Here is a 57671-nt window from a genome sequence, read left to right on the forward strand (position 1 = left end):
TGGCACAACCGGCACACGGGAACACCCACCACCCGCTCGCTGATCGCCTACGACCACTGACCCGAGCACTTCGGACTTACTCGTCTAGAGGTATCCGAGGGCCACGGCCGCCCGCCCGCGCGGCGGCCCGGGGCGTCCGGTACGGCGAGGGCCGCACCGGACGCCACGGGTCGGGCGGGACTTCGCGGACACTCCCTAGCTTCGGCTCAGGGGTCCGGGCTGCGGGATCGGCGCAGGTCCAGGCGGCGGCGGGATCGGATCAGGCTCGGGCACCGGCCCCGGTACGGGCGGCGCCGGCCGCGGAATCGGCTCGGGATCCGGGAAGGGACCGGGGCCGGGAGCGGGCGGTGGCGGGACCGGATCCGGCTCGGGCACGGGCGGCTCGGTCATCTCTGCGTTTCGTACCATGCCTCCCACCTTCCCCGCATCCGCCCGGGTACGCCCCCCGGTCCACCCCGTGCGGGGGCCGGTCGACGCCCCCGGGGTCACGGACGAACGGTGCCCTGCCGGGCCGCGTGGACGGCCGCGGCCAGGCCGTGGGGCGGGCTGGCCAGGAGGGGGGTGGACGTCCTGGTCAGGAGGGCGGCACCGGCCATCGAGGCCTGGGCCAGGACCATGACGTCGGCCTCCGTGACGCTGTCCGCCGCCGCGGCCACCAGGGCGAGGTAGCCCTCCGTGTCGCCGGCCTCGAAGCGGGACCAGGCCTCCGCGATCAGGTGCGTGGTGACCGACACCGGGCGGCCGGCCCGGTCGGCCTCCTCCCCCAGCAGGGCGACCGTCGGGGCCAGCGTGGACTCCACGGTGGCGAGCACCGCGATGCGCGGGCCCGTACGGACGGCCAGCGCGGCCATCGGCCGGTCCACCCGCAGGATGGGGACGCCGAGCTCCGGGGCCAGGGACTCCGCGACGGCGCCGATGGTGGAGCAGGTCACGAGGACCGGGCCGACGGAGCCGGCCAGCAGGGCCCGAAGCCCCGGAGCCGCCGCGTCCGGGCCCTGGGCACGGGCCCGGTCGAGCAGCTCCGGCGCCACGAGGTGGCGCAGTACGGCCTCGGGGTGGTCCCGGTCCCGCAGCGCGTCGAACACCGGCACGTGGACCGGCGAGGTGTGCAGGAGGGTCAGGCGCGTCACCACAGGTCGGGGCTGGCCGCCAGCTGGGCCTTGGCCGCCTCGACCACCTCGGCCGGCGCCTCGGGCGCCGGCTCGGGGTGGCGGCCGGCCCAGGCGGCCGCGTACGGGCAGAGCGGAACCACGGGTACCCCCTCGGCGGCGGCGATCCCGTAGAAGGACTTCACCAGGTCCCCGGCGATGCGCCGCCCCTCGTGCCCTGGCTCGACGACGGTGTGCACCGCCACGAGCGCGTGGGGCCGCGCGTCGAGCACGAAGTACGCGATGAGCCCGACCACCTCACCGGCCTCTACGGCGAGCAGCCGCCCCGCCTCGCGGTCGTCCTTGAACTCGATGGCCCCGGCCTCGGTCTGCGACATGGTCCCCGGCTCCCCTGTCAGACAGCCACCGCGTGGGGGCTGCGCTCCTGGTCCGTTCCCGGTACCGGGGCGGACGGATCCGCGCCCAGTTCGATGATGCGGTTGTCGGCGTCGACGTGGACGACGCGCGGCTTCAACGCCCGGGCCTCGGCGTCCTCGACCTGGGCGTAGCTGATGAGGATGACGAGGTCCCCGGGGTGCACGAGATGTGCGGCGGCGCCGTTGATCCCGATGACCCCGGAACCGCGCTCGCCTTCGATGACGTAGGTCTCCAGGCGCGCCCCGTTGGTGATGTCAACGATGTGGACGAGCTCCCCGGGCAGCAGATCCGCCGCGTCGAGCAGATCGGCGTCGACGGTCACGGACCCGACGTAATGCAGATCGGCCTGGGTGACGGTGGCCCGGTGGATCTTGGACTTGAACATGGTGCGCAGCATGTCGAACTCCTGTAAGACGGCTCCCTGCCGGCTTTCTGCAGGTCAAGGGCGTCCTGCACTCTACACCGGCGAGGCGTCGGATTCGGAGGGCTCAAGGAAAATCGACTGCCTCGAACGAGAAGGCTCCTGGCCTGCACATCCGCGGGACCGGGCTGTCATGGCCCTGCCGTCCGGGCGCCCCTTCGGACAGGCCGTTCGGAGTGTGGGGAGGCACCGATGCCGACCACATCGGTCCGCCCAGCGCGTGCTTGCACGCAGGGCAGGGTGGGGCGGGTGTCGAATCCACTGAACCTGCCCAGCCTGAAGGTGAGAACCGTCACGCCGAGGCAGATCTCGGCCCGGTCCGCCCATTTGCGGGTGGCAGGGCAGGCCATGAGCAGTCCTCGCGTTGCCGCCATGTGCAGCCATGAGCACCGTCCACGTGCAGCTCATGCGGCCGCAGCGATCGGCCGGCGCGGGTCCGGTCAGTCGGCGGCTCGGCGGCGGCCCCGGCGGCGGGGGTACGGCACGAGGCGCGGCGGGCGTCGGGCAGCCACGTCCTCGACCCAGCCGAAGGCCAGTACCAGCAGCCCGAGCAGCGGGATCGCCACCGCCAGCGTGAACCACTGGCTGGTCAGCAGCCATTGGAGGTGGTGGTAGAAGAAGGGGACGCTCCACAACGGGTCGATCAGCGGGACGGCGACCACCAGGGCCGCCTGGTGCCAGAGGTAGACGCTGACGGCGCGTGCGTTGAGCAGGCTGATCAGGCCGTTCCAGCGTTCCAGCGGCTTGGGCCACCGCTCCCAGGACGGGGCGGCGTGGAGCAGGATGGCGACGAAACCGAAGGACCACAAGGCCTGGGCGATCGGCCAGGCTTCGATGTCCGTCGTCACGGTCGGATCGACCGGACGGGTCTGCAGGTACCAGAAGCCGGCCACCATGATCAGCGGCGCGACGGACGGCAGCACGTACTGCGGGATCTTCTTGAGCAGGCCTTCCTGGTGGGCCATGCCGAGGATCCAGCAGGCGCCGAAGGTGGCGAAGTCGTTGGCGGTCTCCCAGACACGGCCATAGACGAAGTCCTGGTCGGCGAAGAACACGTTCCGGACGACGACCATCACCAGCGGAGCGGACAGCGTCACCACCGGAAAGCGCCGCAGGGCCCGCAGCAGCAGCGGGGAGAGCAGGACGTACCAGAGGTAGGCCCGCAGGTACCAGAGCGGGACGACGATCTGCGCGGCCCAGCCCGGTTCCACGTGGTGGAAGCCGGTCAGCCCTTCCGCGTACGGCGGTGTGCTCAGCGGCAGGATCCAGAAGGCCAGCTCGGACCACCACCAGATGGGGTGGCCGTCGGACCGGGGTCCCCAGCCGTCGAGGATCTGGAGGACGATCACGAGGGCGCCGAAGAGCCGCATCGGCGGCAGCAGCCGACGCAGCCGGCCGCGGATCACGCCGAGCGCGGGACGGCCGAGCGAGCGGGCCATCAGCGATCCGGCCAGGGCGAACATCACGCCCATCGACGGGAAGACGAGCGGCAGCCAGAACCAGCCGAAGTTGTGGTAGAGCACCACGCGGCCCAGTGCCAGAGCGCGCAGCAGGTCGAGGTAGCGGTCCCGGGCGCCCCCGCGCCCGGCCGGGGACGGCTCCGGCTCCGGCTCCGGCTCCTGCCACTGCGCCGCTTCGGCGCGCAGCGCGGCCGGGACCCTCAACTGCATGGTGTCCCGGGAACGGCCGGGGTCGAAGGATACGGTCACGGTGCGGCCTCCAGCGGTACGCCGACCTCGCCGGTGCGCCGGAGCTTCTGCCAGCGCAGTCGGCCGCCGGTCATCGCCGTGATCGCGGACTGCAGCAGGACGATGTACATCAGCTGCCGGTAGACCAGTTGCTGGATCGGCAGGCTGATCAGGTGCCACGGCTTCTCGCGGTCGAGCCGGAAGGCGTACCAGGACAGTGCTGCCTGGAGCAGGATGAAGCCGCCCCAGCTGGTGAGCGTGACCGGAGCGTCCCCGAACAGCACGCCGTACAGCAGGAACAGGTCGACCAGCGGCGCCAGCAGCGGGGCGATCACGCCGAACAGGACGATGAGCGGCAGTCCGAGCCGGCCGAAGCGCCCGGCCGGGCCGCGGGCGGTCACGGCGCGCCGGTGCTTCCACATCGCCTGCATGCTGCCGTAGCTCCAGCGGTACCGCTGGGACCAGAGCTGCTGCAGGCTGGCGGGCGCCTCGGTCCAGGCACGGGCGTGTTCGGCGTAGACGATCCGCCAGCCGTCGCACAGTACCGCGATGGTGATGTCGGTGTCCTCGGCGAGGGTCTCGTCGCTCATTCCGCCGACCCGCCGCAGGGCTTCCTTGCGGAACGCGCCGACGGCGCCGGGGATGGTCGGGATGACGCCCAGCATGTCGTACATCCGGCGGTCGAGGTTGTGCCCGAGGACGTACTCGATGTGCTGCCAGGCCCCGATCAGGCTCTCGCGGTTGCCGACCTTGGCGTTGCCCGCGACCGCTCCGATCGACGGATCACCGAAGGGCTGGACCAGCTCGCGCACGGTGGACGGCTCGAAGACGGTGTCGCCGTCCATCATCACGATGATGTCGTACGAGGCGGCCGCTATGCCGGTGTTGAGCGCGCTGGACTTGCCTCCGTTGACCTGGCGGATCAGCCGGACGAACGGCAGGTCCATCTCCTCGACGATGTCCGCGGTGCCGTCCGTGGAGCCGTCGTCGATGACGATCACCTCGATCGGATGCTCACCGGCCGCCAGGGAGTGGAGGGTGTTGGCTATGCACTCGCGTTCGTTGTAGGCCGGGACGAGCACGGTGACCGGCGCGGTGACCGGCGGTCCCCAGGCGTCCCGTCGTGTGGAGCGCCGGGCGTGGATCGGCGCGAGGACGAGCATCAGCGCGAACCGTCCGAAGTTGAGGAAGCCGACGAGCGCCAGCAGCCCGACCAGCACCGGCAGGGTGTGCACGGCGACCTGGGTGGCCCAGATGAACCCCTTGCCTGCCCACAGCTGGAAACCGTGCACCGGAACGGTCGCGCCGGAGGCGCCGAGCGCCTGGGAAATGGTGGTGAAGCGGTAGCCCTGGGCCTGCAGTCTGTCGGTGATCTGCACGAGCGCGGCGACGGTCTGGGTACGGTCGCCACCCGCGTCGTGCAGCAGGATCAGCGCGCCCGCCCCGGGCTTGGCCGGCATCGCCGCCTTGACGATCTCGTTCACGCCGGGGCGCTTCCAGTCGTCCGTGTCGCAGTCGATGAACGCGGTGAGGTAGCCGCGCGCCCCCACGTACTTGATCACCGGGTAGTTCCAGTCGTCCATCGCGGAGGCGTCGGAGGAGTACGGCGGCCGGAACAACGCGCTGTGGACGCCCGCCACGCCGGCCAGCGCCAGCTGCGTCTGCGCCAGCTCCCAGCTGGTGCGGGCGTGGGACTGGTAGGCCAGGTCGGGGTGGGTGAAGGTGTGCACGCCGAGTTCGTGGCCGCCCGCGACGATCTGCCGGATCAGCCCCGGGTTGCGCGTGGTCATCGCGCCGGTCACGAAGAAGTCCGCGTGGATGTCGCGGGCCGCGAGCACCTCGAGGATCTTCGGAGTCCACTGGGGCGAGGGGCCGTCGTCGAAGCTCAGAACGGCGGTGCGGTCGGGGATGTGGTAGCTGACGGGGTGCTCGTTCCTGGCACCGCGGGCGTCGATGACCGGGCCGCCCTTGAGCAGTTCGGTCGGCACGGTCGTCTTGTCCACCGAGATCGCTATGCGGGAGTCGTGGAAGGCCTCGTTGGTGGCGAGGCCCCGCAGGACGAGCAGGGCGAGCAGGCAGGCCAGCAGGGACAGCGGCATGAAGAAGCGCAGCGGCGGCGCGGCCAGTCGGCGCGGCCTCAGCAGGGACTGCCGGCGGCGCTGGTGGCGGGACAAGGGCGCTCCTGGAGACGGTGGTACTGGTGATCAGGGCTGCTTCGACGGCCGGCCGGAAAGCTTCGCCCCGCGCTGCGCGGTGGCCCCGGGTTTCGGCGCGGTGGCGGCTGCCTTCGACGGGGCGGCCGCGGTCTTCGACGGGATGGCCGGGGCCTTGGAGGCCGAGGCCGTCCCCGGCCCCGCAGTGGCGGACCGCGCGACCGCCCGGGGTGAGGACGGCGCGGAGATCACGGCCGACGGGGGCGAGGCGGTCGGCGGGGGTACCGCCGGCCGCGCGGGCTGCACGGGTATGCCCATGGCCGGGGCGTCCGCCTGCACGCCGATCAGGCTGCTGCCCATGGCGACCGCCAAAATCGCGCCGATCACGGAGACGGGCCAGCCGAAGCCCCGCAGCAGACGGCCGCGCAGACCTGAGTGGTCGACGAACACCGGCACGGGGAGTGGTTCCTCGAAGGCCGGCTCGGACGTTCCGGCACGGGTCTGGTGTTCCGATCCGCGCTGGACGGACGTGATGGCTGGGCGCACCTGGCTGGGCGCACCTTGCGAGGCCTTTCATTGCAGGGTACGGAGACCGCGCGATCGCAGGGCGAACGCCAGTCCACCGGATCGGAGCCACTCGGGTCCGATGCCGGCATATGACCTGATCCACCCGGGGCCTGTGATCAGATCGAAACGGAATATGTTGTACCGGTTAGTAGGTTCGGCCCCATCGCCGGGCTCCGACGGCGCCGACCCGCACCGCCGCACGTGGCCGCCCGAGCGGTCGTCGGCACCACCGATGCGCGCCTTAGGATGACGCCCTCATCGGTTCGGCCGGTGACGATCCCCCTGCCGAGGGCGCGTCCAGGTACCGCCCCTACGCCCCGAGGAGCCCGTGTGAGCCAGCCCCGCCGCACCCCCCGCCGCAGCTGGACCGCGCTCACGCTGCCCGCACTCCTGTGCCTGCTCGCCGCGTGTTCCGGTGGGCCGGGCAACGACGACGCCGCGCCCGCCCCCAGCGCATCGCCGACTCAGTCCGGTCCGCCGGGAACCCTGTTCGACAGTTTCCACTACAGCGGCCCTGACGACCCCGCACTCGCCGCCCACGGCTGGGAGGTGCGTACCGGCGCGGGTGGCCCCGGAATCCAGGACAGCTGGTCAGCCGCCGGCGCCGGATTCCTCTCCCACGCGACCGCCCAGGGGGGCAAGGTGCTGCGCCTGCAGGCCTCCACCGACGGCACGAAGCAGGGCACCAGGCAGGTCGAGGTGCAGGGCACCGGCAAGAACCTCTTCACGGGGACGTTCGCCGCCCGGGTCCACTTCAGCGACAAGCCCGCGACAGGCCGCAACGGCGACCATGTCGTCCAGGCCTTCTTCCCGATCTCCCCCTCGGACAGCTCGGCCGACTACAGCGAGCTCGACTTCGAGTACCTGCCGAACGGCGGCTGGGGTACGGCGGGTCCGCGCCTCGACACCGTCAGCTGGTACCGGGCCGATCCGCCGGACCGGGTCAATCACACGCTCAAGCAGCACGCCGAGGGCTGGCACGTCCTGGTGGTCACCGCCATGAACGGAACGGTCACCTACTCCCTCGACGGCAAGGAACTGTTCACCAGCTCCGGCAAGTACGTCCCGCGCGAGAAGATGGACGTCCACTTCAGCAACTGGTTCGTCGACACCCCCGGCTCCGGCGCTGCGCGCACCTGGGACATGAAGGTGAACTGGGTCTACTACAAGGCCGGCGAGGTGGTCTCTCCGGCGGATGTCCAAAAGGCGGTGGACGCCTTCTACAGCGCGGGCACCACGTACGTCGACACCGTGCCGAAGGCCTGAACGCGTGAAGGCCTGCACCGGATCGCGGGCTGCGGCACGGCAACCCGTCCGGGGGGCGGCCGGGATCGACCCAGGCTGCACCTGTAGTGACTCAGAGCGATAATCGGAGCAGTACGCAGTGAGTCGTTCCGCGGATCGGGAAGTGGGGCGCAGTGATGCACGACCCGGTGTTCCACGATGCCTCCGGCGTGGTTGCGGAACCGGGTGAGGAGACGTACGCCCTGCTCGACGCCCACGGGGTGGTCATCGGGTGGGGGCCGGGGGCCGAGCGGCTGCTGGGCTACACCGCCCGGGAGGTGCACGGGCTGCGCGGGGCCGATCTGCTGATCGCGCGCTCCGAACCGGGGCACGCGGCGCTGCGGCACCGCAGCGGGCGCCGGGTGGAGGTGGCCCTCCACGCGCGGCCCATGACGTCCACGGCCGGGGAGCGCCAGTGGCTGGTCCAGGCGACCGACATCGACGCCACGCGGCGGCGCGAGCTCAGCGAGGCCCTGATCAGGGGGCTGTTCACCGAGTCCCCTTTCCTCATCGACGTCTTCGACACGCAGCTGCGCTTCATCGCGCAGAACGACGCCCTGCGGCGCGGCGCGGGCTTCGCGAACGACGACTTCGTCGGGCGCACGATGTCCGAGGTGGCCCCGCCCGACCTGCTGGACATGGCGGCCCTCGAAGCACGCCAGCGCCATGTCCTGGAGACCGGTGAGGCCTTGGTGCAGACCGAGGTACGGGGCCTGCTGCGCGGCGATCCCGACCGGCAGCACGTCTGGTCGGAGACCATCCTCCCGCTGCGCAGCAGCTCCGGCGAGCTGATCGCCCTCGCGCACACCGTGGCCGACGTCACCGAACGGGCGCGGGCGCGCGAGCGGTTGGCGCTGGTGAACGACGCGAGCACGCGCATCGGCACCACCTTGGACGTGCTGCGCACCGCCCAGGAGCTCGTGGAGGTGGCCGTGCCGGAGTTCGCCGACCACGCCTACGTCGACCTGCCCGCCGCGGTCTTCGGCGGCGAGGAACCGCTCGTCGGGACGGTGGGCGAGAGCGTGACCCTGCTGCGTGCGGCGACCTCCTCCGTACCCGGGACGGAGGTGAAGGCGGCGGTCGCGACGGGCGATCCCGACCCCTTCACCACCGGGCCGGGTTCCCTGTTCACCCGGGCCATGGCCAGCGGCGAGCCGCTGCTGCTGAACGGGGAGGAGCTGATCGCGGAGCTCGCCCCCGTCGACCCGGCGCAGGCCGAGCGGGTCCGTGCGTACGGGGTGCACTCCTGGCTGCTCGTACCGATGTCCGCCCGCGGCGCGGTGCTCGGCGCCGCCGTCTTCGTCCGCCACTCCCGCGCCCACGGGTTCGAGCCGGACGACGTGCTGCTGGCCGAGGAGATCTCGGCCCGCGCGGCCGTGTGCGTCGACAACGCGAGCCGCTACACGCGCGAGCGGACGGCCGCCCTGGCCCTGCGGCGCAGTCTGCTGCCCCAACGGCTGCCGGTGCTGGGCGCGTTGGAGGCAGTGACCCGCTACCTGCCCGCGCACGGTCAGGCGGAGCTGGGCGGGGCCTGGTACGACGTGATCCCGCTGTCGGGGGCGCGGGTCGCGCTGGTGGTGGGCGACGCCCACGGGCACGGCCTGAACGCCGCCGTGACCATGGGCGGGCTGCGGACGGCGGTGCGGACCCTCGCGGACCTCGACCTCTCCCCCGACGAGCTGCTCTCGTACATGGACGACCAGATCCACCGGTTCGTGGACGAGCACGGCGACGAGGGGGCCGGCGGGCGGCGTACGGGCGGCGCGGCCGGGACGACCTGCGTGTACGCCGTCTTCGACCCGATCAAGCGGCAGCTGGCGGTCGCCCGCGCCGGCCACCCGGCGCCCGTGCTGGCGCCGGTGGGCGGGCGGCCGGCCATCGTGCCGCTGCCCGCCGGTCCGCCGCTCGGCCTCGGCGGATCGCCTTTCGAGGGCGCCGAGTTGACGCTGAACGACGGAGACGTGCTGGTGCTCTACAGCCACGGCCTGGTCGCGGCCCCCGACCGGGAGGTGGACCTCGGCCTCGAACGGCTCCCGGAGGCGCTCTGTGACCTCGCGCCCACCCCGCCGGACGGACTCGACCAGGCCTGCGACGCACTGATCGGCCGGCTGCTCCCGGTGCTGCCGCAGAACGACGTGGCGGTGCTCATGGTGCGCCTGCACGAGCTGCCGGCCGAGCACCACGTCACATGGGAGCTGCCCGCGGAGCCCGAGGTGGTGGCCCGCGCCCGTACGCTCGCCACGCGCCAGCTGGCCGTATGGGGGCTGGCGGAGCTGGAGTTCACCACGGAGCTGGTGGTCAGCGAACTGGTCACCAACGCCATCCGGTACGGCAGCGAGCCGATCCAGCTGCGGATGATCCGCGACCGCGAGCTGATCTGCGAGGTCTCGGACGGCAGCAGCACCTCCCCGCACGTACGGCGCGCGGAGGAGACCGACGAGGGCGGGCGCGGGCTGTTCATGGTGGCGCAGCTGGCCCAGCTGTGGGGCACCCGCTACCACGCCCGCGGCAAGACCATCTGGGCCGAACAGCCCTTCCCCGAGGGGTTCCCGGAGGAGACCGGAGCCTCCTCCGGGAAGGGCTGGGCCCGGAACGCCCAGGGCCCGCCGTCCCGCCGTGATCCCAGGGACACGGACTAGCCGGCCAGGGCCTGCCGGTACGCCGCCTCCGGTACGAGGGCGTAGCCCGTGGGCCGGGCCGTGAACGTGCCCCGGCCCTGGGTGCGGCCGCGCAGCCGGGACGCGTAGCCGAAGAGCTCGGCCAGCGGCACGGTGGCGGTGACCGCCGTGGTGCCGGCCCGCGCGGCCGAGCCGGAGACCCGCCCGCGCCGGGCCGCGAGGTCGCCCAGCACCCCGCCGACGGCGTCGTCGGGTACGGTCACCACGACCTCGGCCACCGGTTCCAGGACCTCCATCGCGGCGGCGCGCAGGGCCTCGCGCAGCGCGAACCTGCCCGCGGCCCGGAACGCCATCTCCGAGGAGTCCTTGGAGTGCGTGGCCCCGTCGGTCAGCGTCACGCGCAGCCCGGTCACCGGATGACCGCCGAGGGGGCCCTCGGCGAGCGCGTCCCGGCAGCCCGCCTCCACGGCGCGGGCGTACTCCGGGGGCACCCGGCCGCCGACCACGGCCGACCGGAACTCGAAGACGCCTTCGCCGGCCTGTTCCGCCTCCGCCGCCAACGGCTCGACGTCGAGGACCACGTGGGCGAACTGGCCCGCGCCGCCGTCCTGTTTCACGTGCCGGTACACGAGACCCGTCACCCCGCGCACGACGGTCTCCCGGTACGCCACCTTGGGGCGGCCCACCGCGATCCGCAGCCCGTGGTCGCGGCGGATCTTCTCCACCGCCACCTCCAGGTGCAGCTCGCCCATCCCCGACAGGACCGTCTGGCCCGTCTCGGTGTCGGTGCGCACGACCAGCGACGGATCCTCCTCGACCAGCCGGGCCAGCGCCGCGGACAGCCGGCCCGTCTCGGCACTGCCGCCCGCCTCGACCGCCACGGACACCACGGGTGCGGCGGCCTTGGGCGGTTCGAGGACCAGCGGTGCCTCGGGGGCGCACAGCGTGGACCCGGCGCGGGTGCCCTTGAGTCCGACGACGGCGACGATGTCCCCGGCCACGGCCCGGTCCGTCTCGGCGTGCCGGTCCGCCTGGACGCGCAGGATCCGTCCGATGCGCTCGGTGCGTCCGGTGCCCGCGTCCAGCACGATGTCCCCCTTCCTCATCGTTCCCGAATAGATCCGCAGGCAGGTCAGGCGGCCGGTCGCCGTCGCGTTCACCTTGAAGGCGAGCGCGGCGAACGGGGCAGCCGGGTCGGCTGCCCGTTCCTCCACGGCCGCTCCCCGGGTTCCCCGTACCGGCGGCATGTCCGCCGGCGAGGGGAGGTAGGAGACGACCGCGTCCAGCAGCGGCTCGATGCCGCGGTTGCGGTAGGCCGAGCCGCAGAGCACGACGACGCCCTCACCGCCGCGCGTCAGGTCGCGCAGCGCGGCGGTCAGCGTGGCGGCGGAGAGCGCGGAGGTGGCGCAGTACTCCTCCAGGGCGGCCGGATGGAGTTCCGCCACCCGCTCCTCCAGCAGCCGGCGGCGCACGCGCGCCTCCTCGGACAGGGCTTCGGGTACGGGCCCCACGATGAACGAGTCCGGTTCGTCGCCCCAGACCAGCGCACGCATGTGTACGAGGTCCACGGTCCCGCGGAAGCCGGCCTCCTGCCCGATGGGCAGCTGGACGACCAGAGCGGCGACGTGCAGCCGCTCCTGTACGGACGCGACCGCCCGGTCGAGGTCGGCCCCGACGCGGTCCATCTTGTTGACGAACACCAGACGCGGCACGCCGTGGCGGTCGGCCTGCCGCCATACCGATTCGCTCTGCGGTTCGACGCCCGCGACGGCGTCGAACACCGCGACCGCGCCGTCGAGTACGCGCAGCGAGCGCTCCACCTCGTCGGAGAAGTCGACGTGTCCGGGTGTGTCGATCAGGTTGACGTGGTGGCCGTCCCAGGTGCAGCTCACGGCGGCGGCGAAGATCGTGATGCCGCGGTCGCGCTCCTGGGGGTCGTAGTCGGTGACGGTCGTGCCGTTGTGGACCTCGCCGCGTTTGTGGGTGGCCCCGGTGGCGTAGAGGATCCGCTCGGTGACGGTGGTCTTGCCGGCGTCGACGTGCGCGAGGATGCCGAGGTTGCGGACGGTGGTCGAGGTGTGCGGGTGGGTGCGCATGGCCCGGGTCTTTCCGGTCGGTCGAGAGGGGGGCGGCGCGATGTCCGGACGGAAGACGACATACCGGGGCACACGGAGTGTGCCGGGGCGCACGGGGCCACGGCCGTGCCCGCCCGGGCGTACGGGGACGCACCGGGAGGGAGGTCGTGCCGTCTCGTGTGGTGTCGTGTCAGTCGTCGCGGATGTCCGATGCCGGCCGCGCAGCCGTCATCGGGGAGACCGGGACACCAGGATCACGTCGTACCGGGACCGGGGAGCGAGCACGGCGATGCGGTGACACACGGCCCGGCTCCCCTCTCGTCGACTGAGTGCGCACCACGTCCCGTGGCGGCATGGGAACGAGTGTAGGGACACGGCGGCGGCCCGGCACCGCAATTTGATCGCGGTGCCGGGCCGGACGCCTCCTCAGGACGCGTCGGGACCGGGGGAGGCGTGCCCGGGGCCGGGGGAGGCGTCGTGCGTGGGGTCCTGGGGCGTGTCGTGGGGCATGCCCTGCGGCATGTCGTGGGGCATGTCCTGGGGGGAGCCGCCGTGGCCGGAAACGGTCTCGATGGTTCCGCCGAGGCGGGTGCGGGCGCCGGCCAGGGCTTCGGCGGAGGCCGCCGTGATGACCCAGGTGGGGCCGACGAGGTACGTACCGCCGTACATCTGGGCCTCGTTCAGCCAGGTCCGGCGGCCCTGCTCGCTGGTGAAGGTGGCCATCCGGAAGCCGGTCCGGCCCGACCCGCACGCCCCTTCCCGGAGCTCTTCCGCGTCGACCGTGGTCTCGGGCGTACAGCCCAGGGCGGCGCCGATCTCCTGGAGCGGGGCGGGTCGGGCGGTCGAGGCGGGGGCCGGGGCGGAGGAGCCGCCGTCCGGTTCCCGACCGGCCGCCACCCGGGCGGCGCAGCCGCCGCACAGCAGCGTCGCGAGCAGCACGGCGGCAGCGGCGGCGGCGGTGGCGGCGAGACGCGGTGGACGGGGCATGGCTGGCTGCCTCACTGGGTTCGGGGGCCGGGGCGGAATCGGGAGGGGTGGCGGGCTCGCTACGCCGTCGGCGGGACCTTCTTGCCCTCGGCGGTGACCGCGAACCAGAGCCCCTGCTTGTTGTGCCCGTTGGCCTGACCCGGTTCGGTGTCCCCGGTGAAGGTGTAGACCGGCCAGCAGTCGATCGTGAGCTGCTCGCTGCCGTCGGGCCGCTTCACCGATCCGACCAGCTTGCCGGAAATACCCTCGGCTTTCGCCTTGTCGATGGCCGCGGCGGGCTTCCACGTGTCCAGGCAGGCCCCGAGGCAGCCGAACTTCATCGGCCACGCGCTGTCCTTGTCGAAGCGGTAGAGGGTGCGCCACTGGCCGTCCACCAGGATCTTGCCGAGCTTTTCATTGTCGGCGACGGAGAGTTCCGCACCCGACTTCATGTTCATGCCCGCGGCTCCCGCCCCCATTTCCATTCCGTTTCCACTGCCGGCATTGCCGTCCGACTTTTGTTTCTTGTCGACCGCCTTCTTGCCGTCCGGTGCCAGTGCGTGCCAGGTGCCGCCGACGCCCTCGCCCTTCGCCTCGCCCGCCTTCGTGTCCTTCGCGTAGCGGTAGACGGGCCAGCCGCCGAGCGTCAGCTGCTTGCTGCCGTCGGTCCGGTCGACGGAGCCGATCAGGGCCGCGTCGATGCCGGCGGCGGCCGAGGCGTCGTCCGCCGGGACGGCCGGCCACACCGTGGCGCAGTCCCCGTCGCAGTTGGACTTGGGCGGCTGCGCGGTGTCCTTGTCGAAGCGGTAGAGGGCCATCCCGGCGCTGTCGGTGACCACGCCGCCCACGCTCGCGATGTCGCGTACGGACAGTTGCCCGGCCGACGCCGCCTTGCCGGAGCCCGATCCGAGGTCCGAGCCCGACCCGGCGCCGGCGGCGCCCGCCCCGTAGCCGCCCGCTCCGTAGCCCGTGTCGTACGCGCCTCCGAGGGCTTTGCCCGCCCCCGCCGGCTGTACGGAATTCGTGGTGCGCGCGGCGCCGTTGTCGCTGCTTCCGCATCCTGCCGCCAGCAGCAGAACCGCGGCCACCGATCCGACCGTTGAGATACGACGCGTCTTGTTCACGATCACTCCTTCGGGTTGAACCCGGGGGGTTCGTCTACTGCCTTATTCATAAGGCCTGACGGGTTCACCGAATTCGAATCAGCGGGAATTTATCAGATCGCGCTAACCCTTGAACTACCGTCACCGGAAGCCGTTTACCGCCGGCTCATTCCTGAATGCGCAGCGCGAGCGCGGGGCAGCGCCGCACCGCCCGGAGCGCCATCGGCCGCAACCTTCCGGGGACGGACATGACGGCCTCGGCCGGATAGCCGTCCCGGTCCAGCCTCACCACGTCGGGCAGCACGTCCACGCAGAGCCCGTGGCCCTTGCACAGCGTCCAGTCCACGACGAGCCGTTCGGGGTTCTCGTCCTCGGGCAGGGGCAGCGCGCCGAGCACGCGGCGTCCGCAGCCGCTGCCCAGGGCGTGGTCGCGCATCTCGTCGGGGAAGACGGCGAGTGCCGAGGCCATGAACGCCGAGGTGCCGTCGGGGTGGCTGCACGCGCCGCGCCGCAGCACCCCCCTCATCCGCGCCTCGACCGCCTCCAGGGCCGGCCGGCCTCCCCCCGCCGCCAGCGCCTCCACGGCATCGGCGAGCGAGGGCAGGCCCCTGACGCACGGACCGCACTGGCCGGCGGTCTCCTCCGCCATCCAGCGCATCACGCGGGCCACTTCGCCGGCCGGGCAGGTGTCCTCGGGCAGCGGCAGGACCGCCCCCGCCCCGAGCGTGGCCTTGAGCGAGGAGAGCGACTCCCGGGAGAGCAGGGCGGTCCGGGCCGCCGCCGGCGTCAGCCATTTGCCGTGGTACCCGCCGACCAGGACGCCCTGGCCCGGGGAGGAGCCGCACAGCTCCAGGACGTACGCCAGGGACGTCCCGAGCGGCGCCTCGACCACCGTCGAGCCGCTGATCGTCAGCATGACGGTGCCCGGTTCGCTCTCCAGGCCGACCGAGCGGAATCCCGTCACCCCGATCCTGGCCGCGACCGCGAGCTGGGCGTACGTCTCGGTGTTGGACAGCAGGGTCGGCAGCCCGCTCAGGCCCCGCTCGCTGGTGCGGACCTTCTGCCCGTTGGGGATCGCGGCCCCTCCGTTGAGGCCGTTCACGAGGGAGGTCCCCTCGCCCGAGACGAAGCGCTCGGGAAGCCGGCCGACGCGCAGCCGGCCGCCGGCCACGCCGCGCTCGGCGACGGCGGCCCGCAGGGACTGCTCCACGTCGTCCCTGGTCACTCCGATCGCGACCTCCTCGGCGCCGATCGCGTCGGCCGCCAACAGGGCTCCGTCCAGCACCAGGTGCGGGGAGTGCAGCAGCATGGCGGCGTCCTTGAGGCAGCTGGGCTCCCCCTCGGTGCCGTTCACCACGACGGCGGTGCGCCCCTCCTTGGTCCGGGCGGACCGGATGACCGCTTTGAGCTTGCGGGCGAACGGGAAGCCCGCTCCCCCGCGGCCCCGCAGGTCGATGCCCTCGGCGAGCTCCACGAGATCGCCCGCGGTGTACTGCGGCATCGGGCCGTGCACCACGGAGTGGTTGGCGCGGTCGAGCCGGGGCAGCACGTCGAGTCCGGCCAGCAGCCGGGGCTGGCCGACGCACCCGAGGGCGGGATCGGTGATCGAGGTCACTGACGGCCCCGCATCCCGTCGAACGACCCGCCGGGCCGGTCCGTTCCGGGCCCGGCGGCGATGCCGCTGGGGATGACCACCGTGTCGTACGTATCGGTGCCGTACGCGCCGCCGCCGTACGGGCCACTGCCGTACGGCGGCGCGTACGGCGTCGCACCGTACGGCGGGAAGACCTCGGTCGTGGGCTCCAGGGCCTGCCGGGGGGAGGGCACGAAGGGGCTGCCCACCGGCGCCGCGGCCGGATCCGGCCGCGGGGCGACCGAACGCCGGTCCGACTGCCGGGCCAGCCGCGCCGTCAGCCGCTCGGCGGCCCATTCCGCGGGCTGCCGTACGAACCGCTGCGGCGCCCTCTTGGGCCGGGGCGGCGCGCCTTGAGGGGTCGCCGCCGACACTGCCACCGGCCGTACGGGCGCGGCGCGCAGCCTCGCCCGGAGCCGTACGGCGAGCACGCCGGCCACCCCGAGCAGGCACAGGGCGTACGAGACGGTCACCCACGCGCTGGCGGGGCGGCCGGCCTTGAGCCCGTGCACCAGGGAGGCGCCCCACGCGGGGTACGCCCCGAAGTGCAGGGCCCGCCACCACAGGGAGCGGCCCTTGGTGGCGAAGGCGCTGCGGACGGCGCCGGAAATCGCCGTGGAGACGAATACGTATCCGGCCAGAGTGCCGAGGCCGATGAGGAACGGCTGGTCCTGGTCCGTGAAGGGCAGGAAAGCGGAGGTGATGCCCGTCTGCGACTCGGCGACCTTGACCCATATGTGCAGGAGCAGGAAGCCCAGCCCCGCGACGGCGAGCCCGCGGTGCGCCGCCTGGGCGACCAGCCGGTGCCCGGAGGTGAGCACCGTACGGTCCGTGGCCGCGAGGCCCCACAGGACGGCGGAGGTGAGCGAGACGAGCGAGAGGACGCCCGCCCCGAAGTCGAGGAAGTCCCAGAAGTGGCTCAGGGCGCCCGCCCGGGCCGCCACGGACAGGGCGAGCAGGCCTGTGAGGGCGGCGATGACGAGGGTGGCGGGACGCACGCCTCCGGCCGGGGACAGCAGGGGCGGCCGCCGCACGGCCCGCCGGCCGGCGGCCGCGGCAGCGGCCGCGCCGGCATGGCGTCTGGTGCTGCGCGCCCGGTGTGAGCGGGGCGTACGGGCTGGGGACAGGGGCATGTAGTTCTCCCATACGCCCAGGCCCGAGGCACTCCACGCGCACTCGGCGCCCGGGGTGGTCGACGGAACTGCTCCGCGGCGGGCGGGAGATGAGACCCCGCCGACCGGGGAGCTGGGGCCGGAGTGCAGAAGCATCGTGGACCTTCGCAACGCCTCCACAGTATTTATCTAATCGTGACAAGTTCTTGCGCGCGTGGCATCGTCACACCTGGCGTCCCCGGAAGATTCCCTTCCAACGGTGCGGTGGCAACGGGAGTGACGTCTTGTCCGCCACCACACCTCCCCGACGGCAAAACTCAGGCAAAGCCGCGGGACTGCAAGTGGATGGCACTCTCCTGGAGGGTGTACGAGGTGCTCAACTCCCCCGTCCGCACTGACGCAGAGGGGGGACGGAGGCTGCCTCGACAGGCTTGTCACCCTCCCACGGGGCAGGCCGTACCCCGGCATGAACGAGGTAACAATGTGCGAACTTCTGAACCGCATCTGGGCCCGTCCCCGAGGCGAATGGACCCGGGTCGTGCGCAGGGAACTGCCCGCGCTGACCGCCGGGATGGTGGAGGAGCTGAGGGAGGAGCTCCCCGGGTTCTCCGCCCTCGTCGACGACCTTGACGAGGAGGTGGTCAGACAGCGGCTCGAAGTGGCCCTGCTCACCGCCCTCGGGTACCGCGAGGCCGCGCCCTCGCAGAAGAACAAGGTGACGGAACACGCCCACCCCGACGAGGAAGAGGAAGAGGAGGACCATGCCGCCGAGCACGAGCACCCGGACCAGGAGGAAGAGGAAGGCGAGGACGGGGAGCTGCGCGGGCCGCCGTCCGGTCTGCGGGAGCCGGGCCGGCGAACGCAGTTGGCCCCCCTGACGGTCGTCCCCCGCGACGGTCTCGGGACCCGCTCCGAACGGGCGAGACGAGAGCTCTTCTCCGCCCTTACAAGTGACATGCCCATGGCTGAAATCGCACTCTCCGAGCTGGCCGCCGCGGCCGACTGGCCGCTCCCGGCCGAGATACGCGCCATCGCGCTGGCCACCCCGGGCGAGACCCAGCAGCTCGCGGCCGTCCTGGACGACGGACTCGCCGGCATGGTCGGCGGCCAGCCCTGCCTGCTGGTCCCGAGTCCGGACCCGGAGACCCGGACCTCCCTGGAGGCCCTGCTGCGCGGCCGGTTCGCCGCCGTGGGCCACCCCGTCGCCCCCCGCGACACCGCTTCCTCCCTGCGGTGGGCCCTGCGACTGCTCTCCCTGACCCCCAACCGGCCCGGCCTGGAGGCGCGCGCCCTCTTCGTCGACGACCACCTCTCCACCCTCATGCTGCTCCAGGACGAGCCCCTGGCACACGCACTGGCCGCACGCTGGCTGCGGCCGCTGGCCAACCTGACCCCCCGCCAGAGCGAACGGCTCGAAGTCACCCTGCTGGCCTGGCTGGAGGGCGGCGGCGCCCCCGAGGCCGCGAAGGCGCTGAGCGTCCACCCCCAGACCGTGCGCTACCGCATGCGACAGCTCGAAAAGCTCTTCGGACCCGGCCTGCGCGATCCGCGGACCCGGTTCGAGCTCGAAATGGCCCTGCGCAGCCGGCGCCTGATGGCGCAGGTGCGCCGCCAGAACTCGCGGATCGGCCGCAAGGTGCGCGTCGCCACCACCGACTTCCGGCCGCTGGGCGTCGGGCGCATGGCCCGCGTCAACGGCCTGTAGCCGCCGGGCCCCCGCCTCCCGGCCCCCTCACTCCCCCGCTCCCCTCCCCCCGTAGACACGGACTCGGCCCCGGTACCCCTCCCCCGCCCCCGCGGAGCGAAGGGGGACCGGGGTCGCCGCGTGCCGGGCATCGCGGGGCGGCCGGGACTTCGCGGGCCCACCCTGGAGTCCGACGAGTACCGCCGACTCCGCTCCGGCGCGCAGCGCGGCGTCGAGGTCCAGCAGTTCGGCGTACGCGTGCGAACAGGACCGGCAGGCCGCCAGGTGCCGGGCGAGATCGCGGCCGCGCGGGGTGCTCCCGCGGCGGCGGATCACCACCCCGAGCAGGCTGCCGTAATGGCGGCACAGGTCGTCGGCGGCCGGGTCGAGATGGGCGCGCAAGTACGCCTCGCGCAGACCCTCCCGGGCCCGGAAGGCCAGCGAGGTCACGGCGCTCGGGGTGATGCCGAGCAGCAGGGGGACGGGGTGCGGGCAGTCGTCCTCGACGAGGGTGTGCCACAGGACGGCCTTCCAGCGTTCGGGCAGCGCCTGGAAGGAGCGTGCGACGAGCCGGCGGTCCTCGCCGTCCAGCAGCCGGCGCTGCGGGTCGTCCCCGTCGGGCCCGGGCCGGCACCAGGCCTCGATGTCCGCGGTCAGGACCGTACGGCCGGCGCGGGCCCGCCACTCGCCGGCGGTGCGGCGGACCACCGACAGGAGGTACGGGCGCCATTCCTCCTGGGGCCCGGCCCCGGAGCGGACGGCCTGGAGGGTGCGGACGAACGCCTCGGAGACCAGGTCCTCCGCGTCCTGCGGGGACCGGGAGCAGCGGCGCGCACAGGCGAAAGCGGCGGCGCTGTGCCGCCGGTACAGGCACTCGCAGACGGCCGGATCGCCGTCGCCGGCGGCGTAGGCCGCCCTGAGCCGCCGTACGAGGTCCCCGTCGGAGGGCTCGGAACCCGGCCCGGGACCGGGGTCGGGACCGGCCTCCGGACCGGGGTCGGGTTTCGGAGCGGGTTCCGGGTCCGGATCCGGATCGGGTTCCGGCCGGGGTACGGGAGGGGTGGTGGGGCGAGAGCCGGACATGGCACTCCTCGTAGGGGTCCGAGGGCCCGTGCGCGGGCCCCTTCGGTCGGGGGCACAAACGCGTACGCGGTGCCGGCCCGAAGTCGGCTTCGGGCCGGCACCGCTCTCTCGGGGCGACGCGGGGAGGGGAGGTGGGAGGACGGCGCCGCCCCGATGTTCTCAGCGGCAGGCGCGGCCGTCGTTGATGCAGCGCACCGCGCCGGCCATCAGGCCGTTCGACATGACGTTGATGAAGTCTCCGTGGTCGGTCACCGGCTTGTGCAGCTGCTCGGGGAAGCTGTCCACGGCGAACCGGGAGCCGGGCGGCACGCTGTAGACGATCCGCTGGACGAGTTGCGGGATGGCCTTGAAGCCGTTCTTGCAGTTGCCGTTGTTGTCGGCGAAGGCCACGTGGGTGCGGTGGTTGGCGCTGTCGATGTTCTTGCCGTCCCAGCAGCTCTGGAAGTTGAACGTCCGTACGACGTCACTGCCCTTGGGGCAGACCGGGTACTTGTCCTTCAGCTGGCGGTTCTCGAAACCGGTGCAGCTCCACGAGGCGTTCGCGTTGGCGTTGCCGTTGGTGAGGGCCTTGGCGTCGCCGGTGATGATCCGCATGAAGCGGGGCATCGCCGCGACCTTGCTGACGGGGCTCCCCTTGAACTCGATGGTCACCTGCTTGGGCTTCAGGATCGTGCCGACGTTCGCGTCCTGGCCGCCGCCGGGCGCCTTGGCGTCCTTCTCCGCCCGGCCGTCGCGCAGCCGCAGCACGGGCCAGTAGTACGTCGACTGGTCGCCGTTGGTGCAGGTGGTCCCGGACTGGGCGAGGCTGTTGTTCGTCGAGAAGGCGTCGGTGGTCTTGTTGCCGACGTAGTCGTGCATGTGGTGGGCGCCGTTGCTCACGCCGGGCGCGACGATGACGTTGTCGGGGTTGAAGTGGCCGTCCTCGTTGCGCCCGCACTGCACGGCGAAGGATCCGGTGGAGGCGCCGCCGCGGGCCGCGGGCTTGCGCACGTTGGGCTTGACGTTGCCGATGGCCACGAAGTCGCTGCGCGCCGGGCCGCCCTTGGCCTGCTGTTGCTGCTGCTGTTGTTGCTGCTGGGGGGCTCCCTGCTTCGCCGCGGCGTCGGCGCCGCCGGCGCCGTTCGCGAGGGCCGGCTCGTCCGCCGGGTCGGCGGCCGCCGCTTCCTTCATCACGCACCCGCTGAGCCCTTGCAGCCCGGCGGGCTTCTGGCCCGCCTTTCCGAGCGTGTCGGACAGGTTGGTGATGGTCTTGTCGCGCTGCTGCTTCAGCCCGCCGAGCAGCGTCTTGCTCTTGGCCTGGCCGGAGGAGAGCTGCTTGTAGGCGTCGGCGACCTGGGTGTCGAGCTGCGCGAGGTTCGCGTCCACCTCCTTGCGGGCCTGGTCGGGGACGTTGTCGAGCTTGTCGCCCACGTCCGGGCAGTCGATGGTCGCGGTCACGGGCGCGTTGCGGGAATCCTGTCCCGCGAAGGCGCCCTGAGAGACGAGCACCACCCCACCGCCGCCCAGGACCAGGGCGGACATCGCGGCGAGGATCTTGTACTTCGGCCGCAGACGGCGTTTGTGGCCCTTTTGGCTCATGCGATCACTTCACTTCGTCGGTCGGGAATAGGGGGAGGAGGCGGCAGGGACGGGCGCGGGAGCGGAGGGGGCTCCCGGCGGGGCGTCCGCGAGGCCGTCGAAGTCGACGAGCCCACTGGCCTCGAGGACCGTGATGTGGTCCAGGACGGTGTTGTTGGCATCCGTGGCCAGGGCCCGGACCTGGGAGTTGCGGGTCTGCGCCCGGATCTGGGCCACGAGGGCGAACACCTTGCCGTGGGCCCTGCGCAGCAGCTGGACGAACAGCGCCTCGTACTGGGGGCCTTGGGCCCTGTCCATCTGGTCGAGCCAGCCCTGCTGCTGCGCGCTGGGCTGGTTGGGGATCTCCATGCCGAGGGCCTGGCTCACCTCCATGACCCTGCGGTCCAGTTGGGTGTGGCCCTCGATGAGGTGCTCCCCGGCGGTGCGGATGGCGGGCCGCGAACTGCGCTGCAGGGCCTGACGGCCCGCGGGCAGCTCCCAGAGGCCCGCGAGCCGCACCTTGCGTACGAAGTCCCGGTCCTGGGGGGTGAGCGGCCCGAAGGCCGTGCTCTGGATGCCGGCGCCGTCGTCCTCGGCCGCCGGAGCCGTGGCGGCCGCGGCCTTCGACCCGCCGAACTTCTGCACGGGGATCAGCAACGCGATCAGGGTGAACGCGAGGGCGCCGATGACGACGCCGGTCGCCATCACGTGTCTCGATGCCACCGACATGCTGCCGACGGCCGACCGACGGAAAGACAGCACTGTGCCTCCTTGCTGCGTGGACCGGGAGGGGGTGCGCCGGCTCGGGCTCCGGCAGTTGCCCGTGGCCAATGCACCCGCGCTCCCCGGGTGCCACGGGACGCTAGCGCCAGTTGTGGTGCCTGTTCGGAAGGGCCATCACGAATGGACAAACATCCGGTCAACGCCCCGAAAGGCTGGTACCGTTCGCGAGCGCTAGCTCTGGGAAGTTCCGGGCAGCGGCCGGGTGCGGGCCACGAGCAGGGCCACGTCGTCACGCCCCTCCGGCCGGCGCAGTTCGGCCAGCAGCAGGTCGCAGGTCTCCTCCAGGGGACGGCCCGGGTCGTGGAGGAGGGCGGTGAGCGCCCGCAGCCGGACGTCGATGTCCTCGTCCCGGGTTTCCACGAGCCCGTCCGTGTAGAGGACGAGCTGGTCGCCGACGTCCAGGTCCAGGGCGGCGGCCTCGAAGGGCACGCCGCCGACCCCCAGGGGCGCGCCGGTCGGCAGGTCGAGCAGCTCGGGCGGGCGGCCGGGGCTCGTGCGTACGGGCGGCAGGTGGCCGGCGGTCGCGATGCGGCACCGGCCCCGGTGCGGGTCGTACACGGCGATCACGCAGGTGGCCATGGTGTGCCCGAGCCCGGTGGCGGTGTGGTCGAGCCGGGTCAGGACGGCGGCGGGGTCGAGTTCGAGTTCCGCCAGGGTGCGGGCGGCGGTGCGCAGTTGGCCCATGGTGGCCGCGGCGTTGATGCCGCTGCCCATGACGTCGCCGACCACCAAGGCCGTCTTGTCCCCGGGCAGCGGGATGACGTCGAACCAGTCGCCGCCGACCTCGCCGGCCGCCTCGGCGGGCTGGTAGCGGTAGGCGATCTCCAGACCCGGGGTGGGGGTGGGGTGGTGGGGCAGCAGGTGGCGCTGGAGGGTGAGGGCGGCGCGGCGCTGTTTCTGGTACCAGCGGGCGTTGTCGATGCAGACGGCGGCGCGGGCCGCGAGTTCGCTGGCGAGCAGGACGTCGTCGTCGTCGAAGGGCAGCGGGTTGTCGGTGCGCAGGAGTCCGAGGGCGCCGATGACCTCGCCGCGGGCGATGAGCGGCACGGCGAGGTACGAGTGCAGCCCGGCCGCGGCGAGGAGGGCGGCGGCCGCGGCGTCGCGGGCGACGCTGGGCAGATCGGCCTCCGTCACCCGCGCCACGAGCACCGGCCGGGCGGCCCGTACGCACTGGGTGACCACCCGGGTGGTGTCGTAGCGGGCGATCGAGCCGACCGGGTCGACCGCGAGGGTGGCGGGGGTCGGTCGGGCCGCCTTGACGGCGAGGGCGCGGAAGCGCACGGTCTCGTCGGCCGGGGCCCCGGGCAGGTGGTCGCCCGTCAGGACGGCGTCGAGGATGTCGACGGTGGCGAGGTCGGCGAGCTGCGGCACGGCGATGTCGCCGAGCTCGCGCGCGGTGACCCCGAGGTCGAGCGTGGTGCCGATGCGCACGGAGGCGTCGGCGATCAGGGCGAGCCGCTGGCGGGCCAGGGCGACGGCCATCGAGGTCTTGTGCTGCTCGGTGACGTCGACGATGGAGGCGGCGACCCCGAGCGGCCGCCCTGCCGGGTCGTCGAGCCGGTAGAGGGAGAGCGACCAGGCGTGGTCCTCGTCGGGGTCGGCGGGCGTGCGGCCGGTGGTGAACCGGTTCAGCTGCGGCCGGCCTGTGGACAGCACCTCGCGCATGGCCGCCTCGATTGACTCGGTGTCCACGTGCGGCAGGGTTTCGTGGACGCGGCGTCCCATGTGCTCGGCGGCGGGCAGCCCGTTGATCCGTTCCAGGGCGGGGTTGACCAGGACGTAGCGCAATTCCGTGTCGAGCACGGCCAGGCCGATCGGGGACTGCGCGACGAGCCGCATCGACAGGGCCAGATCGCGTTCCACGCGCCGCACGGTGGCCTGATCCGAGGCGATGCCGAGGGCGTAGCGCCGCCCTTCGCTGTCCTCCAGCCGCATGTTGCGGAATTCCACCAGGCGCGTGGTGCCGTCCTTGTGCCGTACGGGAAACGCCCCGGCCCAGGAGCCGCTGCCGGTCATGACCTCCTCGAAGAGGGAGAGGACCAGGGCCAGGTTCTGCTCGTCGACGATCAGGTCCGCCGCGAACTGCCCGAGTGCATCGCCCGCGGTGTAGCCGAACAGCTCCGCGGCCTGCGGGCTCCACAGGGTGATCCGCCCCTGTGCGTCGAGGACGACCCCCGCGACGCCGAGCACGTCGAGGAGGCCGGGCCCGGTGGCGGGGTCGACGGAGAGGCCGTCGGAGGGTTCCGCGCCGGCAGGCCGGGCGGCGGAGCCCGGGGGCACCGGTTCCGGGGCGGCCGGGGAGGCATCCGCCGTACTCATGCCGGGCGCTCCTTCCCGTCCACTGCCGCGGGGGCGGTGCATCGGCCTGCTCGGTCTCCCCCGGGCCTCGCCCGGGGTGCTCCCATCCTCCCCCCACTCCCCCGGACCGGCAGCGCGGCCGCCCGCCGATACGGCCGTACGACGGAGCGCGGGAACGAGGGGCGCGGTGTATTCAGGAGTCATGGACCATCGGCCGCCGCATCCGAGCCAGCGCCACGTCGGCGAACCGCGCCTGCCCCTGCTGGCGGTCCCCTTCGCGCTGATCGCGGCCGTCACGGTGGTCGACGTCCTGGCTCCGCCCGATGTCCACCTGGGTCCGTTCCTGGTCGCGGCCCCGGCGGTCACCGCCTCTTTCGCCGGTCCCCGGATGACGGGGTTCGTCGGGGCGGTGGCCGTCGCGGCCCAGGTGACGGTCGCGGTGGTGCGGACCACCGCCACCGACCTGAACCACACCTTCCAGATCATCGCGCTGGTCCTGATCTCGATCTTCGTCACCGTCTTCGCACACTTGCGCGAGGTCCACGAGAAGCAGCTGACTCAGCTGCGCTCGGTGGCCGAAGCCGCGCAGGAGGTGGTCCTGCGGCCGCTGCGGGACCGGATGGGCCCGCTGCGACTGGCCTCCGTGTACCTGGCCGCTGAGGCGGAGGCCCAGATCGGCGGGGACCTGTACGCCGCCACCCGCACCGCCCACGGCACCCGGCTGATCGTCGGCGACGTCCGCGGCAAGGGTCTGGAGGCGGTCGGGGACGCCGCGCTGGTGCTCGGCGCCTTCCGGGCCGCCGCCCACCAGGAGGCGGACCTGCCGACGCTGGTCGCGTACCTGGAGTCCGCCGTGGCGGCGGATCAGGAGGGCGCGGACGAGCCGCCCGACGATCCCGGCGAGGCCTTCACCACGGCGGCGGTACTGGACATCCCCGATCGGGAGATGACCGTACGGCTGATCAGCTGCGGGCACCCGCCTCCCCTGCTGCTTCGGGGAGGGCGGGCCATCCCCCTCGAGGTGGACCACCCGGCGCCGCCGCTGGGCCTGACGCGGTACGTGGACACCGGCTTCGCCGCGCAGTCCTTCTCCTTCGAGCCGGGCGACATGATCCTGCTCTACACGGACGGCGTCATCGAGGCCCGCGACGCCGGGGGCGCCTTCTACCCGCTGCCGGAGCGGGCCGCCGACTGGCCGGGGGACGGCCCGGACGCCCTGCTGCGCCACCTCTGCGAGGATCTGCTGGCCCACTCCCCGGGCGGCAGCCTGGGCGACGACGCGGCGATGGTCGCGATCGAGCGCATCACCGGCAGCGCCTGACCCTTAGGGGTGGCGCACCCCCCCGGACCTCAATTGCCCGCGCGTGTCGGCCAGTTGTCCGGATTTGAGCTCGTTCGCGAGACGCATGCCGACCGGCCCTCCGGGATGATTCGCCCGGGGCCCTCGTACAACAAGGTGGTGAGGCCATGGCATCGACGGAAGGAAACGGCTCTTCGTGAAGATGAAACGCCTCGCACCCGTGCTCGCAGCCGCCGGTCTCGTCGCCACCAGCGTCCCGCTGCTCTCCGCCACCGGGGCCGCCGCCGCCCCGGCCGCGCAGTACACGCCGCAGAAGCCGGCGTGGCAGCGCTGCGCCACCGATCGGCCCGCCGCGTACGAGTGCGCGACGATCAAGGTCCCGCTCGACTACCGGCGTCCGCAGGGCCGCACGATCGACCTCGCGATATCGCGGATCAAGAGCGGGAACCCGGCCAAGCGGCACGGCGCCATGCTGCTCAACCCGGGCGGGCCGGGCGGGTCCGGGCTCGATCTGCCGCTGATGATGGACGAGTTGATGCCGAAGGACGTACGCGACCAGTACGACCTGATCGGCTTCGACCCGCGCGGGGTCGGCGCGTCCACCCCCATCACCTGCGGGATGAGCGACGCCGAGCAGAACTTCGACCGGCCGTACAAGGAGGAGACGTTCCCGGCGGACGTGGCCTGGGCGCGTACGGTCGCGGAGAAGTGCCGCGAGAAGTCGGGCTCGGTCCTGCCCTTCATCACCACCCGCAACACCGCGCGCGACATGGACGCGATCCGCGCCGCACTGGGCGAGAAGAAGATCTCGTACGTCGGCTACTCGTACGGGACCTACCTGGGCGCGGTGTACACGCAGATGTTCCCGGACCGCAGCGACCGTTTTGTCCTGGACAGCGGCGTGGACCCGCAGCGCATCTGGCGGGGGATGATCCAGGTGTGGGCCACCGAGGCGGAGCCCGCCTTCAAGCGCTGGGCGCAGTGGACGGCCGAGCGCTCGGGCGACTACGGGCTCGGCGAGACGCCGGAAGCCGTCTCCAAGACCTTCTGGGACCTCGTGGCCCGGGCGAACCTGCAGCCGATCGAGGTGGACGGCACCAAGATCACGGGAGACGACATCCGCACCGCCCGCGGTCTGTTCTTCTCCCCCTCGCAGGCGGCTCCCCTGGTCAAGGCGCTGAAGGACGCGGCAGACGGCAAACCCGTCCCGCTGACCGAGGCGCAGCGCAAGCTGCTGCTGCCGGCCGCGGAGCCGGCCTCGGACAACGGCACGGCCGTGTTCTGGGCCGTGGTGTGCGGGGACACGGAATGGCCCCGCTACCCGGAGCAGTACCAGCGGGAGGCGGCGCGCGACAAGGCGCGGTACCCGCTGTACGGGGACTTCGCGTCCAACATCAAGCCGTGCGCCTTCTGGCGGCGGCCGATCGAGCCGCCGACGGCGATGAAGGCGAAGACCAACGTGCTGACCGTCCAGAACGAGTGGGACTCCCAGACCCCGCTGGTCAGCGGCCAGGGCCTGCACAAGGCGCTGGCCGGCTCGCGGATGGTGCTCGCGCTGGGCGGTGAGGGCCACGGCGTGTACCTCGTGGACCCGAACTCCTGCGCCGCCGCCACGGTCGACGCCTACCTGACGACGGGCAGGCTGCCCGCCCGGGACGTGACCTGCCGGACGGCGCCGGGCGCGCAGGAGCGCCGCTCGGAGATCGCCCCGCAGTCGCCGCGGCGCTTCCCGGTCCCGGCGGACGGGAGGTTCTGACCCGGACGGCCCCGGCCGCCGGTCAGGACGCCTCGGCGGCGGCCTTGATCCGGCGGCCGAAGTCAGGCGCGTCCTTGCGGGCCGCGCTCAGCGCCAGGCCCACCAGCAGCTTGCCGAACCCGTGTCCTTCGAGGAGGGTGTTGAAGATGCGCACGCGGGTGCGGCCGCCGGGAAGGGCCTCGAAGTCGTATCCGCCCTCGGCGGTGACCAGGTTCTTGCTCTGCTCCGCCCAGCGGACCAGCTTCTCCGGCTCGAAGCCGGTGATGCGGAACTCGCGGCCGGTCTTCATCCCGGCGTCCTTCACGGTGCTGCGGAAGACCGTGCCCTCTGCGGTCGGGCCGTCGGGGGTCTTGCAGTGGGCCCCGGGCCCGGGCGCGACGCCTCACCGGCGAGACGACCGCCGGGCACCGCCGGACGGGCCCCGCACCGCGGGGCCCTGGGCCGGGGCGGCGCCGATCCGGCTCCCCCGCAGCGGTGTCAGCAGCCCGGCCCCCACGATGAGCAGGCACAGCGCCCCGGCGCCCACACTGACCGCGGGCACCCCGTGCCGGCCGGCCAGCACGGTGAGGGCGGCCGCGCCCACGGGACCGGAGGCACCGTGCACGGTCCAGAAGGCCGAGGTGACCCGCCCGAGCAACGCGTCCGGGGTCACCTCCTGGCGCAGGGTCAAGGAGCAGACCGCCCCCAGGGTCAGCCCGAACATGAACACCGCGGCCGCCACCGTGATCACCGGCAGGCTCCCGCTCACGCCGGTCACCACCACGCCCCCGCCGATCAGGACGACCGAGCCCAGCCAGCACGTACCGAAGCCGAAGGTCCGGCGCAGGGGCGCTGCGGCCAAGGCCGCGCCGACGACCCCGAACCCGCTCAACGCGATGACGAGCCCGACGGTGGCCTTGCTCTGCCCCAGCTCCTCCTGGACCCGGAAGATCAGCAGGTCGGTGGCGCCCACGGTGACGAAGGTCAGCAGCGTGAGCAGGACGGTCAGCGCCCGCAGCACGGGCTGGGCCCACAGGAAGCGGAACCCCTCCAGGAACATCTCGCGCAACTTCCCGGGCGCGGGCCCGCGGCCCCGCGACGCACCGTCCCGGAGCCTGTCCGCGGCCCGGTCCCCGGCTCCGTCCGCGTCCCGGCCGAAGGCCACCCACCGCAGGCTCACGGCCGAGACCAGGAAGGTCGCCCCGTCCACCCCCACCGCCCAGTCCGCGCCCACCGCGGCGGCGATGAACCCCGCCGCCGCCGGCCCGCACAGGGTGCCGAAGGCGAAGGCCGCCGTCAGCCTCCCGTTGGCGGCGGTCAGGTGCTCGGTGGCCACCAGGCCGGGCACCGCCGTCACGTACGCCACGTCGAAGAGCGTCTTCAGGACGGTGACCAGCGCCGTCAGCACGTACAGCACCCAGGTCCGGGGCCCCGCCAGCCAGATGAACGGGACCGCGCCCAGCAGCAGCGCCCGTACGAGATCGCAGGTGATCATCAGGCGGCGCCGGTCCGTCCGGTCCACCACGTACCCGGCGAACAGGCCGGTCGCGATGGAGCCGACGCCCGTGATGACCGTGATCAGGCCCATCTGGACCACGGAACCGGTGGCTTCGAGGACCAGCAGGGGCAGCGCGAGCAGCGAGATCGACCCGCCGAGGACGGACAGCGCCTGGCCGAGCCAGAAGACGTTGAAGTCGCGGTTGCGCCGGAGCGAGGGGATCCCGACCGGGTCCGCCACCTCGGCTCAGCCCAGCAGGGCGTAGACCGTCGACGCCGTCGCGGACGGCTCGTCGGCGCCCTCGGGGGTCATGGTGATGTCGGCGAAGGCCATGCGCTTGCCCAGCTTGGTCACCCGGACCGCGATCACCACGTCCGCGCCGACCACCGGCCCCTGGAAGCTGGTCGACTGCTGGACGGTGGTCATCGGGCCGTAGGCCCCGCGCGCCGCGGAGATCGCGATGACGGTGGCGGTGTCGGCGGCCGCCATCAGGGCCTGGCCGGACATGCCACCGCCGTCGCGGGCCAGCGCCTCGGACCAGGGCAGCCGCAGTACGGCGTGCCGTTCGCCCGTCTCCTGGACGGTCAGCCCGAGGGCGAGCACCCACGGGGCGAAGTGGTCGGCGAGGATCTTGTCTGCGTCTGCGGGTGTCAAGGTCACCCGCAGATTGTGGCGCCCGGGTCCGGGCGCCACAACACCTTTCCGTGCACGACGCGTTCCGGCCGACCGGGCAGGTCCGCGGCGACCGCGCTCACGGACCGGTCAGAGGCTCGCCGCCAGTTCCGTGCCCTGGCGGATCGCCCGCTTGGCGTCCAGCTCCGCGGCCACGTCGGCGCCGCCGATCAGGTGCGGGCGGGCGCCGGCCGCGAGCAGGGCCTCGTACAGGTCCCGGCGCGGCTCCTGGCCGGTGCACAGCACCACCGTGTCGGCGGGGACCAGCCGCTGCTCGTCGCCGACGGTGATGTGCAGGCCCTCGTCGTCGATCCGGTCGTACGTGGCGCCCGCGACCGAGACCACCCCGCGGTGCTTGAGCTCCGCCCGGTGGATCCAGCCGGTGGTGGTGCCGAGGCCGGCGCCGACCTTGGTGGTCTTGCGCTGGAGGAGGTGGACACGGCGCGGGGGCGCGGGCCGCTCGGGGGCGGTGAGCCCGCCGGGACCCGCGTACGCGGTGTCCACGCCCCAGTGGCGGAAGTACGTCTCGGGGTCCTGGGACGCGCCCTCGCCGCTGTCGGTGAGGAACTCGGCGACGTCGAAGCCGATGCCGCCGGCGCCGACGACGGCGACGTTCTCGCCGACCGGGGCGCCGTCGCGCAGGACGTCGAGGTAGCTGACCACGTTGTCCCGGTCCACGCCCTCGATGGCGGGGGTGCGGGGGGTGACGCCGGTGGCGACGACCACCTCGTCGTAGCCGCGCAGGGTCTCCACGTCGGCGGGGGTGTTCAGGCGCAGGTCGACGCCGCGGGCTTCGAGCTGGGTGCCGAAGTAGCGGATGGTCTCCTCGAACTCCTCCTTGCCCGGGATGCGGCGGGCGATGTCGAGCTGTCCGCCGATGTGGCCGCAGGCCTCGAAGAGGGTGACGGCGTGGCCGCGTTCGGCGGCGGAGACGGCGCAGGCGAGGCCGGCCGGACCGGCGCCGACGACGGCGACGCGCTTCCTCAGCTTCGTGGGCGAGAGCACGAGTTCGGTCTCGTGGCAGGCACGCGGGTTGACCAGGCAGCTGGTGATCTTGCCGCTGAAGGTGTGGTCGAGACAGGCCTGGTTGCAGCCGATGCAGGTGTTGATGGTCTCGGACCGGCCGGCCGCGGCCTTGGCCACGAAGTCGGCGTCGGCGAGGAAGGGGCGCGCCAGGGAGACCAGGTCGGCGCGGCCGTCGGCGAGGATCTCCTCGGCCTTCTCCGGGGTGTTGATGCGGTTGCTGGTGACGAGGGGGACGGAGACCGCGCCCATCAGCCGCTTGGTGACCCAGGTGTAGGCGCCGCGCGGGACGGAGGTGGCGATGGTGGGGATGCGGGCCTCGTGCCAGCCGATGCCGGTGTTGATGATCGTGGCGCCGGCCGCCTCGATCTCCTTGGCGAGGCGGACGACCTCGTCGAGGGTGGAGCCGCCGGGGATCAGGTCGAGCATCGAGAGGCGGTAGACGAGGATGAAGTCCTCGCCGACGGCCGCGCGGGTACGCCGGACGATCTCCAGCGGGAAGCGCATGCGGTTCTCGTACGCGCCGCCCCAGCGGTCGGTGCGCTTGTTGGTGGCGGCGGCGATGAACTCGTTGATCAGGTAGCCCTCGGAGCCCATGATCTCGACGCCGTCGTAGCCGGCCAGCTTGGCGAGGCGGGCGGCGCGGACGAAGTCCTCGACGGTGCGCTCCACCTCGATGTCGCTGAGCTCGTTCGGGACGAAGGGGCTGATGGGGGCCTGGATGGCGCTGGGGGCGACGAGGTCCTTGTGGTAGGCGTAGCGGCCGAAGTGGAGGATCTGCATCGCGATCTTCCCGCCCTCGGCGTGCACGGCGTCGGTGATCACCCGGTGCTCGGCGGCCTCCTCCTCGGTGGTGAGGCGGGACCCGCCCTCGAAGGGCCGGCCGGCGTCGTTCGGGGCGATGCCGCCGGTGACGATCAGGCCGGCGCCACCGCGGGCGCGCTCGGCGTAGAAGGCGGCGAGCCGCTCGAAGCCGCCCTGGTGCTCTTCGAGTCCGGTGTGCATCGACCCCATGATCACGCGGTTCGGCAGCGTGGTGAAGCCGAGGTCCAGGGGGCTCAGCAGGTGCGGGTACCGGCTCTGGGAACTCATGAGGGGCGCCTCCTCGCGCGGGGGTGATGAACCTGTTCTAGGCGAGGAGGGCCCGATTGTGCAACTAGGTGCATAACCAAGTGGCGGAGTTCACGCCCGCCGGTCACGCCCGCCGGTTCACGCCCGCCGTGCCGCTGCCCGGTCCTGGAGGGCCGTGACTTTCCGTACGAGGACCACGGCGCATCCGGCCGCCGCGACGAAGAGCAGGTCGGACGCCATGCCGACCAGCGCGGCGTCGCTCAGTCCGGCCGGCGTCACAGACGACGAAGACCACGGCGGTGGGGAGCGTCGCCGGCAGCGTCAGGCTCGTCGCCATCGTGGACAGCCGCCCGGCCGGTTGCGCGTCCCGGGCGGCGCCAACGTCACTGATCATCCGCGTCCACGTCACGGTGCCCCGCGGGGGCGTCGTGCGCTTCGGGCCCGGCGGTCAGGCCCGGTGCAGGCGGACCGTGACGATCTGGAACGGGCGCAGGGTCAGGGCGACCGCGCCGTCCGGTGCGGGGCCCGATACCGCCTGTCCCGGCAGGGGCCGTTCCAGGAGGTCGGTCTCCGTCGCCCCCGCGAGGCGGAAGTCGGCCCTCAGGGCGGCCGTCGCGCGGCCCCCGCGGGACTCGTAGAGGCGTACGACCACGTCACCGCTGCGGTCCTCGGCCAGTTTGACCGCCTCGACCACCACCGCGTCGTTGTCCACGGCCAGCAGCGGGGCCACCGCGGCCGCCCCGCGGACCACCCGCTCCGGCAGGTTCAGCGCGTGGCCCTCGCGTACCGCGTCCGCGATCTCCGCACCCGGCGCCAGCGAGAACCGCAGGGTGTGGGCGCCCTGGTCGGTCTCCGGGTCCGGGTAGCGCGGTGCCCGCAGGAGCGAGAGGCGGACCGTCGTGGTCTGGCCCCCGTCCGGCCGCACGTCGCGGGTCACGTCGTGGCCGTACGTGGAATCGTTGAGGATCGCCGTGCCCCATCCCGGCTCCTCCACGTGGATCCACCGGTGCGCGCAGATCTCGAACTTCGCCGCCTCCCACGACGTGTTGGTGTGGGTCGCCCGGTACACGTGTCCGAACTGGGTCTCCGAGGCGGACCGTTCCGCCTTCACGTCGAGCGGGAAGGCGGCCTTCAGGAACTTCTCCGTCTCGTGCCAGTCCACCTCCGTGACCAGGTCCACGGTCTTGGCCCCGGCCCGCAGCGTGATCAACTGGACGGCGGCCGAGCGGCCGAAGGATCGGCAGACGCGGACCGTGACCGCGTCCGGGCCGGCCTCGGCCACCTCCAGCGCGTCCAGCTCCACCAGGTCGGTCACGCTGTTGCGGTAGAAGGCGTCGATGTCCCACGCGTCCCACATGTTCGGGTGGTCGGGGTGGATCTGGAGCAGGTTCGCGGCCCGCCCCGGGGCCAGCGCCTCCCGCCGCGCCTCCAGGTCGTACGCCGACACGATCAGCCCGCGCCCGTCGATCTCCACCAGGAGCCGCCCGTTGGCGAGGACGTGCCCGCCCCCGTGCCGCTCCTCCACGGTGACCCGCTGCCGGCCGTCCGCCTCCCGCACCGGGCCGGCGCCGCCGGCCGGGACGCCGCGCCGGGCGTGCGGGGCGCAGTTGAAGACCAGCTCGGTGGCGCCCTCCCCGGCCAGGGCGGTCTGGGCGGCCAGCGTGATCCCGCGCAGTTCCTCCCCTACCTCCGCGTAGGTCGCGCGCGCCTCGCGGTGCACCCAGGCGATCGACGATCCGGGGAGGATGTCGTGGAACTGGTGGAGCAGGACGGTCTTCCAGATCCGCTCCAGGTCCTCGTACGGGTACGCGTAGCCCCCCGCCGCCCGGACGGCGGCGGTGGCCGCCCACAACTCGGCCTCGCGCAGCAGCGATTCGCTGCGCCGGTTGCCCTGCTTGGTCTTCGCCTGCGAGGTGTAGGTGCCGCGGTGCAGCTCCAGGTACAGCTCGCCGGCCCAGACGGGCGCGTCCGCGTACTCGGCGTGCGCCTTCTCGAAGAAGGCGTCGGGACGCTCGATCTCCACGCGCGGGGAGCCTTCGAGATCGCGCTGGCGCCTGGCGCGGGCCAGGTGCTCGCGGGTTGGACCGCCGCCGCCGTCGCCCCAGCCGAAGGGCACCAGCGAGCGCGAACCCCGTCCCTTCTCGCGGTAGTTGGCTGCCGCATGCGCCAGCTGCGCGCCGCCCAGGTCGCTGTTGTACGTGTCGACGGGCGGGAAGTGGGTGAAGACCCGGGTGCCGTCGATGCCCTCCCACCAGAAGGTGTGGTGCGGGAACGCGTTCACCTGCGACCAGCAGATCTTCTGCGTCAGGAACCACTTCGAGCCGGACAGCTTCACGATCTGCGGCATCGCGGCGGTGTACCCGAAGGAGTCGGGGAGCCAGACGTTGCGGGTCTCGATGCCGAACTCCTCCAGGAAGAACTTCTTTCCGTAGAGGAACTGACGGACCATCGCCTCTCCGCCGACCATGTTGGTGTCGGACTCCACCCACATGCCGCCGACCGGCACGAACTGCCCGTCCGCGATCTTCTTCTTGATCCGCTCGAAGAGCTCGGGCCGGTGGGTCTTGATCCAGTCCAGCTGCTGCGCCTGCGACATGGCGAAGACGAACTCGGGGTGCGCGTCCATCAGGTCGACCACGTTGGACGTGGTGCGGGAGACCTTGCGGACCGTCTCGCGCAGCGGCCACAGCCAGGCGGAGTCGATGTGGGCGTGTCCGACGGCGCTGATCCGGTGCGCGCCGGCGTGGGCGGGGGCGGCGAGCACCGCGGTCAGGCGCGTACGGGCGGCGGCCGCCGTCCCGGGGACGTCCGCGAGGTCCACCGCGTCCAGGGCGGAGTCGATCGCGCGCAGGATCTCGTACCGCCGGGCGTCGGCCTCGCCGAGCTGCGTCATGAGGTCGTGGAGGACCTCCAGGTCCTGTACGAGCTCCCAGACCTCGGTCTCGAAGACGGCGAGGTCCATCCGGGCGAGCCGGTAGAGGGGCTGGTCGCCGCTGGTCAGACGGTCCCCTTCGTACGTGGCCGAGTGGTCGACCAGGACGGGGTTGGAGGCGGCTTCCACGTACCACTCGACCCGTTCGCCGCCGGCCGCCGGATCGGCGACGCGCACCCAGTCGTTGTACGGGTTCAGCGCCTTGACCTCGCTCCCGTCGGCCCGGTGGACCAGCCCCTCGCACTGGAAGCCGGGCATCATCCGGTCGAAGCCGAGGTCGAGGACGGCCTCGACCGTACGGCCCGCCCACTCGGCCGGGACGGTGCCGGTGACCTTGAACCACGTGGTGCCCCAGGCCGGCCCCCATGCCTCGCCGATCGCACAGGGTCCGTACGGGGCCGCGAGACCCTCGGTGACCGCCACCGGCTCGCCCGGTGCCTCCCAGCGCTCGATCGCCAGCGGGACCGCGCGGGAGTGGACGGCGGGCTTGATGCGCTCCTTGAGGACCCGGCGCAAGCGGTGTTCGGTGATGCTGCGGTCGTCGTGCATGACGGCTGCTCCAAGGGAGGGAGGGGTCGTATGACGGCAGGTCGGTGGCGTGACGGCAGGTCGTGCGGGTCAGATCTTGACGGCTCCCTCGCCCACTCCCTTGAAGAAGAAACGCTGGAGGGCGAAGAAGAGCAGCATCATCGGCAGGAGCGCCGCCATCGCGCCGGCGGCGATGATCCGCTGGTCGTTGGTGGTGGTGGCGCCGGCCAGGGTCTTCAGGCCCAGCTGGAGGGTGTAGTGGTCGCTGTCGGTGAGGACCAGCAGCGGCCACAGGAAATCGTCCCAGGCGCCGATGAAGCTGGTGATGCAGACGACGGCCAGGGCCCCCTTGGCGGCGGGGAGGAAGAGCCGGGTGAACCGGGTCCATTCGCCCGCGCCGTCCAGGACCGCCGACTCCTCCACCTCCCGGGGCACCGCGAGGAAGGCCGAGCGCATGACCATGATGTTGAGGACGGAGACGGCGCCCGGGAGCCACACGCCGATGAGGGTGTCGACCAGGCCCATCTCACGGACGGTCAGGAACATCGAGATCATCACGGACTCGAAGGGGAACATGAGGGTGGCGACCAGCACCGTGAAGACGGACGTGCGGCCCTTCCACCCGGCCCGGGAGAGGGCGTAGCCGCCCATCGCCGCGAAGAGCATGTTCGAGGTGACCGCGAGGACGGCCACGATCAGCGTGTTGCCGACGTACTGGAGCAGCGGGAAGGACTCTGCGACCAGGACGTAGTTGTCGAGGGTGGGGCGCTCGGGCAGCACGCCGTCGTACACGTTCTCGGTGCGGCCGCGGATCGAGGTCAGGAACTGCCACGCGATCGGCCCGAGCATCACGACGAGCATCAGGACCAGCGAGGCGTACCGGGCGGCGAGCCCGAGCCGTGCGCGCGGGGCGGCTCTCACCTCTCGTCCCCCTTCGACAGGCGGCGGCCCAGCAGGCTGAAGACCAGGGTCAGCAGGAACAGCAGGATCGACAGGGCGGAGGCGTAGCCGGTCTCGCCGGAGAAGCCGAGGCCGACCTGCCGGATGAGGAAGGGCAGGGTACGGGCGCCGCCGCCGGGGCCGCCGCTCTCGCCGCCCAGGATGTAGATCTCGGTGAACACGCGCAGCGCGGAGATGGCCGACAGGGTGCCCACGAGCAGCATCATCGGCTTGACCTGGGGGACGGTGATGCTGAAGAAGCGGCGTACGGGGCCGGCGCCGTCGAGCGCGGCCGCTTCGTGGAGCGAGGGCGACACGTTCCCGAGGGCGGCGAGGTAGAACACCATGTAGTAGCCGAGTCCCTTCCATACGGTCACGATCATGGCGGATACCAGCAGCATGGCGCTGTCGGTCAGGAAGGGGATCGGCTCCGAGACGATGCTGAGCCGGAGGAAGACGGTGTTGACGAGCCCGTCGCTGCGCAGCACCCACTGCCAGATCAGGCCGACGACCACGGCCGAGGCGATCACCGGGGTGTAGAAGGCGGAGCGGAAGAACCCGATGCCGGGAACCTTCGCCCGGACCAGCACGGCGAGGGCGAGCGGGAGGAGTACCAGGCACGGTACGACGACGACCAGGTAGAGCACGCTGTTGCCGGCCGCGGTCCAGAAGTCGGGGTCGGCGAAGGCCCGGGTGTAGTTGTCGAATCCCACGAAGGTGCCGCCGCGCAGGATCTGTGCGTCGGTGAGGGACAGGACGACGGTGTTGACGAACGGCCAGAGGCTGAACAGGGCCACCATCAGCAGGCCGGGGGCGAGGAAGAGGTAGGGGATCCACCACTTGCGGTGGACCAGCCCGGTCTCGGCCTCCATGGCCGCGAGGGCCTTGCGGCGCGCTCTGGCGGAGCGGGCGGGGCCGGGCGTCATGTGCGGGCGGATTTGGCGAGCAGCTGGTTCGCCGCCTCCTGGGCCTTGTGTACGGCCGTCTTCGGATCCTGCTCGCCCTGGATCGCCTTCTGCATCTCCCGGACGACGGCGTCGCCGACCTGGTTGGTCCACTGGACCGGGGTGTTGGCGTCGAGCGCGGCGGTCGCGAGCTGCTGGGCGCCGACCGCACGGGCGACCGTCTCGGCGTCCGTGCCGTCGCCCCGGTCCGCGAAGCGCGGATCGGCCAGGCCCTGGGCGTTGGAGGGGTAGATCGTCGCGTTCTTGGAGAACTCCACCTGGTTGGGGCCGTTGGTGACCCATTTGGCGAACTCGGTCGCCGCGTCCAGGTGTTTGGTGTCCTTCTTGATGCCGAGGGACTGGGCGTAGATGCCGATGTGGCCGAGCTTGCCGGTGACGGCGCCCGCGACCCGGGTACCGGCGTAGATCTGCGGGGCGTTCTGCTTGATGTCCTTGACGAAGCCCGGGGATCCGGGACCGAAGACGAGCTTGCCCCCGCCGTACAGCTGGTTGATGTCGTCGGACTTGAGGAGGGACTCCTTGGGCATGGCGCCCTTGGCGTACAGGTCCTTCATCCGCTCGACCCATTCGACGGCCTTGGGCGTGTCGAAGACGAAACGATCCTGTGTGCCGTTCAGGATCGGTACGCCCATCTTCTGCCAGTCCCCGGGCAGGCGGCCCTTGGGGTCGGCCATGAAGGCGGAGTACCGGCCGCCGGACGCGGCGGCGATCTTGTCCGCGTAGTCGAAGAACTGCTCGACCGTGGTGGGCGGCTGCGCCGGATCAAGTCCGGACTTCTCGAAGAGCTCTCTGTTGTAGGTGAGGATCTCCGGGGTCACGTACCAGGGGTAGGCGTACACGCCCTGGCCCTTGCCCGGCAGCTTGAACTGCTCCCAGGCCCCCGGGACGTACTCCTTGGCGACCTCGGGGTCGAGCCCCGCGACGTCGGCGAGCAGGCCGCGGTCGCCCAGGAGCTGGAAGGAGTCGGTGGACAGGTTGACCACGTCGGGCAGGGCGCCGGCCTGGGCGTCGGCGACGAGTTTCTCGTTGTAGCCGTCGCCGGGCACGTCCTCCCATCTGACCTTCGCCCCGGGGTACTTCTTCTCGAAGGCGTCGATGACTCCCTGTACGTACGCCGTGAACTTGGGCTTGAGCTGGAGGGTGCGGAAGGTGATCTCGCCCAGGACTTCACCGGTCTTCCGGCCCTCCCGCACGTCCGCCGCGCCGCTGCCGCCGAGCCCGCAGGCGGAGACCGAGAGGAACGTGCCGGCCACGAGTGTGGCGACGGCGGTACGGGTCGCGTTCGAACGGGTCATCGTCGCCACCTTCGGGGGGAGTTCCGGCCTCTTCGCCGGAGCGCGCAGCCCACGCTGACCCCAAAGCCGGATCGCGTCAATGCGGCCGAAGTGCGGACGGGCGGGTACCGGTGGGTCCCGAAAGACGGCAGCGGGCGCACAGGCAGAGCGAACACATGAAGTCAACACCGCGGCGACCAGGACTGATGCGCTTTAGTCCAGGCCTCTTCCGAGGCGATATCGATTCCATCACAACACCTGCGGATATGACCGATGTTGACTTCTTGTCGGCGGTCCGGGAGCCTGCGCACTAATGCGCTTTACCTGACGGCCGCCCAGAACCCCCACGCGCCCGCGACCTCACCCCGCCCGCCATGGCCGTCCCGTCCGCGCGGCCGGCATGGAGGCGCCGCCGGGGTGGCACGGTCCGGCCCCGCCCGCGGCCGCCGCTCCCCCTACTTCATCCGGTACTCGACCTTTTCGGCGAGTTTTCCGTCCTTGAAGCAGAAGCGGTACACCGTCTCCCCGTCACCGTCCTCGGCGGACACGTACCAGGAGCAGACGCTGCCCTCGGGTTCGGCCGGACCGCCCGACTTCAGGGCGTCCTTCATGAAGCTCTCCCCGGACGGCAACTTCGCGCGGACCGCTTCCTGCGGGTCGCCGACGTTCACGGCCTGGTAGACGCCGGGTTCGAGGATGGTCTCGCCCGCGGCGTCGAGCACCTTCCCGACGCCGAAGACGAGTGCCCCCACAGCGGCGATGCCGAGCACCAACGCCACCCCGCAGCCGATCAGACAGCCCTTGCGCTGCGCCACGTCCACTCCTCCGTACCTTCTCTGCCTGCCGGTCTTCCTGACACCCAGACCTTCGCAAGCCACGGGGACCGCGCGCCGTCCTCCAAAGTCTTCGGCGCCCGCAACGATGGTCGCCGTTCGAGGCCGGGCCCCTCCCCCGTGTATACAAGAGGCAGGGACGATACGGACGAAACGAGAGGAACCCACCGTGAGTGAGACCATCGAGCCTCTGATCGTCGTCGGCGTGGACGGTTCGAACCACTCCAAGGAAGCCCTGCGCTGGGGCGTCGCCCAGGCGAAGGCCATCGGCGGCCGGGTGCACGCCGTCATGAGCTGGGAGTGGAACACCAACCCGTTCGCCGTCGGCCACGGCACCCCGGACGAACTGGTCGGCGCCGAGGAGACGGCCCGCCAGCGCCTCGCGGACACCGTGGCCTCGGCCGTCGGCACCTCTCCCGGCGTCCCCGTCTTCCGCCGGGTCGAACACGGCTCCCCCGCCCAGGTGCTGGTGGACGCCTCGAAGGAGGCGGAGCTGACGGTGGTCGGCACCCGGGGCTACGGCGGCTTCAAGGGCGTCCTGCTCGGCTCGGTGAGCCAGCAGGTGGTGCAGTACGCGGCGTGCACGGTGGTCGTCGTCCGCGCGGGCGAGGACGAGGATTAGAGACTGTCCGCCGGTCCGCGCGCTTGCCCGAGGGCGAGGCGGGGCCGGCGCCTCGTCCCCTCCTGGTTCGACCCGACCGTCGCGGGCCTCGCCGCGCTGCGTGCCGTCTGCCTGGTCGTGGCCATGGCGCCGGGCGTGGCCCGCGTCATCCGCGGGAGGGCGACCGCTTCGCCGGGGGCGTCAGGTCGGCCGGGTCCGTGTTCGCTCCGCACAGGACGACGGCCACCCGCTCGCCCAGCGGCTCCGGGGCGTGCCGTACGGCCGCCAGGGCCGTGGCCGCGCCCGTCTCCACAACGATCCGGTGCTCCTCCCACAGCGCGCGGCGGGCCTGCGTGATCGCCGGGTCCGGGACCAGGACGGACCGTACGTTCTTCTCCCGCGCGGCGGCCAGCGCCGCCGCCGAAACCCGGGTCGCGCCCAGCGAGTCGGCTGCGACCGAGTCCACGGACACGTCGACGACCCGGCCCGCCTCCAAGGCCGCGTTCAGGGCCCGGCAGTTCTCCGGCTCGGCCGCGATCACCCGTACGCCGTGCTCACGGGCAGCCGCCGCGACACCGGCGAACAGCCCGCCCCCGCCCACCGCGACGACGACGGTGTCCAGCCCCGGCAGCCCCGCCCGGATCTCGTCCAGCACCGTACCCGCGCCCGCCGCGATCAGCGGGTGGTCGTACGCGTGGCTGCTCAGCGCGCCGCTGCCCGCCGCGAACTCCTCGCACGCGGCCAGTGCTTCGGCGTACCGCTCACCGACGAGCCGTACGTCCGCCCCGTACCCGCGCAGCCTCTCCACCTTCACGCGCGGCGCGTTGGCGGGCAGGAACACCGTCGCGGGGACGGACTGCGCGCGGGCCGCCCAGGCGCAGGCCAGGCCCGCGTTGCCCCCGGAGGCGATGGTGACGCCCGCGTCCGGGAGCGTCCCGGCGTCGCGTTGGGCGGCCAGGAAGTTGCGGGCGCCGCGGGCCTTGAAGGACCCGGTGTGCTGGAGGTACTCCAGCGCGAACCAGAGCCCCTCGGCGGCGGGCACGACGGCGACGGGGCGGACCGACCCGGCTATCCGGTCGGCGGCGGCGCGTACGGCGGCGTAGTCGAGCTGCTGTTCCACGATGGGTTCCCTTCAGGCGGCGGGCCGGTTGGCCTCGATCAGCTGGCGCAGCGCGCCGTGGTACACGTCGTGGTCGGTCAGGGCGGGCAGTACGTCGGTCAACCCGCCCGTGAGCACGGGGAACTCCCGCGGGTCCAGCGCGGCCAGGGCCGCCCGCGAGGCGGCCGTGGCTCCGGCCGGATCCCGGTGGTCCACGAAGGCGGCGCTGCCGAGGGTCAGCAGGTACATGCGGCGGTACGCGATCATCGCCTCGGCGGCCGTCATCCCGGCGGCCACGCTGTCGGCGAGCGCCGGCTCGACGAGCCGCGCCAGCAGTTGGCGGCCGAGCCAGGGCCGGCCGCCGCGGAGCACGAGCAGCCCCGGGTGGGCGACGAGCAGCCGGTACAGGGCGGTGAACCGCAGCTCGGCGGCCTCGGCCCAGCCGGTCCCGGCCGGGATCTCGGGCAGTTGGCCGGCGAGGTGCTCGGTACAGAGGTCGAGGAGCCCCGCGAGGTCGGCGCAGCGGCGCTGGACGGTGGCGTGGGAGACCTCCAGCCGGTCGGCCAGGGCGCGGAAGCTCAGCGCGTGCGGCCCCTCCTCGTCGATGAGGCGCAGGGCGGCGACGGCGATCGCCTCGGGCGTCGCGCGGTCCAGAGCTGCTGATCTCCTCGGCATGAGATACAGCGTATCAGCCACTGACACATACGGCGTATCAGTTTTGCGGCTCCCCGATCGTGTGACGTCGACTACGGCCATATTGCTGGTCATTGAGCCTTAACCATCGACTTATGTTGACAGAGGGTAGTCGCACCGCTGCACTGGGCGCACTGCAGCCCCACTTCAAGGAGTCTCCGTGCCGCCTCGCCTGCGTGCGTCGCTCCCCTGTCTGACCGCGGCCGCCCTGCTCGCGTTCTGCCTCGCCCCCACCACCGTGGCCACGGCCGAGCCGTACGCCACCTCGGACGCCCCGCTCGCGCTCACCCCGCCCATGGGCTGGAACAACTGGGCGCACTACATGTGCGACATCGACGAGGCCAAGGTGGTCGCGAACGCCGACGCACTGGTCTCCAGCGGTCTCGCGGCCAAGGGCTACGACACGGTGACCGTCGACGACTGCTGGATGGCCAAGAGCCGGGACCCGGAAGGCAACCTGGTCGTCGACGCGCAGAAGTTCCCGCACGGCATGGCCTGGCTCGGCGCGTACCTGCACGCCAAGGGCCTGAAGTTCGGCATCTACGAGGACGCGGGCTCCCTGACCTGCGAGCGCTACCCCGGCAGCGGCTCCCCCGAAGGCGGCGGCCCCGACCACTACGCGCAGGACGCCCGGCAGTTCGCGTCGTGGCAGGTCGACTACGTCAAGATGGACGGCTGCAACCTGTGGGTGCCGCCCGGCAAGACGAAGGAGCAGGCGTACCGCGACGCGTACGGCGCCGTCTCCGAGGGGCTGCGCGCCAGCGGCCGGGACATGGTGCTCTCGGCCTCGGCCCCCGCCTACTTCCAGCAGGGTGAATGGGGCGGCTCCGACTGGCACAAGGTCCTCGGCTGGGTCGGTGAGACCGGCCAGCTGTGGCGCGAGGGCAAGGACATCAAGGTCTACAACCCCGCCGCGCCCGCGACCTCCCGGTGGAGTTCGGTGCTCGGCAACTACGGCTACAACCGCTGGCTGGGCCGGTACGCGGGCCCCGGCAACTGGAACGACCCCGACTTCCTGATCGCGGGGGCCCCCGGGCTCACCGAGGCGGAGAGCCGCAGCCAGGTGGGCCTGTGGGCGATGATGGCCGCCCCCTTCATCCTCTCCTCCGACGTCGCCCGTCTCACCCCGGCGGGGCTGGCAGCCCTGGGCAACACCGACCTGATCGCCCTGGACCAGGACCCGATGGGCCGCCAGGGCGCGGTGCTCTCCGCCAACGCCACCTTCGAGGTGCTGGCCCGTCCGCTGGCGAACGGCGACCGCGCCGTCGCCGTGCTCAACCGCTCCGGCAGCGCGCGGGACATCTCCGTACCGCTCACCGACATCGGCCTGTACTCCTGCACCGTCGACGCCAAGGACCTGTGGACCGGCAGGAGCACCGAGGTCTCGACCTCCCTGACGGGGAAGGTGGCCGCGCACGACACGGCGGTCTTCCGGCTCACCCCGCGCGAGGGGTGCGGCGCGCCCGTGCCGACCGGGCAGATCACCGGCAACGGCGCCCGGTGCGCCGACGGGGTCAACACCACCGGCGTGGGCGCGGTGGTGCTCGCGCCGTGCACCGCGGCCGCCGACCAGCGCTGGGTGCTCGGGCCGCGGGAGAGCGTACGGCTCAGCGGCAAGTGCCTGTCGGCGGGCGAGGGCGGCGCCGTCGAGCTGGCCGCCTGCGCACCCGGGGAGCCGGGGCAGCGCTGGACCCACCGCCGGGACGGGGCCCTGGTCGAGGACGTCAGCGGGCTCTGCCTGACGGCCCCCGCCACAGCCGCCACCCCGGACGCCCCGGCCGAGCGGCTGCGCCTGAGCGACTGCGGCGACCACCGCGTCGACCAGGCCTGGTCCCTGCCCGTCTGATCTCACGGATCGGTGACTCCTCGCATGACGAACTCCCCACCCCGGCGCCGGCGGCGCGCGCAGCTGCGCCGCCGGGTCGCCCTCGCCACCCTGGTGGCCCTCCTCGGCGCCGGCTCCCCCGCCCTGGCCGGTACGACCGCCACGGCCGGTACGTCCGCCACGGCCGGTACGTCCGCCACGGCGGGTACGCCCGCTACCGACACCGCGGTCGACGCGGCCGCCGTACGGGACCGCGCCCCGGGCCCCCGGGCCTTCGACACCGGGCCCGCGCGCGAGGCGCTGGAGCGGCTCCTGCCGCACCACGCCGGTCAGTTCACCCTCGTGGCGGACCCGGCCGCCGGGGCCGACCGCTTCACCGTGTCCGGGCCGGCCGGCGCGATCACCGTGCGCGGATCCACCGGCGCCACCCTGCTCACCGGCGTCGGCTGGTACCTCCAGCACGTCGCCGGCGCCGACATCGGCTGGCCCGGCGACAGCATCGGGATGCTGCCGGCGCGGCTGCCCGCCGTCCCGGCGCCGGTCACGCGCAGCGCGCTCGTCCCGCACCGGTACGCCCTCAACGACACCGACGACGGCTACTCGGGCGCGTACCGCACCTTCGAGCAGCACCAGCGGCAGATCGACCTGCTCGCCCTGCACGGCATCAACGAGGTGTTCGTCCAGGCCGGCGCCGAGTACCCCTACTACCGGGCGCTCCAGGGCTTCGGCTACTCCGCCGCCGAACTGCGCGAGTGGATCCCCGGCCCCGGGCACCAGAGCTGGTGGCTGCTGCAGAACCTGAGCGGGTTCGGCGGCCCGGTCTCGGAGCGGCTGATGCGCGAGCGCGCCGAGGTCGGCGGGCGGATCGCCGAGCAGTTGCGCGGGCTCGGCATGACCCCCGTGCTGCCCGGCTACTTCGGCACGGTGCCCCCCGGGTTCGCCGCCCGCAACCCGGGTGCGAAGACGGTGGCGCAGGGCGACTGGGCGGGCTTCGACCGGCCCGACTGGCTGGACCCGACCTCCCCGGTGTTCGCGAAGCTGGCCCGCGCGTACTACGCCGAGCAGCGCGCCGTGTTCGGGGACAGCGCCATGTACCGGATGAGCCCGCTGCACGAGGGCGGCAAGGCCGGCGCCGTCGATGTGAAGGCGGCGGCCACAGCCGTCCAGAAGGCGCTGCATGCCGCGCACCCGGGCGCCCTGTGGGCGGTGCTGGGCTGGCAGGACAGCCCGAAGGCGGAGCTGCTCGCGGGGGTGGACACCTCGAAGCTGCTGATCCTGGACGGGCTCTCCGACCGGTACAACCGCCTGGACCGCGAGGCCCGCTGGGGCGGGGTCCCGTACGCGATGGGCACGATCTACAACTTCGGCGGGCACACCACCATCGGCGCGAACACCTCGGTGTGGATCGAGCGGTTCGGCCCGTGGCGCGCCAAGTCGAACAGTGCGCTGAAGGGCATCGCCTACCTGCCGGAGGCCACCGGCACCAACCCGGCCGCCTTCGACCTGTTCACCGATCTCGCCTGGGAGCCGGGGACGATCGACCAGCGCAAGTGGTTCGCCGATTTCGCGGGGCGCCGCTACGGGCGCGCCGACAAGGAGGCGGCCGCCGCCTGGGAGGAGCTGCGCACGGGCCCGTACAGCACCTCCTCCGGCCTGTGGTCGGAGTCCCAGGACAGCCTGTTCACCGCCCGGCCGAGCCTGAGCGCGGCGGGGGCGGCGTACTGGAGCCCCAAGTCGATGCGGTACCCGGCCGACACCGTACGCCGGGCCCTGGACCACCTGCTGAAGGTGGACCCGAAGCTGCGCGGCTCCAGCGCGTACCGCTTCGACCTCGTGGACACGGCCCGGCAGGCGCTGGCCAACCACTCGCGGGTGCTGCTGCCGAAGATCAAGGCGGCGTACGAGGCGAAGGACCTGACCCGGCTGCGCACGCTGACCGCCGAATGGGCCGACGGGGAGGGCCGGTTGGACGCCCTCACGGGCTCCGACCCGAACTTCCTGCTCGGCGACTGGCTGGCGGCGGCCCGCTCCTGGGGTACGGACGAGGCCGAGCAGGACCGGTACGAATACGACGCCCGCTCGATCCTGAGCGTCTGGGGCCGGCGCAGCACCAGCGAGGGCGGCTTCCTGCACGACTACGCGAACCGCGAATGGAGCGGCCTGATCGGGGAGTTGTACGCGCCCCGCTGGGCGGCGTACTTCGAGACGCTGGAGGAGTCCCTGGTCCGGCGGGCGGCGCCCCGGGAGATCGACTGGCACGCCTACGAGGAGGACTGGGCCCGGCGCACCACCCGGCACCCGAGCGGGGCGAACGGCCCGAGCGGGGATCCGCACGCCCTGGCCGCGGGCATCGCGGCCGCCCTCAAGTCCTGGGAGGGGTCCGCCCGCTGAGCACTACACCATCCGGAGCCGCAGCCACCGGATGATGCGCCGATCCTCACCCGGCCGTGGGAATCGGGGTACCCGTGCGGGGGAGGAATCCGCCGGGAACCGGACGCGGGGGACGCGCACTCGGTTGACTGGACGGGAACGACACCAGGGGCGGCCGCCGGACACATCCGGCGGCCGCCCCTTCCGACGCCGTCATGCGGCCCGACGCCAAGGAGGGGACCGAGCATGTCCCAGGAGACGCCGCCCGCCGAGGACCGTACCCCGCCCGTGAACCTGGAGCTGCTCGCGCTCCTGGCCGCCGGGGTCGCCGATCTGGCCCTCGACCAGTTACGGCAGTCCGCAGACCGGGCCCAGGAGGTACTGCGCCGCTCCGACCTGCGGGAACTGCTCACCGACGGGGTCGTGGAACTGCGCAAGCGCGGCGAACTGGCCACCCGCCGCTCGGGCGCGGCGACGGAGAACCACCTGGAGACCATGGCCCGGCGCGCCGCCGAGCGGGTCGCCTCCGAGGGCCACCCGCGTGCATGACCACGCCGGCTTCAAGGAGCGCATCGACGAGGTGCTGGTCCGGCTGGCCGACGAGGAGGAGCGGGCGCTGCTCGCGCTGCACGCCGAACTCTCGCCGCTGTCGGGGCAGTTGCGCCGCTCGCTGGCCGGCGGGAAGCGGCTGCGGGCCGCGTACCTGTACTGGGGCTGGCGGGCGGCCGGGCAGCCCGACTGCGAGGAGGTGATCCGGGCCGCGGCCGCGATGGAGCTCGTGCACGCGGCCGCGTGCACGCACGACGACATCATCGACGGCAGCGGGACGCGGCACGGCCGTCCCACCGCGCACGCCGCCTTCGCCTCCGGTGCGGGTAGCGGGCGGCGCTCCACCGCCCTCGCGATGATCCTCGGCGATCTGCTGATGGGCTACGCCGGGTACGTGTTCACCTCCTGCGGGCTGCCCGGCGCCTACCTGGCCCGGACCGTCCCCCTGTGGGCCGCGCTGCTGCGCGAGACGATGGCCGGCGAGTTCCTGGAAGTGCTCCGCACCCGGGCGGGGCAGCTCCCGCAGGTGGCGGAGTCGCTGGAGGTGGCCCGCTTCAAAACGGCCAAGTACACCGTCGAGCGGCCGCTGCACCTCGGCGCCACCCTCGGCGGGGGTCCGCGCCCCCTGCTCGACGCCTTCTCCGCGTACGGGCTGCCGCTCGGCGAGGCCTTCCAGCTGCGCGACGACCTGCTCGGCACGTTCGGCGACCCGGCCAGGACGGGCAAGTCGAACGTGGACGACCTGCGGGACGGCAAACCGACCGCGCTGCTCGCCCTGACCCTCGCCGCGGCCGACGACGACGGCCGGCGGCTGCTCGCGAAGCTGGTCGGCCGCCCCGATCCGCGTCCCGAAGAGGCTTCCGCCGTCCGCGCGTTGATGGAGAGCTGCGGGGCCAGGGAGCAGGTCGAGGACATGATCCGGGAGCGCATCGCACGGGCCGTCGGCGCACTGGACCGCGTACCGATGCCCGCGGAGGCGCGGTCCGCTCTGCGCGAGCTCGCCGGCACCGCCGCCGAGCGCTCGCTCTAGACACCGCCTGACCCGCCCCCGCCACAGACGAGAAGGACGAGCCACGTGACCACCGCCGAGAACGCCTCCGCCCCGCCGCGCCCCCGTTACGACGACGCCGCCCTCGACGCCCTCGCCGCCCAGGGCGATCCGCTCGCCGACGAGACCGTCGCCACCCTGCTGCGCCGCGGCGAGGTGGGCGACCTCAACACGCTCATGCGGTTCTTCACCACCGCCGGGGACCCGCTCCCCGAGCGGCTCCCGGCCTCCGCGCGCGGCTACTTCGAGGCCACGGCCCTGCCCCCGTCCTGGGTCGACTGGGACGTCATGGAGCAGGCCCGGCTCTTCTTCATGGACAACGCCGCCCACATCAACACCGGCCTGTCCTTCGCCGCGATGCCCGTCAGCTACGCCGTCCCCCGGATGGCCCGGCTGCTGTCCTCCACGCACTCGCTCGCCTATCCCTCCCGCCGGATGGCCAACACCGGCCAGTTCGTCACGTACCTCATGCGGACCGACGCCTTCGCCGAGGGCAGCAAGTTCATCCCGGCTGTGCAGAAGGTGCGGCTGCTGCACGCGGCGGTGCGCCACCACCTGCGCCACGGCGGCCACTGGGACGTGGCGCGGGACGGCCTGCCCATCTGCCAGGAGGACATGATCGCCGGGCACACCTTCTTCTCGCTGCTGGTGCTCGACGCCATGCACCGGCTCGGCATCCACATGAGCGACGAGGGCGCGGAGGCCTACTACTACGCCTGGCGGGTCGTGGCGGCGCTGCTCGGCTGCGACATGGCGGCCGTACCGGAGGACCTCGCCGGGGCGCGCGCGTACTGCGACCTCTACCTGGAGCGCCATCTCGGCCCCTCGCCCGAGGGCGTGGTCCTCAACACCCAGCTGCTGCGGCTGTACGAGGACGTGGTCCCCGGCACCCTCTTCGACCCGATGGTCCCGGCCACGGTCCGCTTCCTGGTCGGCGACACCATCGGCGACTGGCTGGAGGTCCCGCGCAGCCCCTGGGACTCGGCGGCCAAGGCCGTCCCCGTGGTCCTGGGGCTGCTGGAGACCATCGAGGACAGCGGTCCGCTCGCGGAATGGGCGCTCGACAAGGCGGGCTCGCTGCTCGCCGGCTTCGAGCTGACCGCGCTGACCCGGGGGCGGGTCATGCACCACGCCATCCCCGCCGAGCTGAAGGCGGAGTACGGGGTGAGGGCGCCGCGGACCGGGCGCTGGGTGCCGCCGGCGTCGGCGCCGGTGCGCTGACGTGACCGGGGGCCGGCGTGACCGGACGCCGTGAAGGGGCTCTGACGTGAGCGGGTGCCCGCGTGATCGCGCGCTGAGCCGAACGGGCGAGGCCGGGCGCCGGTCCGCTCCGGCCGGAGTCACACTGGAAGCCCACATTCCGGGCAGACGGTGACGGCGACGCGGACGGTGACTTGCCCATGACGACCCCTGTGAAGGCGGACCCGGAGCGGCGGCGCCGCGTCCTGGGCGGCGCCGTCTGCGGGCTGGTCGCCGCCTGCGCCGGGCTGGCCGTGGCCGAGCTGGTCTCGGCGGCGGTCCGGCCCGAGGCCTCTCCCGTCACCGCGGTCGGCGGAGCCGTGGTCGACCGTACGCCGGTGGGCGTCAAGGAATGGGCGATCCGGGAGTTCGGCACCGCCGACAAGCTGCTGCTCGCCCTCGGGATCGTCCTCGTGCTGGCCGCGGCGGCCGCCCTGGCCGGGGTACTGGCCGTACGGCACCTGCCAGCCGGAATCGCGCTCGCCGGCGGTTTCGGGCTGGTCGGGGCGGTGGCGGCGCTCAGCCGGCCCGAGGCGACCTGGCACGACGCGCTGCCTTCGCCGGTGGGCGGACTGGCCGCGGCCGGCGTGCTGTACCTGCTGGTCCGCGCGGTTTCCACACCCCGCCCGGTGGGCGCGCCGCCGGGCGGGGCGTGGTCGATGGACCGGCGCGGCTTCGGCCGGCTGGTCGGCGCGGTTCTCGTGGCCTCGGCGGGGATCGGGTACGCGGGACGGCGGCTCGGCGCGTACGGGTCGGCCGGGGCGACGGCCTCGCGGGCGGAGCTGGTCCTGCCGGAGCCGGCCGTGGCCGCCCCGCCGGTGCCGCCCGGCGCGCAGCTGCCGGTGCCCGGGATCTCCCCCTTCACCACCCCCAACGGGGATTTCTACCGCGTGGACACCGCCTTGGTCGTCCCCCGGGTGGACGCGGACACCTGGCGGCTGCGCATCCACGGCGAGGGTGTCTCGAACCCGCTCGAATTCGGGCTCCGCGAACTGCTGGCCCGCCCGCTCGTCGAGCACGACATCACCCTGTGCTGCGTGTCGAACGAGGTCGGGGGCCCGTACGCGGGTAATGCCCGCTGGCTCGGCGTGCGCCTGGCCGACCTGCTGCGCGAGGCGGGGGTGCGGCCGCCCTCGCAGGGCGGTCCGGCGGACCAGCTGGTGGCGCGCTCGGTGGACGGGATGACGCTCGGCACCCCGGTCGAGACGGTGATGGACGGCCGGGACGCGCTGCTGGCCGTCGGGATGAACGGCGAGCCGCTGCCCTTCGCGCACGGCTTCCCCGTGCGGATGGTCGTACCGGGCCTGTACGGGTACGTGTCGGCGTGCAAGTGGCTGAGCGAGCTGCGGCTGACGACGTTCGCCGCGTACGACGCGTACTGGGTGCGCCGGTCCTGGGCGCAACGGGGCCCGGTCAAGACGCAGTCCCGCATCGACACCCCGCGCCCTTCGGCCGAGCCGCCGGAGGGACGGGTGGCGGTGGCCGGGGTGGCGTGGGCGCAGCACCGGGGCATCGCCCGGGTGGAGGTACGGGTGGACGCGGGCCCGTGGCAGGAGGCCCGGCTCGGGGCGTCGGACGGCAACGACACCTGGCGACAGTGGGTGTGGGAGTGGGAGGCGGCCCCCGGTCCGCACACGCTGGAGGTCCGCGCCACGGACGGTACGGGGGCCGTCCAGACGGGCGTGCGCGCGGGGACCGTCCCCGACGGGGCGACCGGGTGGCACTCGGTCCCGGTGCGTGTCCGGCCGGGGCCCGGAAGGAAGGCATGATGCGGACATCCTGGGAAACCGACCCGCACGTCAGGAGCCGGCCTTCGTGGAGCTGACCAGTACGTCGTTCCTCGTCACCCTGATCACCGTCACCGTGCTCGCGATGCTCGCCGCGCTGCTGCTGTGGAACCGGGTCCCGGGGCCCGGGTGGGTGCGCTGGCCCGTACGGGTGCTGATGATCGCGCTGTGCCAGCTGACCTCGATCGCGGTGATCGCGACCTGGATCAACGGCAGCTACGGGCTCTACTCCTCGTGGGACGACCTGCTGGGCACGGAGAACGCGCAGAACCCCTCGGCGATGACGGGGCCGCCGCCGGGCCGGGCCAGGTTCACCCAGGGCGGGGACGGTACGCAGACCACCTATTTCCGCGGCTCGCATTCGAAACTCGCCGGGCAGGTGATCGTGTGGACGCCGCCGGAGTACCGGGCCCCGGGCGCGGAGAAGACCCGGTTCCCGGTGCTGGTCCTGCTGCACGGCTATCCGGGCTCGCCCCGCACCTGGATCGACCTGGGCGGGATGCCGGGGACCCTGGACCAGCTGGTCCGGCTGGGCGCGGCGCACCCGTTCATCGTGGTGATCCCGGACCTGTACCCCGGCGGGGTGAACACGGACTGCAGCAACACGCCGGGGCGGAAGGTGGCCAGCTGGCTCGCGCAGGACGTGACGGAGGTGGTCGCCAAGAACTTCCGCACCCTTCCCGAGCCGGCGGGCTGGGGGCTGATGGGGGTCTCGACGGGGGCGTTCTGCGCGGCCAAACTGCCGCTCCAGTACCCGAAGGTGTTCCGGGCGGGCGCGGCCCTGGACCCGGACCCGCTGGCCGGGGACGCCCAGGTGCTCTCCGATCCGGTGCTGCGCGAGCGCAACAGCCCGCTCTGGCTGGTCCGGCAGGCCCGGAAGGCCGACGTCGGGCTGTTCCTGGCCACCTCGGCGCAGGACAAGGACAGCCCGCCGGCGCAGCTGGAGTCCTTCAGGCGGGCCGCGGCGGGCAGCGGGGTCCGGGTGAAGACCCTGGTCCGCCCGTCCGGCGGCCACAACTTCCAGACCTGGACGTCGATGTACCCGGACGCGCTGGGCTGGCTGAGCACGGAGCTCTCCCCGCCCGGCGACGGCCGCGGCTGACCGGACCGGCAGGGGCCGCCCGGCGGCGGCCCCTGTGACCGGCCGCCGGCGAGCGGCCGGTCGGGGCTCAGGGCAGCCGCAGCTCGCGGTCCTCCCCGAGCGGGGCGAAGAACCGCTCCACGTCCGCGCCGGTGACCTCGGCGAGCGTGGGCGGGGACCAGCGGGGGGTGCGGTCCTTGTCGACGACCTGCGCCCGTACGCCCTCCACCAGGTCGGGTGAGCGCAGGGCGTGGCAGGAGACCCGGAACTCCTCCTCCAGCACCCGTTCCAGGGAGCCCAGTTCCCGGGCCCGGCGCAGGGCGGCCAGGGTGACCTTGAGGGAGGTCGGGGACTTCGCCAGGATCGTCTCGGCGGCCTCCTTCGCGGCCGGGTCCCCCTCGGCGAGCAGCCGTTCCACGATCTCCTCGACGGTGTCGGCGGCGTGGCAGCGGTCGATCCAGGCGCGCCACCCGGCCAGTTCACCCGGCGCGGGCGGCTGCGCGAAGCGCGGCAGGACCTGGTGCGCCGGGCCGTCGGCGAGGGCGGCGGTCAGCTCCGGCAGCCGGGCGGCGGGCACGAAGTGGTCGGCGAGGCCGCACAGCAGCGCGTCGGCGGCGCCCACGGCCGCCCCGGTCAGGGCCAGGTGGGTGCCGAGTTCACCGGGGGCGCGGGCGAGGAGGTGCGTACCGCCCACGTCGGGGACGAAGCCGATGCCGGTCTCGGGCATGGCGACGCGGGAGCGTTCGGTGACGACGCGCACGCTGCCGTGGGCGGACAGGCCGACTCCGCCGCCCATGACGATCCCGTCCATGAGGGCCACGTACGGCTTCGGGTAGCGGGCGATCCGGGCGTTCAGCCGGTACTCGTCGCGCCAGAAGTCCTCGGAGGCCCGGCCGCCGGCCTTCGCGTCGTCGTGGATGGCCCGGATGTCCCCGCCTGCGCACAGGCCGCGCTCGCCGGCGCCGCGGATGAGGACCTGGACGATCGCGGGGTCGTGCTCCCAGGCGGCCAGGGCCTCGGTGATCCGCAGCACCATGGGGTGGGTGAGGGCGTTGAGCGCCCTGGGGCGGTTGAGGGTGATCACCCCGGTGTGCCCCTGCGTGGTGAACAGGGCCGTGTCGTCTGCGCCGTCTTCGGTCTTCACACCGGCCAGTATGTAGCGTGGTCCGGCATGCGGAAGATCATTCTGATGATGTCGATGTCCCTGGACGGCTTCATGGAGGGGCCCGGCCGGGACATCTCCTGGCACATGGTCGACGACGAACTGCACCGGTTCATGAACGACGAGATCCGCCCGCTGGGCGGCTTCCTGACCGGCCGCGTCACGCACGAACTGATGGCGGAGTACTGGCCGACCGCCGATGCCGATCCGGCCTCCTCCGCGCCGGAGGCCGAGTTCGCGGGCATCTGGCGGGACATGCCGAAGTACGTGTACTCCCGCACCTTGCGCCAGGAGGATCTCGCCTGGAACTCCACGCTGGTGCGGGACGTCGTACCGGCCGAGGTCGCGGCCCTCAAGGAGGCCCCGGGCGGTGACCTCGTCGTGGGCGGGGCCGACCTCGCCGCCGCCTTCCTGCGCCACGACCTGGTGGACGCGTACCGGCTCCTCGTGCACCCGGTGCGCATCGGCCGCGGCACACCGGTGTTCCCGCCGTTCGCCGGACCCGGGCCGCTGCGCCTGGAAGGCACCCGCGCGTTCGGCAACGGCGTGGTCCAGCTGCGGTACGCGCGCCCCTGACGGGGCGTTCGCCGGTCTACGCCGAGAACGCCACCGCCGACACCGCCCCCGCCCCACGCGCCCGCACGTTCGCCATGGCCTTCCCGCGCACCGGCAGGGTCGGCACGACGGCGGAGATCACCGGCGCCCTCCGCGCCGACCCGGCTCGTGAGCGGGGGTGGTGCTCACGATGCCTCCGGGGCGGCGGCGAGGGAGTGCAGGTAGCGCATCAGCGTCATCAGGACGTCGCGGCTGGAGTCCCGCCGGCGCGCGTCACAGAAGACGAGCGGGACGGACGCGGGCAGGTCCAGGGCGGAACGCAGCTCCTCCAGGGGGTGCTCGGGCGCGTCGGGGAAGGAGTTGACGGCGACCACGAAGGGCACCCCGCGCTCCTCCAGCCGACCGATCACGTCGAAGCTGACCTCCAGGCGGCGGGTGTCGACCAGGACCACCGCGCCGAGCGCGCCCTCGAAGAGGCCGCGCCACAGGAACCAGAACCGCTCCTGGCCGGGGGTCCCGAACAGGTAGAGCACCAGCTCTTCGTTGATGCTGATGCGGCCGAAGTCCATGGCCACGGTGGTGGAGGTCTTGCGCTCCACTCCCGCCGTGTCGTCGACGCCGACCCCGGCCTGGGTCATCGTCTCCTCGGTGGTGAGCGGCCGGATCTCGCTGACCGAGCCGACGAGGGTCGTCTTGCCGACGCCGAAGCCGCCCACGATCACCACCTTGACTGCGGCGGCGGCCGTGGCCGGCAGCGCGTCCTCGCGCCGGGGCGCGATGGCCCGCTCAGAGCTTTCGAAGTCCATCGATGACTGCCTCAATCAGTGCCAGGTCCGGGAGTTTGGCGGGGGCGACGGGTGGACGGGAGAGCACGCGGCCAGCGGCGAGCAGGTCACCGAGGAGTACGGTGACCACGCTCACCGGCAGGCCGAGGTACGCGGAGATCTCGGCCAGCGAGAGCGGCGTCTGGCACATCCGCATGATCGCCGCGTGCTCCGGCTGCATCCCGGGCTTGGGGCCCGACTTGGCGATGATCAGCGTGACGAGGTCGAGGTGGCTGGGTTCTAAATCGCCACTGCGGCCGCCGGTGATCACGTACAGCCGCTCGGGAGTGCCGTCCTCCCAGTCCCCGCCCGGGTTGCTCACGCCGGCTGCCCGTCGCGGCGCGGCGGGCTGCTCAGGTGTTCTCCGATCCGGGCGACGAGGTCGCGCATCCGCTGGCCCATCAGTCCTGCGTCGACGCCTTCGTCGGCCAGGACGGCGAGGAAGGCGCCGGCGCCGGCCGCCATCAGGTAGAAGAAGCCGCCGTCCATCTCGATGACGACGAGCCTCATCCGCCCGCTGCTGCCCGGGAGTTCGGCGGCGACGGCGCCCGCGAGGCTCTGCAGCCCGGCGCAGGCGGCGGCGAGCCGGTCCGCGGTGTCGGTCTCCGCCCCGTACTGCGCCATGCGCAGGCCGTCGGCGGACAGGACGATGACGTGGCGGGTCTGCGGGACGCCCTCGGCCAGGTCCTTGAGCATCCAGTCCATATTGGTCTGCTGCTGGCTCATGGCTGTTCCCCCTTGCTCGCCGAGGCCGGCGAGGCATCCGTGTTCTGGCTTGCCGCGCCGCTGCGGGCCGCGGCGCTCTGGCTGTCCCCCGACAGGCCGCCCTGGAAGGCGGCCAGCCACATCCCGGGCTGGACCTCGGGCTGCGGCTGCGGCGCGGGACCGGGCGCGTGCCCCGATCCGTACGCGTACCCGCTCTCCTCGGCGTACCCGTGTCCGGCGCGGTCCGCGGCCGCCTCGGCCGCGGCCACGATCCGGTCGCCGGCGCCGGCGGTCTCGGGCGCCTCGGGTGCCGTGGCGCGCACCTTGCGGCGACGCTGCGGCAGGCCGCCCGGGGTCCGTTCGGTCACGACGGGCACCTCGTCGGGCGCGGCGGGCATCCGGGGTCCGGTGACCGGGCGGGCCGGCTCCTGCCGTACCTCCGCCGCCCCGGCCCCGGCGGTGGTCCTGGCCGCGGCGGGGGCCAGGGCGGCACGGGGGCCGGAGGCGGTGCCGATGCCGTGCGCGACGCCGGTCGCGGCGGCGGCCGTGGTGATGAGCGACTGCGGGATGACGAGCACGGCGCGTACGCCGCCGTACGCCGAAGCGCGGAGCGAGACCTGGAACTCGTACGCCTGCGCGAGCCGGCCGACCACGGCGAGGCCCAGGCGCGGGGTCTCCCCGAGGTCGGTGAGGTCGATGCCCTGCTGGGCCTGGCGGAGCATGCGCTCGGCCCGGTTGCGGGCCTCCTCGCTCATGCTCACGCCGCCGTCCTCGATCTCGACGGCGATGCCCGAGTTCACGTCGACGGCGGTCAGGTGGACCCGGGTCTGGGGCGGGGAGTAGCGGGTCGCGTTGTCCAGCAGCTCGGCGAGCGCGTGGATGAGCGGTTCGACGGCGGGGCCGACGACGGCCACCTGCGAGACGGAGTGCAGCTCCACGCGCTGGTAGTCGATGATCCGCGACATCGCGCCGCGCAGCACGCTGTACAGCGGGACGGCCTTGCTCCACTGACGGCCGGGCCGGGCCCCGCCGAGCACGGCGATGGAGTCGGCGAGGCGGCCGATGAGGGCCGTGCCGTGGTCGAGCCGCAGCAGGTCGCCGAAGACCTTGGGGCTGCGGCCGTGCCGGTCCTCCATCTCCCGAAGTTCCTGGGCCTGTTGGTGCACGATGGCCTGGACGCGACGGGCGATGTTGACGAAGGCGCGCTGCGCCGAGTCGCGCAGGTCCTCCTCGGCGACGACGGCGTCGAGCACCGAGCGCAGCACGGCCTGGTGGGCCGCCCTGAACTCCGGCGTCAGGCCGGGCCCGTGGATGTCGAGCTCCTCCAGGGAGGCGAGCACCTCCTCCGGGAACTCCCCCTTGCGCAGCCGCTCCACCACGTCGGGCAGCAGCTCCCGCGCGAGGCGTACGGTCTCGGCCTGCTGCCGGAGCAGGGCCGACTCCTGCGCGGCGACGACCGCCCGCAGCGAGGCGACCGCCTTGCCGCGCCGGGCGGCCTCACCGCAGGACAGGGCGACGGCCACGAAGGCGACGGCTCCCATCCAGGCGACGGGGGTGCGGGCAGGTGCGGACACCTGCACCACCGCGATCGCCGCGACGGCGGCGGTCAGCAGGGCGGGCAGCGCCCATACGACGGGTGAGGTGGGCCCTGGACTTCCGGGCGACGATCCCACGCGAACCATCAGAACCCTCAAACGATCGAAAGCGAATGATCATATGACAACGGCCCGGAATCTTAGCGTCTCCCTGCACGACTCTTGACAGCAGGTCATGATCCGGACGTGGCAAGGGGGTTGATGCCTGCCGATATGGCCGAAACCCATAGCTCCCCACCCCGCGCCGAGCCACCGCGGATCCCCCTCCGGCCCAGCCCTCACGCTGCTCCGCGGCCCGGCGGACGGACCGCGCCCCCGCCGAGGGAACGGCCGGATCCCGACGCCGGGCGGGTCCGGCACACGCCGGTGACGTGCCCCGGTCGCGCGAGGACACATCAGGAGAATTCCGAGGGAACACCGGGAAACGGAAAAGGCCGCCTCTGCATTGCTGCAAAGACGGCCTGAAACCTTACGACCTGCGAAAACGCTGGTCGGGACGACAGGATTTGAACCTGCGACCCCTTGACCCCCAGTCAAGTGCGCTACCAAGCTGCGCCACGTCCCGTTGTGTCGTTGAGCTGGGGTTTCCCCCGTCCCGGCGGCACATGCAGAACATTACCCCACGTAGAGGGGTGCGCATGCACGGGTTTCCGGGCGCGGGCAGGATGGCGGGGTGAACGCACGGGATCGGGACGGTGAGGGGCGGGCGCGCAGCGCGCGCCCGCGGGACGGGCTGGGGCGGCCGCTGGCCTACGGGGAGCCGGGCGTGGAGCGGCAGCCCGAGGGGGTCGTGCGGACGCCCGCCGAGACGGTGGCCGAGGCGCAGCGGCTGCTGGACGCCGGGATGCCGTTCCACGCGCACGAGGTGTTCGAGGACGCCTGGAAGTCGGGGCCCGGGGCCGAGGCCCCGCTGTGGCGGGCCCTCGCGCAGCTGGCGGTCGGGCTGACGCACGCCGCGCGCGGGAACGCCGTCGGCGGGAGCCGCCTGCTGCTGCGCGGGGCGACGGCCCTGGCGGGCCCCGGCGCGGGCGCCGGTGGCGGGGGCCCGTACGGGATCGACGTACCGGGGCTGGTCCGCTGGGCCCGGGAGTTGGCCGGGCGGGTGGAGGCCGGCGCGGCGGTCGACGCGGCGGCGGAGGCGCCGCGGCTCTCCTCCCCGCGGGACCGGCCGGAGCGGCCGGACGAGCAGGAGCGGCCGGGCCCCGCCGGCCCCCGCT

The 57671-nt window shown here is 72.9% G+C and carries 46 protein-coding genes, 1 tRNA gene and 1 pseudogene (1 of these 48 running past the window's edge); 15 read left to right on the top strand and 33 right to left on the bottom strand.

What is annotated here, in order from left to right:
* Window positions 1–485: 485 nt before the first annotated feature.
* The 6 genes from ACS04_RS05010 to ACS04_RS05035 all read right to left on the bottom strand — a co-directional run bounded on the left by ACS04_RS05010 (window position 486) and on the right by ACS04_RS05035 (window position 6334).
* Entirely contained in the window at window positions 486–1133 is a 648-nt protein-coding gene (locus tag ACS04_RS05010; RefSeq protein WP_048475277.1) for an arylsulfatase, read from the bottom strand.
* A complete protein-coding gene (locus tag ACS04_RS05015) occupies window positions 1127–1486 on the bottom strand; it encodes a GNAT family N-acetyltransferase (protein ID WP_048475278.1) in 360 nt (119 codons plus the stop codon). Before ACS04_RS05015 ends, ACS04_RS05010 begins: the two co-directional genes overlap by 7 nt.
* A gap of 17 nt (window positions 1487–1503) precedes the next feature.
* On the bottom strand, window positions 1504–1923 hold the full coding sequence (gene panD / locus ACS04_RS05020) for an aspartate 1-decarboxylase (RefSeq protein ID WP_048475279.1): 420 nt from the start codon (window positions 1921–1923) through the stop codon (window positions 1504–1506).
* 464 nt (window positions 1924–2387) lie between these two features.
* On the bottom strand, window positions 2388–3656 hold the full coding sequence (locus tag ACS04_RS05025; RefSeq protein ID WP_245236284.1) for an acyltransferase family protein: 1269 nt from the start codon (window positions 3654–3656) through the stop codon (window positions 2388–2390).
* Window positions 3653–5734 (bottom strand): bifunctional polysaccharide deacetylase/glycosyltransferase family 2 protein, encoded by a 2082-nt coding sequence (locus ACS04_RS05030; RefSeq protein WP_078864444.1) that lies wholly within the window; start codon window positions 5732–5734, stop codon window positions 3653–3655. Before ACS04_RS05030 ends, ACS04_RS05025 begins: the two co-directional genes overlap by 4 nt.
* A gap of 105 nt (window positions 5735–5839) precedes the next feature.
* Window positions 5840–6334, bottom strand: a complete 495-nt coding sequence (locus tag ACS04_RS05035; RefSeq protein WP_048475281.1) for a hypothetical protein — start codon at window positions 6332–6334, stop codon at window positions 5840–5842.
* Between the two features lie 351 nt (window positions 6335–6685).
* Here ACS04_RS05035 and ACS04_RS05040 point away from each other — a divergent pair, with 351 nt between their 5' ends.
* Window positions 6686–7621, top strand: a complete 936-nt coding sequence (locus ACS04_RS05040; RefSeq protein WP_053080701.1) for a glycoside hydrolase family 16 protein — start codon at window positions 6686–6688, stop codon at window positions 7619–7621.
* Between the two features lie 155 nt (window positions 7622–7776).
* Window positions 7777–10278 (top strand): SpoIIE family protein phosphatase, encoded by a 2502-nt coding sequence (locus tag ACS04_RS05045; protein WP_078864446.1) that lies wholly within the window; start codon window positions 7777–7779, stop codon window positions 10276–10278.
* Here ACS04_RS05045 and fusA read toward each other — a convergent pair.
* The 5 genes from fusA to ACS04_RS39175 form a co-directional block, all read right to left on the bottom strand.
* On the bottom strand, window positions 10275–12353 hold the full coding sequence (fusA, locus tag ACS04_RS05050) for an elongation factor G (RefSeq protein WP_048475282.1): 2079 nt from the start codon (window positions 12351–12353) through the stop codon (window positions 10275–10277). The two genes, ACS04_RS05045 and fusA, sit on opposite strands and share 4 nt — an antisense overlap.
* Before the next feature lie 405 nt (window positions 12354–12758).
* Window positions 12759–13319, bottom strand: a complete 561-nt coding sequence (locus tag ACS04_RS05055) for a hypothetical protein (RefSeq protein WP_053080702.1) — start codon at window positions 13317–13319, stop codon at window positions 12759–12761.
* Between the two features lie 59 nt (window positions 13320–13378).
* Window positions 13379–14422, bottom strand: coding sequence for an SCO0930 family lipoprotein (locus tag ACS04_RS05060; protein ID WP_245236285.1), 1044 nt, complete (start codon window positions 14420–14422; stop codon window positions 13379–13381).
* A gap of 145 nt (window positions 14423–14567) precedes the next feature.
* Entirely contained in the window at window positions 14568–16016 is a 1449-nt protein-coding gene (locus tag ACS04_RS05065) for an NADH-quinone oxidoreductase subunit NuoF family protein (RefSeq protein ID WP_048475283.1), read from the bottom strand.
* The gene (locus ACS04_RS39175) at window positions 16013–17167 is read right to left on the bottom strand and encodes a hypothetical protein (RefSeq protein WP_245236286.1); all 1155 of its coding nucleotides are present in this window, start codon (window positions 17165–17167) and stop codon (window positions 16013–16015) included. Before ACS04_RS39175 ends, ACS04_RS05065 begins: the two co-directional genes overlap by 4 nt.
* Window positions 17168–17627: 460 nt before the next feature.
* Between ACS04_RS39175 and ACS04_RS05075 the strand changes: the two genes are divergently transcribed.
* On the top strand, window positions 17628–18851 hold the full coding sequence (locus ACS04_RS05075; protein ID WP_048475284.1) for a PucR family transcriptional regulator: 1224 nt from the start codon (window positions 17628–17630) through the stop codon (window positions 18849–18851).
* Window positions 18852–18878: 27 nt separating this feature from the next.
* On the opposite strand, the gene ACS04_RS05080 is transcribed toward ACS04_RS05075, so the two are convergent.
* From ACS04_RS05080 to ACS04_RS05095, 4 genes are all read right to left on the bottom strand, one after another.
* Window positions 18879–19913, bottom strand: coding sequence for an RNA polymerase sigma factor (locus ACS04_RS05080; protein WP_053080703.1), 1035 nt, complete (start codon window positions 19911–19913; stop codon window positions 18879–18881).
* A gap of 159 nt (window positions 19914–20072) precedes the next feature.
* Window positions 20073–21491: a DUF1996 domain-containing protein gene (locus ACS04_RS05085; RefSeq protein WP_048475285.1), complete on the bottom strand. Its 1419-nt coding sequence runs from the start codon at window positions 21489–21491 to the stop codon at window positions 20073–20075.
* Between the two features lie 9 nt (window positions 21492–21500).
* Window positions 21501–22232, bottom strand: coding sequence for a DUF4142 domain-containing protein (locus ACS04_RS05090; protein WP_425337810.1), 732 nt, complete (start codon window positions 22230–22232; stop codon window positions 21501–21503).
* Between the two features lie 192 nt (window positions 22233–22424).
* Window positions 22425–24572 carry a SpoIIE family protein phosphatase gene (locus tag ACS04_RS05095; RefSeq protein WP_078864426.1) on the bottom strand — a complete coding sequence of 716 codons (2148 nt, stop codon included), beginning with the start codon at window positions 24570–24572 and terminating at the stop codon, window positions 22425–22427.
* A gap of 181 nt (window positions 24573–24753) precedes the next feature.
* Between ACS04_RS05095 and ACS04_RS05100 the strand changes: the two genes are divergently transcribed.
* Together ACS04_RS05100 and ACS04_RS05105 are read left to right on the top strand one after the other, a co-directional pair.
* Window positions 24754–25872 carry a PP2C family protein-serine/threonine phosphatase gene (locus tag ACS04_RS05100; RefSeq protein ID WP_048475286.1) on the top strand — a complete coding sequence of 373 codons (1119 nt, stop codon included), beginning with the start codon at window positions 24754–24756 and terminating at the stop codon, window positions 25870–25872.
* Between the two features lie 175 nt (window positions 25873–26047).
* Window positions 26048–27607, top strand: coding sequence for an alpha/beta hydrolase (locus ACS04_RS05105; protein ID WP_048475287.1), 1560 nt, complete (start codon window positions 26048–26050; stop codon window positions 27605–27607).
* A gap of 22 nt (window positions 27608–27629) precedes the next feature.
* Here the strand turns inward: ACS04_RS05105 and ACS04_RS05110 are convergent.
* The 10 genes and pseudogenes from ACS04_RS05110 to ACS04_RS05150 all read right to left on the bottom strand — a co-directional run.
* A pseudogene (locus ACS04_RS05110) lies at window positions 27630–27959 on the bottom strand (SRPBCC family protein); the annotation flags it as partial.
* Window positions 27960–27989: 30 nt separating this feature from the next.
* Window positions 27990–29324, bottom strand: a complete 1335-nt coding sequence (locus tag ACS04_RS05115; RefSeq protein WP_048475288.1) for an MFS transporter — start codon at window positions 29322–29324, stop codon at window positions 27990–27992.
* A 6-nt stretch (window positions 29325–29330) separates the two neighbouring features.
* Window positions 29331–29744 carry a PaaI family thioesterase gene (locus ACS04_RS05120; protein WP_048475347.1) on the bottom strand — a complete coding sequence of 138 codons (414 nt, stop codon included), beginning with the start codon at window positions 29742–29744 and terminating at the stop codon, window positions 29331–29333.
* Window positions 29745–29846: 102 nt separating this feature from the next.
* Window positions 29847–31871 (bottom strand): NADPH-dependent 2,4-dienoyl-CoA reductase, encoded by a 2025-nt coding sequence (locus tag ACS04_RS05125; protein WP_048475289.1) that lies wholly within the window; start codon window positions 31869–31871, stop codon window positions 29847–29849.
* Window positions 31872–31988: 117 nt separating this feature from the next.
* The gene (locus ACS04_RS38080; protein WP_158977177.1) at window positions 31989–32129 is read right to left on the bottom strand and encodes a hypothetical protein; all 141 of its coding nucleotides are present in this window, start codon (window positions 32127–32129) and stop codon (window positions 31989–31991) included.
* A 169-nt stretch (window positions 32130–32298) separates the two neighbouring features.
* Window positions 32299–35331 (bottom strand): alpha-mannosidase, encoded by a 3033-nt coding sequence (locus ACS04_RS05130; RefSeq protein WP_048475290.1) that lies wholly within the window; start codon window positions 35329–35331, stop codon window positions 32299–32301.
* 69 nt (window positions 35332–35400) lie between these two features.
* On the bottom strand, window positions 35401–36231 hold the full coding sequence (locus ACS04_RS05135) for a carbohydrate ABC transporter permease (RefSeq protein WP_048475291.1): 831 nt from the start codon (window positions 36229–36231) through the stop codon (window positions 35401–35403).
* Complete coding sequence (locus ACS04_RS05140; protein WP_078864427.1) at window positions 36228–37175, bottom strand: carbohydrate ABC transporter permease; 948 nt, start codon at window positions 37173–37175, stop codon at window positions 36228–36230. Before ACS04_RS05140 ends, ACS04_RS05135 begins: the two co-directional genes overlap by 4 nt.
* Window positions 37172–38509 (bottom strand): ABC transporter substrate-binding protein, encoded by a 1338-nt coding sequence (locus tag ACS04_RS05145; RefSeq protein ID WP_048475292.1) that lies wholly within the window; start codon window positions 38507–38509, stop codon window positions 37172–37174. The genes ACS04_RS05140 and ACS04_RS05145 overlap by 4 nt, the downstream gene beginning before the upstream one ends.
* 434 nt (window positions 38510–38943) lie before the next feature.
* Window positions 38944–39303, bottom strand: coding sequence for a hypothetical protein (locus tag ACS04_RS05150; protein ID WP_048475349.1), 360 nt, complete (start codon window positions 39301–39303; stop codon window positions 38944–38946).
* A 187-nt stretch (window positions 39304–39490) separates the two neighbouring features.
* On the opposite strand from ACS04_RS05150, the gene ACS04_RS05155 reads away from it, so the two are divergent.
* The gene (locus ACS04_RS05155; RefSeq protein ID WP_048475293.1) at window positions 39491–39943 is read left to right on the top strand and encodes a universal stress protein; all 453 of its coding nucleotides are present in this window, start codon (window positions 39491–39493) and stop codon (window positions 39941–39943) included.
* 145 nt (window positions 39944–40088) lie between these two features.
* Here ACS04_RS05155 and ACS04_RS05160 read toward each other — a convergent pair whose 3' ends face one another.
* Both ACS04_RS05160 and ACS04_RS05165 read right to left on the bottom strand, forming a co-directional pair.
* Window positions 40089–41042, bottom strand: a complete 954-nt coding sequence (locus ACS04_RS05160) for a serine/threonine dehydratase (RefSeq protein WP_048475294.1) — start codon at window positions 41040–41042, stop codon at window positions 40089–40091.
* A 12-nt stretch (window positions 41043–41054) separates the two neighbouring features.
* A complete protein-coding gene (locus ACS04_RS05165) occupies window positions 41055–41696 on the bottom strand; it encodes a TetR/AcrR family transcriptional regulator (protein ID WP_048475295.1) in 642 nt (213 codons plus the stop codon).
* A 178-nt stretch (window positions 41697–41874) separates the two neighbouring features.
* Between ACS04_RS05165 and ACS04_RS05170 the strand changes: the two genes are divergently transcribed.
* The 7 genes from ACS04_RS05170 to ACS04_RS05200 all read left to right on the top strand — a co-directional run bounded on the left by ACS04_RS05170 (window position 41875) and on the right by ACS04_RS05200 (window position 51634).
* Window positions 41875–43560: a ricin-type beta-trefoil lectin domain protein gene (locus tag ACS04_RS05170; protein WP_245236287.1), complete on the top strand. Its 1686-nt coding sequence runs from the start codon at window positions 41875–41877 to the stop codon at window positions 43558–43560.
* A gap of 24 nt (window positions 43561–43584) precedes the next feature.
* Window positions 43585–45930: an alpha-N-acetylglucosaminidase gene (locus tag ACS04_RS05175; protein WP_078864429.1), complete on the top strand. Its 2346-nt coding sequence runs from the start codon at window positions 43585–43587 to the stop codon at window positions 45928–45930.
* Window positions 45931–46155: 225 nt separating this feature from the next.
* Window positions 46156–46458, top strand: a complete 303-nt coding sequence (locus ACS04_RS05180) for a hypothetical protein (RefSeq protein WP_209441624.1) — start codon at window positions 46156–46158, stop codon at window positions 46456–46458.
* Window positions 46451–47488 carry a polyprenyl synthetase family protein gene (locus tag ACS04_RS05185; protein ID WP_048475296.1) on the top strand — a complete coding sequence of 346 codons (1038 nt, stop codon included), beginning with the start codon at window positions 46451–46453 and terminating at the stop codon, window positions 47486–47488. The genes ACS04_RS05180 and ACS04_RS05185 overlap by 8 nt, the downstream gene beginning before the upstream one ends.
* A gap of 45 nt (window positions 47489–47533) precedes the next feature.
* Window positions 47534–48727 (top strand): oxygenase MpaB family protein, encoded by a 1194-nt coding sequence (locus ACS04_RS05190; protein ID WP_048475297.1) that lies wholly within the window; start codon window positions 47534–47536, stop codon window positions 48725–48727.
* Between the two features lie 179 nt (window positions 48728–48906).
* Entirely contained in the window at window positions 48907–50514 is a 1608-nt protein-coding gene (locus ACS04_RS05195) for a molybdopterin-dependent oxidoreductase (RefSeq protein ID WP_048475298.1), read from the top strand.
* Window positions 50515–50560: 46 nt separating this feature from the next.
* Entirely contained in the window at window positions 50561–51634 is a 1074-nt protein-coding gene (locus ACS04_RS05200; protein WP_048475299.1) for an alpha/beta hydrolase, read from the top strand.
* A gap of 67 nt (window positions 51635–51701) precedes the next feature.
* Here ACS04_RS05200 and ACS04_RS05205 read toward each other — a convergent pair whose 3' ends face one another.
* A complete protein-coding gene (locus ACS04_RS05205; RefSeq protein ID WP_048475353.1) occupies window positions 51702–52724 on the bottom strand; it encodes an enoyl-CoA hydratase/isomerase family protein in 1023 nt (340 codons plus the stop codon).
* 60 nt (window positions 52725–52784) lie between these two features.
* On the opposite strand from ACS04_RS05205, the gene ACS04_RS05210 reads away from it, so the two are divergent.
* Entirely contained in the window at window positions 52785–53351 is a 567-nt protein-coding gene (locus ACS04_RS05210; RefSeq protein ID WP_048475300.1) for a dihydrofolate reductase family protein, read from the top strand.
* A 164-nt stretch (window positions 53352–53515) separates the two neighbouring features.
* Here the strand turns inward: ACS04_RS05210 and ACS04_RS05215 are convergent, their stop codons facing one another.
* The 5 genes from ACS04_RS05215 to ACS04_RS05235 form a co-directional block, all read right to left on the bottom strand.
* Window positions 53516–54136, bottom strand: coding sequence for a GTP-binding protein (locus ACS04_RS05215; RefSeq protein ID WP_048475301.1), 621 nt, complete (start codon window positions 54134–54136; stop codon window positions 53516–53518).
* Window positions 54117–54476 (bottom strand): DUF742 domain-containing protein, encoded by a 360-nt coding sequence (locus ACS04_RS05220; protein WP_048475302.1) that lies wholly within the window; start codon window positions 54474–54476, stop codon window positions 54117–54119. The genes ACS04_RS05215 and ACS04_RS05220 overlap by 20 nt, the downstream gene beginning before the upstream one ends.
* The gene (locus ACS04_RS05225) at window positions 54473–54880 is read right to left on the bottom strand and encodes a roadblock/LC7 domain-containing protein (RefSeq protein ID WP_048475303.1); all 408 of its coding nucleotides are present in this window, start codon (window positions 54878–54880) and stop codon (window positions 54473–54475) included. Before ACS04_RS05225 ends, ACS04_RS05220 begins: the two co-directional genes overlap by 4 nt.
* The gene (locus tag ACS04_RS05230; RefSeq protein ID WP_048475304.1) at window positions 54877–56541 is read right to left on the bottom strand and encodes a sensor histidine kinase; all 1665 of its coding nucleotides are present in this window, start codon (window positions 56539–56541) and stop codon (window positions 54877–54879) included. The genes ACS04_RS05225 and ACS04_RS05230 overlap by 4 nt, the downstream gene beginning before the upstream one ends.
* A gap of 401 nt (window positions 56542–56942) precedes the next feature.
* Window positions 56943–57019 (bottom strand) — tRNA-Pro (locus tag ACS04_RS05235).
* A 108-nt stretch (window positions 57020–57127) separates the two neighbouring features.
* Between ACS04_RS05235 and ACS04_RS05240 the strand changes: the two genes are divergently transcribed.
* On the top strand, window positions 57128–57671 hold the 5' portion of the coding sequence (locus ACS04_RS05240; RefSeq protein ID WP_078864430.1) for a DUF309 domain-containing protein. Its footprint extends 2 nt past the window's final position; 544 of the gene's 546 nt are visible here — the first part of the coding sequence; it begins with the start codon at window positions 57128–57130; only part of the stop codon is in view: it crosses the right edge, with 1 base visible at window position 57671.

Origin of the sequence: Streptomyces roseus (assembly GCF_001044425.1) — a bacterium.
GTDB lineage: Bacteria > Actinomycetota > Actinomycetes > Streptomycetales > Streptomycetaceae > Streptomyces > Streptomyces roseus.

Bases quoted from the DNA above. Each gene is read 5' to 3' on its own strand.
- ACS04_RS05015 (WP_048475278.1), bottom strand. From the start codon at position 1,486: ATGTCGCAGACCGAGGCCGGGGCCATCGAGTTCAAGGACGACCGCGAG.
- panD (WP_048475279.1), bottom strand. From the start codon at position 1,923: ATGCTGCGCACCATGTTCAAGTCCAAGATCCACCGGGCCACCGTCACC.
- ACS04_RS05030 (WP_078864444.1), bottom strand. From the start codon at position 5,734: ATGCCGCTGTCCCTGCTGGCCTGCCTGCTCGCCCTGCTCGTCCTGCGG.
- ACS04_RS05045 (WP_078864446.1), top strand. From the start codon at position 7,777: ATGCACGACCCGGTGTTCCACGATGCCTCCGGCGTGGTTGCGGAACCG.
- fusA (WP_048475282.1), bottom strand. From the start codon at position 12,353: ATGCGCACCCACCCGCACACCTCGACCACCGTCCGCAACCTCGGCATC.
- ACS04_RS05055 (WP_053080702.1), bottom strand. From the start codon at position 13,319: ATGCCCCGTCCACCGCGTCTCGCCGCCACCGCCGCCGCCGCTGCCGCC.
- ACS04_RS39175 (WP_245236286.1), bottom strand. From the start codon at position 17,167: ATGCCCCTGTCCCCAGCCCGTACGCCCCGCTCACACCGGGCGCGCAGC.
- ACS04_RS05075 (WP_048475284.1), top strand. From the start codon at position 17,628: ATGTGCGAACTTCTGAACCGCATCTGGGCCCGTCCCCGAGGCGAATGG.
- ACS04_RS05080 (WP_053080703.1), bottom strand. From the start codon at position 19,913: ATGTCCGGCTCTCGCCCCACCACCCCTCCCGTACCCCGGCCGGAACCC.
- ACS04_RS05085 (WP_048475285.1), bottom strand. From the start codon at position 21,491: ATGAGCCAAAAGGGCCACAAACGCCGTCTGCGGCCGAAGTACAAGATC.
- ACS04_RS05095 (WP_078864426.1), bottom strand. From the start codon at position 24,572: ATGAGTACGGCGGATGCCTCCCCGGCCGCCCCGGAACCGGTGCCCCCG.
- ACS04_RS05100 (WP_048475286.1), top strand. From the start codon at position 24,754: ATGGACCATCGGCCGCCGCATCCGAGCCAGCGCCACGTCGGCGAACCG.
- ACS04_RS05125 (WP_048475289.1), bottom strand. From the start codon at position 31,871: ATGAGTTCCCAGAGCCGGTACCCGCACCTGCTGAGCCCCCTGGACCTC.
- ACS04_RS05130 (WP_048475290.1), bottom strand. From the start codon at position 35,331: ATGCACGACGACCGCAGCATCACCGAACACCGCTTGCGCCGGGTCCTC.
- ACS04_RS05140 (WP_078864427.1), bottom strand. From the start codon at position 37,175: ATGACGCCCGGCCCCGCCCGCTCCGCCAGAGCGCGCCGCAAGGCCCTC.
- ACS04_RS05145 (WP_048475292.1), bottom strand. From the start codon at position 38,509: ATGACCCGTTCGAACGCGACCCGTACCGCCGTCGCCACACTCGTGGCC.
- ACS04_RS05165 (WP_048475295.1), bottom strand. From the start codon at position 41,696: ATGCCGAGGAGATCAGCAGCTCTGGACCGCGCGACGCCCGAGGCGATC.
- ACS04_RS05175 (WP_078864429.1), top strand. From the start codon at position 43,585: ATGACGAACTCCCCACCCCGGCGCCGGCGGCGCGCGCAGCTGCGCCGC.
- ACS04_RS05180 (WP_209441624.1), top strand. From the start codon at position 46,156: ATGTCCCAGGAGACGCCGCCCGCCGAGGACCGTACCCCGCCCGTGAAC.
- ACS04_RS05195 (WP_048475298.1), top strand. From the start codon at position 48,907: ATGACGACCCCTGTGAAGGCGGACCCGGAGCGGCGGCGCCGCGTCCTG.
- ACS04_RS05210 (WP_048475300.1), top strand. From the start codon at position 52,785: ATGCGGAAGATCATTCTGATGATGTCGATGTCCCTGGACGGCTTCATG.
- ACS04_RS05215 (WP_048475301.1), bottom strand. From the start codon at position 54,136: ATGGACTTCGAAAGCTCTGAGCGGGCCATCGCGCCCCGGCGCGAGGAC.
- ACS04_RS05225 (WP_048475303.1), bottom strand. From the start codon at position 54,880: ATGAGCCAGCAGCAGACCAATATGGACTGGATGCTCAAGGACCTGGCC.
- ACS04_RS05230 (WP_048475304.1), bottom strand. From the start codon at position 56,541: ATGGTTCGCGTGGGATCGTCGCCCGGAAGTCCAGGGCCCACCTCACCC.